Source organism: Alteromonas sp. RW2A1, from assembly GCF_001886475.1.
Lineage (GTDB): Bacteria > Pseudomonadota > Gammaproteobacteria > Enterobacterales > Alteromonadaceae > Alteromonas > Alteromonas hispanica.
Genome location: NZ_CP018031.1, coordinates 2,921,069 through 2,978,739, shown reverse-complemented (window position 1 = coordinate 2,978,739; position 57,671 = coordinate 2,921,069). Strand labels below are relative to the sequence as shown.

General features: G+C 41.8%; 45 protein-coding genes and 1 pseudogene (1 of these 46 cut by a window edge). 22 read left to right on the top strand and 24 right to left on the bottom strand.

The window, feature by feature from the left end:
* The 3 genes in view from BM528_RS13315 to BM528_RS13305 are tightly spaced (at most 49 nt apart) and all read right to left on the bottom strand, a layout consistent with a single transcriptional unit that may run on beyond the window.
* Positions 1–471, bottom strand: the 5' end (the start) of a protein-coding gene (locus BM528_RS13315) for an XrtA-associated tyrosine autokinase (RefSeq protein ID WP_071980229.1). The gene continues 528 nt to the left of window position 1, outside the view; only the first 471 of its 999 coding nucleotides appear in the window; the start codon lies at positions 469–471; its stop codon lies off the left edge, out of view.
* Positions 471–2,039 (bottom strand): XrtA system polysaccharide chain length determinant, encoded by a 1,569-nt coding sequence (locus tag BM528_RS13310; RefSeq protein WP_071980228.1) that lies wholly within the window; start codon positions 2,037–2,039, stop codon positions 471–473. Before BM528_RS13310 ends, BM528_RS13315 begins: the two co-directional genes overlap by 1 nt.
* Positions 2,040–2,088: 49 nt before the next feature.
* Entirely contained in the window at positions 2,089–2,721 is a 633-nt protein-coding gene (locus tag BM528_RS13305) for an XrtA/PEP-CTERM system exopolysaccharide export protein (protein ID WP_071980227.1), read from the bottom strand.
* A gap of 149 nt (positions 2,722–2,870) precedes the next feature.
* Between BM528_RS13305 and BM528_RS13300 the strand changes: the two genes are divergently transcribed.
* From BM528_RS13300 to xrtA, 3 genes are read left to right on the top strand one after another with little or no spacing between them, the layout of a single operon-like run.
* Entirely contained in the window at positions 2,871–4,283 is a 1,413-nt protein-coding gene (locus tag BM528_RS13300) for a TIGR03013 family XrtA/PEP-CTERM system glycosyltransferase (protein WP_071980226.1), read from the top strand.
* Positions 4,284–4,300: 17 nt separating this feature from the next.
* Entirely contained in the window at positions 4,301–5,140 is an 840-nt protein-coding gene (locus BM528_RS13295; protein ID WP_071980225.1) for an XrtA system polysaccharide deacetylase, read from the top strand.
* Between the two features lie 44 nt (positions 5,141–5,184).
* On the top strand, positions 5,185–6,666 hold the full coding sequence (xrtA, locus tag BM528_RS13290) for an exosortase A (RefSeq protein WP_071980224.1): 1,482 nt from the start codon (positions 5,185–5,187) through the stop codon (positions 6,664–6,666).
* Positions 6,667–6,682: 16 nt separating this feature from the next.
* Here xrtA and BM528_RS13285 read toward each other — a convergent pair whose 3' ends face one another.
* A complete protein-coding gene (locus BM528_RS13285; protein ID WP_156844068.1) occupies positions 6,683–7,678 on the bottom strand; it encodes a right-handed parallel beta-helix repeat-containing protein in 996 nt (331 codons plus the stop codon).
* Between the two features lie 108 nt (positions 7,679–7,786).
* Between BM528_RS13285 and BM528_RS18545 the strand changes: the two genes are divergently transcribed.
* From BM528_RS18545 to BM528_RS13255, 6 genes are all read left to right on the top strand, one after another.
* Positions 7,787–7,927 (top strand): hypothetical protein, encoded by a 141-nt coding sequence (locus BM528_RS18545; protein ID WP_156844067.1) that lies wholly within the window; start codon positions 7,787–7,789, stop codon positions 7,925–7,927.
* Positions 7,928–9,243: 1,316 nt separating this feature from the next.
* Positions 9,244–10,530 (top strand): DUF5935 domain-containing protein, encoded by a 1,287-nt coding sequence (locus BM528_RS13275; RefSeq protein WP_071980221.1) that lies wholly within the window; start codon positions 9,244–9,246, stop codon positions 10,528–10,530.
* Positions 10,517–11,677 (top strand): glycosyltransferase family 4 protein, encoded by a 1,161-nt coding sequence (locus BM528_RS13270; protein ID WP_071980220.1) that lies wholly within the window; start codon positions 10,517–10,519, stop codon positions 11,675–11,677. Before BM528_RS13275 ends, BM528_RS13270 begins: the two co-directional genes overlap by 14 nt.
* Positions 11,674–12,765 (top strand): polysaccharide pyruvyl transferase family protein, encoded by a 1,092-nt coding sequence (locus tag BM528_RS13265; RefSeq protein WP_071980219.1) that lies wholly within the window; start codon positions 11,674–11,676, stop codon positions 12,763–12,765. Before BM528_RS13270 ends, BM528_RS13265 begins: the two co-directional genes overlap by 4 nt.
* A gap of 87 nt (positions 12,766–12,852) precedes the next feature.
* Positions 12,853–13,770, top strand: a complete 918-nt coding sequence (locus tag BM528_RS13260) for a polysaccharide pyruvyl transferase family protein (RefSeq protein WP_071980218.1) — start codon at positions 12,853–12,855, stop codon at positions 13,768–13,770.
* A 296-nt stretch (positions 13,771–14,066) separates the two neighbouring features.
* Positions 14,067–15,515 (top strand): oligosaccharide flippase family protein, encoded by a 1,449-nt coding sequence (locus BM528_RS13255; RefSeq protein ID WP_071980217.1) that lies wholly within the window; start codon positions 14,067–14,069, stop codon positions 15,513–15,515.
* Positions 15,516–15,864: 349 nt separating this feature from the next.
* Here BM528_RS13255 and BM528_RS13250 read toward each other — a convergent pair whose 3' ends face one another.
* The 12 genes from BM528_RS13250 to BM528_RS13195 all read right to left on the bottom strand — a co-directional run bounded on the left by BM528_RS13250 (position 15,865) and on the right by BM528_RS13195 (position 31,309).
* On the bottom strand, positions 15,865–16,824 hold the full coding sequence (locus tag BM528_RS13250; RefSeq protein ID WP_071980216.1) for a hypothetical protein: 960 nt from the start codon (positions 16,822–16,824) through the stop codon (positions 15,865–15,867).
* Between the two features lie 96 nt (positions 16,825–16,920).
* Positions 16,921–17,844: a polysaccharide pyruvyl transferase family protein gene (locus BM528_RS13245; protein ID WP_071980215.1), complete on the bottom strand. Its 924-nt coding sequence runs from the start codon at positions 17,842–17,844 to the stop codon at positions 16,921–16,923.
* Complete coding sequence (locus BM528_RS13240) at positions 17,841–19,163, bottom strand: glycosyltransferase (RefSeq protein WP_232230488.1); 1,323 nt, start codon at positions 19,161–19,163, stop codon at positions 17,841–17,843. The genes BM528_RS13245 and BM528_RS13240 overlap by 4 nt, the downstream gene beginning before the upstream one ends.
* Before the next feature lie 5 nt (positions 19,164–19,168).
* The gene (locus tag BM528_RS13235; protein WP_198033561.1) at positions 19,169–20,032 is read right to left on the bottom strand and encodes a glycosyltransferase; all 864 of its coding nucleotides are present in this window, start codon (positions 20,030–20,032) and stop codon (positions 19,169–19,171) included.
* A gap of 19 nt (positions 20,033–20,051) precedes the next feature.
* Complete coding sequence (locus tag BM528_RS13230; protein ID WP_071980213.1) at positions 20,052–21,440, bottom strand: hypothetical protein; 1,389 nt, start codon at positions 21,438–21,440, stop codon at positions 20,052–20,054.
* A gap of 2 nt (positions 21,441–21,442) precedes the next feature.
* A complete protein-coding gene (locus tag BM528_RS13225) occupies positions 21,443–22,549 on the bottom strand; it encodes a glycosyltransferase (protein WP_071980212.1) in 1,107 nt (368 codons plus the stop codon).
* Positions 22,546–24,447, bottom strand: coding sequence for an asparagine synthase (glutamine-hydrolyzing) (gene asnB, locus BM528_RS13220; protein WP_071980211.1), 1,902 nt, complete (start codon positions 24,445–24,447; stop codon positions 22,546–22,548). Before asnB ends, BM528_RS13225 begins: the two co-directional genes overlap by 4 nt.
* A 13-nt stretch (positions 24,448–24,460) precedes the next feature.
* The gene (locus BM528_RS13215; RefSeq protein ID WP_071980210.1) at positions 24,461–25,531 is read right to left on the bottom strand and encodes a FemAB family XrtA/PEP-CTERM system-associated protein; all 1,071 of its coding nucleotides are present in this window, start codon (positions 25,529–25,531) and stop codon (positions 24,461–24,463) included.
* A gap of 2 nt (positions 25,532–25,533) precedes the next feature.
* Positions 25,534–26,571, bottom strand: a complete 1,038-nt coding sequence (locus BM528_RS13210; RefSeq protein ID WP_071980209.1) for a polysaccharide deacetylase family protein — start codon at positions 26,569–26,571, stop codon at positions 25,534–25,536.
* The gene (locus BM528_RS13205; protein WP_071980208.1) at positions 26,564–27,676 is read right to left on the bottom strand and encodes a glycosyltransferase; all 1,113 of its coding nucleotides are present in this window, start codon (positions 27,674–27,676) and stop codon (positions 26,564–26,566) included. The genes BM528_RS13210 and BM528_RS13205 overlap by 8 nt, the downstream gene beginning before the upstream one ends.
* Positions 27,677–27,678: 2 nt before the next feature.
* On the bottom strand, positions 27,679–28,671 hold the full coding sequence (locus BM528_RS13200) for a glycosyltransferase (protein WP_071980207.1): 993 nt from the start codon (positions 28,669–28,671) through the stop codon (positions 27,679–27,681).
* 49 nt (positions 28,672–28,720) lie between these two features.
* Positions 28,721–31,309: a hypothetical protein gene (locus BM528_RS13195; protein ID WP_083595291.1), complete on the bottom strand. Its 2,589-nt coding sequence runs from the start codon at positions 31,307–31,309 to the stop codon at positions 28,721–28,723.
* Positions 31,310–31,517: 208 nt separating this feature from the next.
* Between BM528_RS13195 and BM528_RS13190 the strand changes: the two genes are divergently transcribed.
* Together BM528_RS13190 and BM528_RS13185 are read left to right on the top strand one after the other, a co-directional pair.
* Positions 31,518–32,723, top strand: a complete 1,206-nt coding sequence (locus BM528_RS13190; RefSeq protein WP_071981318.1) for a glycosyltransferase — start codon at positions 31,518–31,520, stop codon at positions 32,721–32,723.
* Positions 32,720–33,301, top strand: coding sequence for an acyltransferase (locus BM528_RS13185; protein WP_071980206.1), 582 nt, complete (start codon positions 32,720–32,722; stop codon positions 33,299–33,301). The genes BM528_RS13190 and BM528_RS13185 overlap by 4 nt, the downstream gene beginning before the upstream one ends.
* Here BM528_RS13185 and BM528_RS13180 read toward each other — a convergent pair.
* Positions 33,255–34,355 carry a GNAT family N-acetyltransferase gene (locus BM528_RS13180; protein WP_198033560.1) on the bottom strand — a complete coding sequence of 367 codons (1,101 nt, stop codon included), beginning with the start codon at positions 34,353–34,355 and terminating at the stop codon, positions 33,255–33,257. The genes BM528_RS13185 and BM528_RS13180 overlap by 47 nt on opposite strands.
* Before the next feature lie 141 nt (positions 34,356–34,496).
* Between BM528_RS13180 and BM528_RS13175 the strand changes: the two genes are divergently transcribed.
* The 3 genes from BM528_RS13175 (at position 34,497) to BM528_RS13165 (ending at position 39,569) form a co-directional block, all read left to right on the top strand.
* On the top strand, positions 34,497–37,253 hold the full coding sequence (locus BM528_RS13175) for a hypothetical protein (protein ID WP_071980204.1): 2,757 nt from the start codon (positions 34,497–34,499) through the stop codon (positions 37,251–37,253).
* Positions 37,254–37,382: 129 nt separating this feature from the next.
* A complete protein-coding gene (locus BM528_RS13170; protein ID WP_071980203.1) occupies positions 37,383–38,354 on the top strand; it encodes a PEP-CTERM sorting domain-containing protein in 972 nt (323 codons plus the stop codon).
* Between the two features lie 372 nt (positions 38,355–38,726).
* Positions 38,727–39,569 (top strand): Npun_F0296 family exosortase-dependent surface protein, encoded by an 843-nt coding sequence (locus BM528_RS13165; protein ID WP_071980202.1) that lies wholly within the window; start codon positions 38,727–38,729, stop codon positions 39,567–39,569.
* Between the two features lie 70 nt (positions 39,570–39,639).
* Here the strand turns inward: BM528_RS13165 and BM528_RS13160 are convergent, their stop codons facing one another.
* Together BM528_RS13160 and BM528_RS13155 are read right to left on the bottom strand one after the other, a co-directional pair.
* Positions 39,640–40,467, bottom strand: coding sequence for a PEP-CTERM/exosortase system-associated acyltransferase (locus BM528_RS13160; RefSeq protein WP_071980201.1), 828 nt, complete (start codon positions 40,465–40,467; stop codon positions 39,640–39,642).
* A gap of 123 nt (positions 40,468–40,590) precedes the next feature.
* The gene (locus BM528_RS13155; RefSeq protein ID WP_071980200.1) at positions 40,591–41,340 is read right to left on the bottom strand and encodes a YdcF family protein; all 750 of its coding nucleotides are present in this window, start codon (positions 41,338–41,340) and stop codon (positions 40,591–40,593) included.
* Positions 41,341–41,406: 66 nt separating this feature from the next.
* Between BM528_RS13155 and BM528_RS13150 the strand changes: the two genes are divergently transcribed.
* The gene (locus tag BM528_RS13150; protein ID WP_232230487.1) at positions 41,407–42,153 is read left to right on the top strand and encodes a S1 family peptidase; all 747 of its coding nucleotides are present in this window, start codon (positions 41,407–41,409) and stop codon (positions 42,151–42,153) included.
* 22 nt (positions 42,154–42,175) lie between these two features.
* Here the strand turns inward: BM528_RS13150 and BM528_RS13145 are convergent, their stop codons facing one another.
* Positions 42,176–43,837, bottom strand: a complete 1,662-nt coding sequence (locus BM528_RS13145; RefSeq protein WP_071980198.1) for an FAD-binding oxidoreductase — start codon at positions 43,835–43,837, stop codon at positions 42,176–42,178.
* A gap of 344 nt (positions 43,838–44,181) precedes the next feature.
* Between BM528_RS13145 and BM528_RS13140 the strand changes: the two genes are divergently transcribed.
* The 4 genes from BM528_RS13140 (at position 44,182) to BM528_RS13120 (ending at position 47,980) form a co-directional block, all read left to right on the top strand.
* On the top strand, positions 44,182–44,805 hold the full coding sequence (locus BM528_RS13140) for a hypothetical protein (protein WP_156844065.1): 624 nt from the start codon (positions 44,182–44,184) through the stop codon (positions 44,803–44,805).
* A gap of 189 nt (positions 44,806–44,994) precedes the next feature.
* Positions 44,995–45,879: an HprK-related kinase A gene (locus BM528_RS13130; protein ID WP_071980195.1), complete on the top strand. Its 885-nt coding sequence runs from the start codon at positions 44,995–44,997 to the stop codon at positions 45,877–45,879.
* Entirely contained in the window at positions 45,869–46,975 is a 1,107-nt protein-coding gene (locus tag BM528_RS13125) for a nucleotidyltransferase family protein (protein WP_071980194.1), read from the top strand. The genes BM528_RS13130 and BM528_RS13125 overlap by 11 nt, the downstream gene beginning before the upstream one ends.
* Before the next feature lie 9 nt (positions 46,976–46,984).
* Positions 46,985–47,980: an NAD-dependent epimerase gene (locus BM528_RS13120; protein ID WP_071980193.1), complete on the top strand. Its 996-nt coding sequence runs from the start codon at positions 46,985–46,987 to the stop codon at positions 47,978–47,980.
* 1 nt (position 47,981) lies between these two features.
* On the opposite strand, the gene BM528_RS13115 is transcribed toward BM528_RS13120, so the two are convergent.
* The 4 genes from BM528_RS13115 to BM528_RS13100 all read right to left on the bottom strand — a co-directional run bounded on the left by BM528_RS13115 (position 47,982) and on the right by BM528_RS13100 (position 54,419).
* Entirely contained in the window at positions 47,982–48,842 is an 861-nt protein-coding gene (locus tag BM528_RS13115; protein ID WP_071980192.1) for a patatin-like phospholipase family protein, read from the bottom strand.
* A 222-nt stretch (positions 48,843–49,064) separates the two neighbouring features.
* Positions 49,065–51,257, bottom strand: a complete 2,193-nt coding sequence (locus BM528_RS13110; RefSeq protein WP_071980191.1) for a malate synthase G — start codon at positions 51,255–51,257, stop codon at positions 49,065–49,067.
* A 318-nt stretch (positions 51,258–51,575) separates the two neighbouring features.
* Positions 51,576–52,520: a LysR family transcriptional regulator gene (locus tag BM528_RS13105; RefSeq protein ID WP_071980190.1), complete on the bottom strand. Its 945-nt coding sequence runs from the start codon at positions 52,518–52,520 to the stop codon at positions 51,576–51,578.
* Positions 52,521–52,823: 303 nt separating this feature from the next.
* Entirely contained in the window at positions 52,824–54,419 is a 1,596-nt protein-coding gene (locus BM528_RS13100) for an isocitrate lyase (protein ID WP_071980189.1), read from the bottom strand.
* A 411-nt stretch (positions 54,420–54,830) separates the two neighbouring features.
* Between BM528_RS13100 and BM528_RS19090 the strand changes: the two genes are divergently transcribed.
* From BM528_RS19090 to BM528_RS13080, 3 genes and pseudogenes are all read left to right on the top strand, one after another.
* Positions 54,831–55,046: a hypothetical protein gene (locus BM528_RS19090; protein ID WP_071980188.1), complete on the top strand. Its 216-nt coding sequence runs from the start codon at positions 54,831–54,833 to the stop codon at positions 55,044–55,046.
* 118 nt (positions 55,047–55,164) lie between these two features.
* Positions 55,165–55,995 (top strand): annotated as a pseudogene (locus BM528_RS13085) (chemotaxis protein CheV); the annotation flags it as partial.
* Between the two features lie 289 nt (positions 55,996–56,284).
* On the top strand, positions 56,285–57,652 hold the full coding sequence (locus BM528_RS13080; protein ID WP_071980187.1) for an alkaline phosphatase: 1,368 nt from the start codon (positions 56,285–56,287) through the stop codon (positions 57,650–57,652).
* Positions 57,653–57,671 lie beyond the last annotated feature (19 nt).

Genomic DNA, 57,671 nt, shown 5'->3' with positions numbered 1-57,671 from the left:
AGTAGCAGTAAAAGTTTTGCCTTCAGAAGGCCTGCTGCTTGTAACCATAATAATATTGGGGTTGTGCAGAGTTTTAGAGAGCGCCCCAAAGGCATTTGCCAGTAGTTTACGTTTTATTTCGCGATACTCTTCGTTTATCTGCTTCCGCTCACCGTTTAATGAAATATGACCGTTTCTATCCAAACGCTCGAAATCTATATTAAATCCATATTCCTCAGAGGCTATTTTGCTGGTTTTTCCAAAATTATCAGTCTTGCTCGTTTGGCCTTTGACATTATTATCGTCTTGAATATCTTCAGGGTTTGTAGTTCCCTTACTAGATGAGTGTGAAGTTTCACTCGATAGCACGCTTTTCGCTTCTACAGGCACGTCTCTTGAAACGTCAATTTCTTCAGCGCTTTTGGCTTTTTCAAGTTCGGCAGCTTTGCTTTGCTTCTGTTTTTGAAGTGCCTTCTCAATCGTATTTTTCATTAAATCAGGCCTCCAATTAAATCAATGTTCATCACTTCTGCGGCTATCAAAATACTATACATGGCTAAAATCGCGCCGCTCGACATCAGAAACACGATAAGGCGTGTACGGTTAACTTTCTTAATCTGCACTATGTTTAGGTGAGTAACAGTTCCCCAAATGGGGTAATCCGACACAGACAACAATTGCTTGGGCCTTATTAAAACCGGGCTTAGTTGACTGATTAAGAACGCCACGCCAATACCTGAGCCGAAGCCAACAAGCAGAACTGCAGTATAAAATATCAATCTATTAGGGCCTGACGGCCTTTTAGGTAACAGCGGAGGCTCTATTATTCTAAACTGCAAATCTTCTGAAGACACATCAGCACGTCTAGATAAGTCGGCAGACTCCTTTCTTGATAAAAGTTCTTGATATTTCTGCTGGGTAACACTGTAGTCGCGATTAAGTGCGGTCGACTCTGCTTCTATTTGAGGAATTAAATCAACTTTGCTCTCGAGCTCTATAATTTTGCTTTCTAAATCAGACTCTTTTACGCGTAACGATGCTATCTGACTTTCTAGCCTGCTCGCTTCAAGCTTAATCTCTCTATTGAGTTCCGTTAAAGGTTGGCTTCCATCTTCATCCGATTGGCTAAGAAACGCTTTAATTTCTTTTTCCCTTGCATCTTCCAAACTATCAAGTAGCGCCTTCGTTTCCACTACATCTGGATGAAGATCTGTAAATCTAAGTGTAAGCCTGTCTAACTCCTCTTCAAGGGCTCTAATACGTTCGTCGTATCTCGTTCTTAGTACAGGCTCGTCTTGGTTAGTGACATCAAAGTTATCTGTTTGTTTAGCGCTAGTAATCTGTTGCTTTAAAGATGCAGCTTGCTGCTGTGTTTGTTTAATCTGCAGTTGAGTAGTTTCAAGCTCAGTATTCAAGCCCTGTAGTCTTGAATAATAAGTACCAGCTAATGGCAGTATGTCATTATACTGTCTCTTGAAGCTTGCTAATCGCTGCTCTGCTTCACTTAATCTAGACTCATACTCAGCAATTTGCTCGTCTAAAAAGCGACCTGCAGTATCTGTGTCTCTTCGGCTATTACCTAACGAACCTTCAACGAACAAATCCAGCGTCTCTTGCACTACGCGTTGGGCTACAACGGGCTTTTCGTTTGAATACGAAATATTGTAAATATTACTGCGCCCGGTAGATGAAAGGCTAATATTCTTTGTTAGCGAAGTAACGAGGTCCTCAAATTCACTTTCCGTAGCGGTAGTAATATCTAGATCGCTCTCGCGGGCTATTTTTTCAACATTACTCCTGCTCAGCAGTGTTTTTGCCATCATTTGAATTTCTTGATCGGGATTAGTTTGTATAGCAAGACCTCTAAGCAAAGGCTGCAAAACTGAACGAGTATCTACAAATACTTGGGCCTTAGACTGATATGTGTCGGGAAGAGTGGCGACATAAAAAAAGCCGATAGGACATATCAGCCACGAAAATATAATAACGTAACGCTTTTTTATCCAAACCCCTTTTACGTAATCGAGTATTTGGGTTAGCGTTTGTTGTAAATCCTGCATTTTATAATTTGTTCCGTTTACTACTTAAACATCAATAACTAATCGCAGATTAGAACCAAGCTTCAGGAATAATAACAATATCGCCGGGTAGCATATCTACGTTTTCAGTAATGTCACCCTCACGGATCAGGTCATCAATGTTTACCTCGTAAGTTCGCTGCTTACCTTCAACTACACGTACTAATTTGGCACCATTACCGTTGGCAAATTCAGTAAGCCCACCTACCGCAATCATTAAGTCTAGTAGCGTCATGTGTTCCGTATAGCTTACTGCACTTGGATTGGTGGCTTCTCCAATTACACGCACTTGTTCGCTAAGTGGGCCGGAGAAATTATTAACGCTTACGGTTACCCTTGGGTTGTTAATGTAGGTAGAAAGCTGCTCTTCAATTTGTCTGGCAAGCATCGTGGGAGTTTTGCCGGCTACGTCGATATCCTCAACTAAGGAAGTAGTAACCTTACCGTCGGGCCTAACAATGAACTGCCCCGATACTTCTGGGTTTCGCCAAACAAAAATAGTAAGCGAATCGCCTGGACCAATTAAATATTGATAGTCGTTAACGTCAGTAGTTAACGATGCTCTTGTTGTGGCTTCAGGGAGTACACCGGTGTTACTACAGGCACTTAAGCCTAACAAAACAAAGGGTGTACAGCATGTAAGTAGCGTTTTAATGCGTGACATAAGAGATCATCCTACACTCATTATGGTTAATTATTGCTTTTGGCGTTTACCCTACGGTAAATGTCACTATAATGCCAATATCAATTCTAGTCTATTACTATAAATCCCTTTATGATGGGTGAAATGCTGTAGTTTTTTGGAGGCCAGGGGTGGCAAGCAACAAGCGTAACCAAAGTAAACGTTCAAATATTCTTGTTTTATCTGAAGCATTACTTATTTCTTATATGGGATATATCTCCCATTTTATCCTCACACAAATAGGCATGGCTGAGACTGTTACTGTAGAGAAGCTTATTGTGAACGTGGGCATGCTTACTGTTGCAATCTTACTTTGTTCGCTATCTGTTGGCTTATATGAGGCCAAATTACGCGAAACATTTCGTGGCATAATACGACGCATATTTGTGAGTGTAGGTCTCAGTTACTTTTTAGTAGAAGTAATAAGCCGCGCCTTTTTTGACAACCTTCTTATGAATCCTTATTTCCTACCTGCAGCGGTGGGAGCAATCATCATCACGCTCGTTATTTTCAGGTACTTTACTAACAGACTTGGTTTACTGGGTTTAGGGAAAGCCAGAATTTTAGTGCTTGGTGCCGGCGAACGCGCTTCTATTATCGAAAAGCGCATGCGCAGAGATGTTGATAGAATTGGTTTCGAGTTAGTTGGATTTGTTCCTATTCCTGGGGATAACCGCGAAGAAGGAATACGAAAAGAAAAGCTAATCCACCTCAAAATAGACGACAGCTTTCAGCAATTTATATCCGACAATGAAATAGAAGAAATTGTAATAGCCTGCGACCAACGTCGCGGCACACTACCCGTAGAAGTATTGTTCGACTGCAGGCTACGCGGAATTGAGGTAACAGAACTTCTAGACTTTATGGAGCGTGAGACAGGCCAAATAGTGGTTAACCTTATGTATCCGAGCTGGGTAATCTATTCCAATGGCTTTCAAACCCAAAACTATTTGCGAGATTCTCTCGACTATACGTTTAACGCGTTGCTGGCATTTATAGTGTTCTTTTTTGTTTGGCCGATAATGCTATTTACTGCTTTAGTTATTTATCTTGATGATGGCAGAAGAACTGGCGTTTCAGTATTTTACAAGCAAGAGCGAGTAGGTCTAAACGGTAAATTGTTTAACATTATAAAGTTTCGCAGTATGCGCCCCGATGCGGAAAAAGACGGCGCTAAATGGGCAAGTAAAAATGATAATCGCGTAACCCGCATTGGTAACTTTATTCGCAAATATCGGGTAGACGAATTGCCGCAACTGCTAAACGTGTTTAAAGGCGAGATGTCTTTCATCGGGCCACGCCCAGAACGACCACAGTTTGTAGAACAACTAGTGCGCGAAGTACCGTATTACAACCAACGTCATAACGTGAAGCCTGGCTTGGCAGGGTGGGCGCAACTAAACTACCCCTACGGCGCAAGTGTGGAAGATTCCATGGAAAAGCTCAAGTTCGATTTGTATTACGTAAAACATCAAAGCTTGTTGCTGGATATTCTTATATTGATACGTACCGTTGAAGTGGTGCTTTTCGGCAAAGGCCGATAAATAAAGGGCGATAAACAATGAAGCTAGATAATCGCCTTAATGCGATGACAGTAGACGTAGAAGATTATTTTCAAGTTTCTGCGTTCGAAGGTGTAGTAGATAAGAAAGACTGGAATTCAATAAGCCTTCGCGTTGGCGATAATACAAATCGTCTTTTAGATTTGTTCGCAGCTAATAATGTAAAAAGTACGTTTTTTACTCTTGGGTGGGTAGCACAGCGCTGCCCCGATGTAATCAAGCGTATAGTGAGAGAAGGGCACGAATTAGCCAGCCATGGCTTGGCGCACCAACGCGCTACTACCATGACAGAAAAGCAACTATTCGACGATATTAAGCAAAGCAAAGATATTCTGGAAAACATTGGTGGCGTGGCCCTAAAGGGGTATCGTGCCCCCAGCTTTTCCATTAACGATTCTAACACTTGGGCCTACGATATTTTAAAAGACTTAGGCTTTACCTATTCTTCAAGTACTTACCCAATTAGCCACGATTTGTACGGCGTGCCCGAGTGGCCACGCTTTAAATATCAACGAGACAATGGGTTAATAGAAATCCCCATACCTACCATTCGCAAAAAAGACACTAACGTTGGCATTGGTGGGGGTGGGTATTTTAGGCTTTACCCCTACTGGCTATCGAAACGTCGTATAACCGAATTTATGAAAACGGAAAGTGCACCATACAGCTTTTATTTTCATCCGTGGGAGATAGATGCCCAGCAGCCTAGGTTTGATAACGCGCCGTGGAAGTCGAAGGTTCGTCACTACATTAACCTTTCGAAAATGGAAGGTAAGATAGAAAAACTAATAAAAGACTTCAACTGGGTAACCATGCAAGAAGCCTACGACATTAAATAAGCCATAAAGAGTAGATAATAAGAAAGCAGGGCAGGGAAATACTCATGAGTAAAAGTGAAGCGCTGAAAAAAACAGAAAGGGATGGAACTGCACTTACGTTTGCTGAAAATAAAGCGTTTTTTATATCTGGTTTTGCAATATTCTGCCTATGGTTAGTGTTTAGCTGGCAGGGGCTACGCACTGTAGTTGAAATTTGGTATGGCAATGAAATATTTAATCATGGCTTTTTTATTGTACCCGGTGCTTTTTATCTTATTTATTTAAAACGCCACGAGCTACTCGCGCAACCTATTTACACAACGCCCCTTGCTTTTATTGTTATTGTGCCTGCAGTTTTGCTTTACGTGGTGGGGGTGGCAGGCGATATACAGCTTTTTATGCACGCCGCTACGTTCACGCTTTTGCCCGCACTCATTTGGTTAATGATTGGCACTAAGGCCGCAAAAAACATACTCTTTCCCTTGGTGTTTATGCTATTTAGCGTTCCTGTTGGTGAACAGCTAATTCCTTATCTTCAAGAAATTGCCGCAGACGGCTCTGTGGCGTTGCTTCAACTCACAGGCGTACCGCTTTACCGAAGCGGTTTATACATAGAAATACCCCAAGGCCGCTTTTTAGTAGCAGAAGCCTGTTCTGGGGTAAGTTTTTTTATTGCCAGCTTTGTGATAGGTAGCTTGTATGCCTACCTAAACTTGGTATCGACAAAACGCAGAGTAGCCTTTGTGGCAATATCGTTAATCTTCCCCGTACTGGCAAATATTGTACGCGTATATGGCATTATTCTTATTGCTTACTGGACAGATATGGAACACGCTGCAGGTGCCGATCACCTTATTTACGGCTGGTTTTTCTTTGCATTTGTCATTCTGTGTTTGTTGGGAATTGGGGAGTTAATGCGTGAGACTGTTCAATCAGAGCGACGAGACTATTCAGTGCCTAAAAAGCCTTCAATAAGTTTTACTATTTTTACAGTTTTATTCGCTTTGTTTATTGTAAGTACGGCTTGGGCAATGAATATAACAAGCGCCAATAATGCAACGAAGTTACCATCGAAGCCATTACTCAATGATCTAATGGGCGAAAACTGCAGCGCCACATCATGGCAACCGATTATTGTAAATGCAGATGTAGAAGAGACTATTTATTTAAGTGATACTAATTGTGGTGTTAAAGTTTATGCTGCATGGTTCAGTGAGCAAGATAATGAGTTAGTGAGCGACTTACATCGCATTTTCGACCCTGAACGCTACTCATTGGCAGAGACACAACAGCTAGTGATAAATGATACTGCGTTTACTGTTTATAACGTGGTGTCGGTAAGTGGCGAAAAGCTCAGTATTGTAAGGTGGTATAACGTGGATGATAAGCTATTCACGAGTTCGGTAAAAACCAAAGTACATCAATTGAAGAATGTACTTTTAGGGAATGCCAGTGGCGGAAGAATGTACGTGCTTGCCGCAGAGGGGCATGATCTTTCAGCTACAAATAGTGATTTAAGTACTGCTTTATCTCAGTTAGTAGACTAAAAGGCAATAAAACTACTTATTCATTAATGTAGCGAACTGCTCGTTTAAGATTATATAACAATAAATTCCAATAGTATTCGGGTATGCCCGCAGAGGTGTTCGCTAGTAATGTGCCATCAGCTCCATCTCTGGCGACAATTGATTTGTTCGTGATGTTACTCGTAATAACAACGTCTTGCGTACTAGGAAATCGGTATTCAATAGCATTTGGGTAACTTGAATTTAACTGAATTTCATTATTGGTAATAATGGTGCGAGGGCTACTTTCTAAACTAATACCCACATCGGCAAAGGCATGACTAGGATTGTCATGTGTAATTTTGTTAAATGCTATAAATCCACCTTTTGACTGATTTTTATTATTCCCCAGTCCAAAACCTATTCCTCTGTCGGAATTGATAATAATGTTATTGATAATAGTGTTATCGAATGATCCTCGCCAAAAATGAATAGCGTGTTCAGCTACCCTACCAGCAGGGCTGGCAATATTAGCAAAGGTATTGTTTTGAACAATCCAACCTCTCGATTTGTGGGCATCTATACCGCCAATGTAAAAGTTAGGCCCAACCCCCTCCGTGTATTCAAAGCGACTGTTTTTAATTATTCCAAAGTCAGAAAATTTATCATTGTCGCTGCCAGATACTTTGAGTAGTTGCTGATACGAGTCCTCGAGGATGCAGTTGTCTAATGAAAAAAAATCGACGTCTTTCTCTGCGCGTACTTGAATAAGATGATGAGAAACGTTTCTAAGAGTCATACCTGAAAGCGTAACATTGCTTGCACTTATATCAAATATGACCTCAACGGGGCTTTTCTTCTTCATACCCGAACCGCTAAGAACAACATGTGCAGGGTTGTTTGTGCTAGAGCGTATAGTAATATTATTCCTGCGTATCGTTATATTTGTTGCATTTTCATACTTGCCTTTATTAACTAAGATTTCAATATGTTTCCCGCTGGTATTGTTGTTTGCAATGTGGATGGCATTTCTGAGTTCTTGAGTATTGGTCACTACTAGTTCGAATGCTAGAGATGGTCGACAGAAAGTAATTATTACAATTAAGGCTGTATGGCTAAGCAGTTGAAAAGATGTATATAAATAAACAATAGAGTTCAAGCGATGAAAGTATTCATAGGCCTTCATGTTATTACCTTTATTTCCCCCCGAATTCAGATAAAGAGTGCAGGTTTCTTGGATAAGTGGTTAGAAAAGATTAATTCCCCATTGGTAGAGCACAGTGATCGCAAAGAACAAGAGTAGTTATCATGAATAAAAAAGCAGCCGGCTTCTATAGCATAATAACAGCTAAAAGTCAGCCAATGTGGAGGTTTTTACTATCCGCAAATTTAAGCGCGTTTGAAAGTGAGTAGGAATAAAATCAATAATGAAATTCAGCATGATATAGTTCATCAAACTCACTTTCTTTTCCTGTCGCATTGACACGGGGAAACTATAGCGAACAAGTACTGAAAAATATATCGAATCAGCAATTTTAGTAAGAGTGAGAATATGGGGGCGATTTTTGCTATATGTTGTATAGCCGCCTGATGATTCTAGTTCCAGATAAACAGCGCTGCCATAGCTACCTACCTGTTTAAGCAAATACTAATTTTAAGCTTGTCTGCCCGAAACCTATTGATTGCAAACTTTTTTGGGCTTTGAGGTGCTTTCCAATTTCTAGGAAGCTGCTACTCTCGCGAAAGTAGGCTTATATCTGGCATCGTTGTCCGTCGAAAAAACTACCTTCAACTCATGGTAACTACTCTTGTTTTTTGGCGATAACAAAGTGCCAACAACAGCAATGATCTCTTGTAACCATTTAACCAAGGAGCGGATGGACAGGTACACTTATTATATGAATTCTTGCGTAGTGTTCAGAAGAAAATAGCAGAATTGGTTAGCATTATCAGTTATCCTATACATAGAGGAATATTTTGGAGCATCGCACAGACTCTGCTGTCGATAAGAAACGATTTGGAGTTGTGAAAGAGTATTTTGTTTTAGGTATATACTGAACGGATGTTACAGTGATTTATTTTGAGAAAAAGAGGTAGTTTGATCTCTTACTTAAGTGCCGGTTGTTAAAACTGAAATTGAAAGTCGTCCAGTTATCGTTACATGTCTTTTATAATGATATAAGTATTATGAGTGTGGGTTTTAATCCGAAACTTTTCTCTTGCGAGCCAGTTGCGGTCAAGCTAAAAACGGATATTACTCTTTCAATCCCGATTCACCATGTGGTGAATAGATATTTGATCTAGGTTTCAGCGGGCTTCGTCGCTTGATAAGCGGGGTAACTGGTTAAACTTCGGTAAAAGAAAATCAAGCCACATAAGCTCCCGAGTTTTGAGTTTTTAAAAAAATATCTTTGTCACAAGTATAATGAGGGCCTTATTAGAAGGTGGAAACCTGGGCCAACCTAGCGAATGGTTTAATTCAGACCTAAATTCGCATCAACGATACCAAGCAAGAGAAGAGACTATGGACATAGGTGTAGATTCAGGCGCGTTACTCATACACGTATTTATAATTCTTTTTATCATTAAAGAGTGTTTTGCAAATTCGGAAGATAATGAATGATAACAGATATTTTTTATTCGTTTATTATTATTACTTTCATGGTATTTGGATTCTTTAGGCCATATGTCGCGTTAGCTGCAGTACTCTGGATCGATACAGTAAAGCCGCAAAATACCTCCTTTTCTTTTTTATCAGGTAAGCCCTTATCGTTAATTTTAACCGCTTTTTTTTTATTAACTTTGTTGGTTAATGCTAATAAGCTTCGAAAAGTTAATAATGGTGCGTTTTATTTTTTATTTTTGGGGTTTATGTTTTGGATAACACTTTCTCATTTAAACGCTGAATTTCCTCTGTACTCTGCGATAAAGTACGACACGGCAATTAAAACTCTTGTTATATTGTTTTTTATTCCATTTACTATTTCAACCAAAAAGGATTTTGACTTTGTCCTTTCAATTTTATTTGCGGCTTCCTCACTGTTTATTATAATGGCTGGGGTAAAATCAGCCATGGGAGGAGGAGGGTACGGTATATCACTGATAGGTCTTCAGGGCTCTGGTTTTATGTACTCAGAGGGTAGCATGCTAGCGACGCTTGCGGTTTGTTTGATACCACTCTCACTATACTTAGCCCAATATAGTTTTCTCTCAAATAAGAAGATATTCAAGTATTACTGTTATTTTGTTGTTTTCTGCGCTCTCACAACACAAGTCGGGACGCAAGCCAGAACCGGAATAGTTGTTTTGGGCGTGTACGCTTTGCTGCATCTTTATTACAGCAAGAAAAAGGTGAAAGGCGTTGTATTTTTAATGTTACTTGCCGTCATTGGTAGCCAATTTATAACGGATGGTTGGTTGAAACGAATGGAGTCAATAGACCAAGGCACAACAACGGAAAAATCAGCAGTAGGTAGAATTGTTGTTTGGAGATGGGCATTTGACTATGTTGCTGAACGCCCGATCTTCGGCGGCGGGTTTTATGCTTACTTGGCAAATGCAGGAAAACTTGACCAATATAGTGAGGATGGCGAGGTAGTAATATCCCAGAGAGGTGCCAAAGCATACCATAATATATACATCGAGGTGCTTGCTGAAACAGGCTACGTAGGCCTGATGATTTTCTTGGGCATAATAGTTCACACTCTGTTATTAAATTCTAAAAAGCCGAATCCTAATGACCCTTGGAGTGCCGAATCATCAAAAGCGATAAAAACTTTTACGCTATTATACTGTGCTGGTGGAATGTTTATTAATGTTGCCTTTTACCCTTGGATTTATATACTTTACACCCTCTCTGTCGCAAAAAACTCCATAAGTAGCGAGCAAGTCAATGAAAAAAAATAAAATCGCTATTGATGCTAGATTTGTATTGCGAAAACAAAGAGGGATGCCTCTATATACCTTCATGTTATGCAAGCTAATACCGAAAATGCTGCCTCAGCATCAGTTTGTTTTGTTTATCAACAAAGGGTTTGAACACAATGATTCAGCAGAAAAATATCAAGCAAGACTCGATGAGATCTGTAAGTTAGATAATGTCAAAATTATAAATGCAGATGCTGAAGACGAAATTAGTTGGGAACAGTTAATTCTTCCGAAATTGTTGAAAATTCATAAAGTCGACCTTCTACATATGCCGGGAAATAGAGTTTGTTTATTTACTCGAGTTAAGCAAATAACCACAACTCATGATTTAATGGAGTGGCACTCACTCAGAATATTTCGGTACTATAAAAAACGCAGTTTTAAGGAGAATTTTTATTTCTTTAGACAGAAAGCATATTTGTGGGCTGTATATCGTTTGGGTCTTTCATTTGCAGACCATGTTTTAACAATATCGCAATATTCAAAGCATGACATATCGCAGAACTTTCCAAAATTAAAGAATAAGAGCTCGTACGTTTATCATGGTATTCCCGGTGGGTTTAAGCCTCCACCAAACAACAAACCTAAACAAGGCGTTCTTATGCTCGGTGGCGACAGTCATCAGAAGAATTCAGAGAACATGTTAAAAGCATGGGCGCAGTTACCTAAAGATTTAAAGAAAGCACATCCCCTCACTATTTTAGGGTTTGTTGGGGGGGAAGACTCCATTATTTCCAAAACCATTCGGGCATTGGGAATTGAAAATGACATTGTTATAAAAGGGTGGGTTACCGAAGACGAGCTTATTCAAGCAATGCAAACCTCAAAAGTGTTTATATTTGCATCGCGTGAAGAGGGCTTTGGGTTTCCTCTTGTACAATCGATGGCTTCTGGAACACCTGTAGTAACCTCTGAAGCTGATGTGCTTATAGAAATTGGGCAAGATGCGGTTTGTAGCGCAAAAGCTGAAGACTTTTTAGCGTTGAGTAGTGCAGTACGCAACCTCCTCACCGACGAACAACTCTACAATGAAAAAGTACAAAAAGGCCTAACGATTTCTTCCAAGTTTACTTGGGAGCATACCGCCGAACATATTGCGTCTACTTATTTAACATTATTGAAATGAAAGTAAAAAAAGGAATGTATTTCTTGATTTCCAAGTTGGTGGAACCTTTGCGATGGCGGTTTGCGCTGTATTTTGCTGAAAAATTTGATCTTTATGGATCACTTTCATTCTACCTAAAGCAAAAGTTTACAAGGAAAAAGTACTCAAAAACTGCGCCTGTCGTTTACATTTATGCAAACAAAAGAAACGTTGGGGACTATATTTCCCATCTTGGTTTAAAAGAAATAGTGGGTAAGGACGGCCCCGACCTCTTTTGTTCTCCTGTTTGGTTAAAGGAGTTCAAAGCGCACATTGACTACTTAAAACAGCATAACCCAAATGTGCTGCTGGTAATTGGCGGAGGAGGCCTTCTACAGCCAGTCTTTGAACCTTTTTGGCACGTTGTGCTTCAAAGTGGATTGCGTTTCAGCGCGCATGGTATTGGCATTAATAAGATGTCTGGAAGAGGGGAAATGAAGGCTGATTTATTTCCTAAAATTGCGAAAGGCGCCGACCATTTAGGCGTGAGAGATGAATATACCTTCAACTTTTTAGAGCAATTTGCACCAAACAAACTAGTTCTTACCGCTTGCCCCTCAATAAACTATCTGGTTCCACGTTACTGGCAATTACAAGCACTCTCTTCAAAGGTTCTTTTGCATCTAATCCATCCATCAGATGTAAGGTTGGCAGGCGCTGACCTAGATGTAATATCAAAAAATCTGATGGCTGCAGCTGAAGCTTTGGGGTTGGAATATCAAGAACATACTAATATGGACTCTTCTCATGTTCGAATGTTGAAAAAGGTTAGTAATGCTCGCGTTATTGTGAGTAGTCGCCTGCACGGCTGTATAATGGGTTTCGGTATGGGGATTCCTTTCTTGCCGTTACTGTGCGATGACAAAATTAAGGCATTCTTGACATCACATACGGAAGTTGACGGCGTTAAAGTTAAGCAAGCGGAAGACGCATCTTTCTTGAAGCATAGAGTTGAGTTGCTTCTAGCTGAATGTAGCAGTGACCGAAGTAAGCTTGATGTGAAGCTTGCTGAAAATGCAGAATCGGGCAGTTACATAAAGAGCCTAGCTTCAAAAATCGCCAAAGATTAACTATAAATGCAATAAAGCAGCAAGCCATAGTGTTAATACAAAAATAATTTGTGGAATTGCGCGCATTGAACAAAACAAGGGATAGGTATGAATGTTACCTTTAGTGGCTTCTACGGTATGAAAAATACGGGCGACGATTGCTTTTGCAAAGTCGCAGAGTGGGGAGCGCAGCATTACTGGGGCGCTGATACCAGTTATTTCTTTTCTAAAAAAATACCTAAGCTATCCAACAATGCAAAGCCGATTATGAAAACTTTGCCATATCGTCTGCAGTTCATTAACGAATTATTGTTAGATAGGCATTTTAAGAAAAATAAGCATCTTGTGTATTCTGGTGGTTCCATCTTCCACGGCAAAGACTGGTGGGAAATGGAATATGCAAATAAAAACTTTGAAAAGTACGACTTAAAGATTGGGGCTATTGGGGTTTCTGTAGGTCCTTTTGATTCGGTGGCACACGAAAAAAAAGTTATCGAGTTTATGAAACGCATGTCTTTTCTGTGTGTTAGAGACCTTAAGTCTTATGAATTGGTACAAAGTTACAATTTAGACTTACCTTGCACACATGCTTTCGACCTTGCGGGGCTGTTGCCAATGGTTGACAAGTTAGATTTAAAAGCAAGGCAAGAGAGCACTAAATCTACCATAGGGTTAGCACTGTGTTCGTTCAGTGGAAAAACAGGAAAAGTGCGTCACGAAAATAAAGAACGACTACAAATTCTGGCCTCCGCAATCAATACGTTGAATGCTAAAAGAGGCGGTGATGTTACGCTTAGACTCTTTGTGTTCAACGGCCATGAATTGCATGGTGACATGGCCGCAACGAAGGAGTTTGTTAGGCTTCTTGACCCGTCTGTGAGCGTTGAGCTGTTCGACTATGTCACCGATCCTATGAGTATGTGGCATCAGATTGGCGAGTGTGACGCATTTTTAAGCTTTAGACTACATGGCGCAATTTACGCGTTTATGGCTCACGTTCCTTTTTTATTAGCCGAGGTGCATTAAAAAGCAAGCAACTTTCTTAAAGATATTGATTGGCCAGAGAAATTTCGGGTAGGGGATTTTGAAGTGTCGCCTGATAGTTTGGTTAGTATTGTTGAAAAAACACTGAAAGGGCACGACTTTTCGCAAAGCATAAAGCGTTGCGAGAATGACGCTGAAAAAAACTTCACGCATGCCGTGTTTGACTGAATATTTCACTGACTCAAGGAGTGTTGATAAATGAAAACTGTTGTGCGTTCTACATCAAGTCTTCTTGATGTGTGCTTTGTGTGGAACACAGTGGATAAGGATTTAAAAGTTTGAACTTAGCAAGAAAGGTGGTAAGCAGTACGTCGTTGATCCTCATTGTTCGATTGTTCCAACGTGGTATAGGTATTATTAGCCTACTGATTCTTGCGCGTTTATTAACGCCCGAAGATTTTGGTGTAGTAGCTATTGCAACAATGCTTGTTTTTCTTTTCGATACATTGTCTGAAGGAGGCACTCAGCAATATATTATTCAGAAGAAGACACTGGATGACAGCGATATTGTAACGGCATGGACGATTTCAATATTGTCTAAACTCGCGCTGTTTGTTGCGCTGCTTGCACTTACGCCCGTACTGGCCAACTTCTTGAACGCACCAGAAGCTGAATCTGCGATACGCGTAATGGCACTTGTGTTACCAATTTCTGCCTTTGCAAGCCCTCAGCTCTTTATGCATAGAAGAGAATTGGAATACGGCATCATTTCTAAAATACTCTTAATTGAGCGAGTTGTGAGTTTCTTAGTTACAGTGGTGCTGGCTTTCATTTTAGAGAACTATTGGGCCATGATAATAGGCGTGCTGGCAGCATACACCAGCAAAACACTGCTCTCTCATTGGTATGCGCCTTACCCTTTGAAGTTTTCATTAAGCCGCATAAAAGAGCAAATGAGTTTTTCACTGTGGATGCTCATGCGTTCTATTTTGGGGTACGTGCGCGCCGAGTTCGACGTGATTTTTATTAGTAAAATGTATGGTGCAGATCAGCTTGGTGGTTTTAGTTTAATGAGAAATCTTTCATTCTTACCAAGTAGAGAAATAATCGCTCCTGTATCTAATGTATTCCTAGCAAGCTTTTCTGAAATAAAAAGAAGGGGCGATCCAATTGGAGAGCACATCGTGATTGTGCTTACCATATTGCTATGTGCGATTTTTCCCATTATTGGCTATTTACACGTTTTTAATCAGGAGCTTGTTTCGCTGTTTTTAGGACAGCAGTGGCTGCCCTTTGCGCACTTATTACCGCTATTAGCCGTGTTCACCATTACATTTGCCGTGTCCACTTTTGTCCAGCAAGGGCTTATTGCAAATGGCGATATAAAGCTATTATCGGTTTATGAAATGGTAACACTGAGTTTATTAATAGGCTTAATTGCGTTTTTCTTTTCAGGCAGTATGGAAGAATTTATTATTACAAGACTAGTATTCTCTTTCATGGTGCTAAGCATCTTACTGGTGTTTTGTTCTATACGGTTTGGACTACCCGTAGTTAGCTTGCTGTTTATGTGTACGCTTTTGGCAACGGCGTGTTTTTCTGCTGTCTTATCAGCACAAATGTTGACGGGGCAGGGTATAGTCTACCTTGTATTGGGGAGTGCTCTGTACTTTGGAGTTTATTTTGTCGCGTGTTTATTTTTCCTATTTTTGTTTAAAAAGCACAAGGTGCTCAAAGAAGTCACCTCTTTGGCCTCGCGGTTTATTAGCTCTAGAAGGAGTCGCTGAAAACCTGCTAGCGTAAGAGTTTCGCATTGATAGTATAGTTAATGATATCGGTTGGTCTTCGAAAACGTATCTTGTGTACGTTGAATTTGAGCGATTTATACCTCTAGACAGTCAAATGATAAGCATTTGATTGAGAATATGGAGAAGGATTTTCCCTATTTTCTCCGTTTCAGAAGTGACTGTCTAATGCATGTGTGGGTTTTCGAACTTGGTTGAGACAAAGTTTTCCTGGATGCAACTTCTGATCAAGTATCCCTTCTTTTACATTGGCTCCAAATGGTTTTATAGCGAGGGCCTAGACATGCCACAACGGTGGCAAGCCAAGCCTGTGTCTTGGACTATTACTGCTTTAATAGTCCCTACTCGCGTGGTTTTTTTTGTCTGTCTTCGAGGCTTTTTTAGCTTCAATGTAATTCTTAATTCTCCAGGGTATCAGGCGAGAAATACCACTCTCATCACGTTGTGTGCTTTGATCTATCACAAGTGACTCCCACGCTCTTCCCAGCACATCACATGGATTTTCTTTGTACCATAGGTTTCCATACAATTGCGTACGCTGGTATTGCAGGTGGTCATATTTTGCTTTAACTGCGTGTAGAGTTTCGTTATTAGGAGAAAAGATCACTATGCTATTGTTTTTAGTTTGCTGTTTAACTGTATTGCACCACTCCCATGGCACCCAGCACGTGTCTACATTCTTATTCCCTTTCCAATACTCCTTGATGTAGGTATATTCAGGTTTGAATTTCATGTAGTAGGTATGATGGTCACTCAACTCAGAGTTTATCGATGGGTTTAGGTTTACCATGTATGTTAGTGCTTTTCTTCTAATATCTGGATGAGGGCTTATTTCATAACCATCCAAGTATTTTTGAATGCCACTGTCGTAATTGCATTCGTCAGCTTGCACACCAAATTTTCTTGAAATACATTGAATGAATTCATCACTTTCGAGAAAGCTAGTCAATTCTCGAACTATCGTTGACTCTGGCTGTTTGAGCCTAAGTACAATTCCGAAACCTTCACATGCTGTATTAATTTTTTGAGAAGCATGTTTATGTTCATGCCATTTTATGTATTCTTCGTGGTCATTTATACAGCCTGGGAAGTCGATTATTTTATAGCCATTATTAAACAGCTTTTCAAACAAATCTTTATCGTTTTTACAGTCGCTTATGTTTAGCTCTTTTGCCCTGACAAGCTGTTCAAAATGTTCTGGAGTGAAAAGATTGTTCAGCTCAAGGTGTAAAAAAGGTGATGTCGATAATTCGGTATTGTTAATTTTTTCAATTATATAATCAAACTGCATGTCTTTTCCTTATGACCAAGCTTCAGAGTCCATTTCAAAGTCGCACATTACTTTAACCACAAAGTGTGCTGATCTGCAATTTATTTTGCTCGAAAATTACTCTTTCCACACTACGTTTGCGAATTTCCCTTTAAGTGAATACTCGTAAATAGCGCGTATTTTAAAGTAGTTATTACCGTATAGATTTACTTTTTTACCTAACTTAGCCGCCGCAATGGCTACGTGCAGCCTGTTGGTGTTCACCGTTTCAAAGGCGTTAATGTGAGATAAAAAACGAAATGTAGACAGCTTGGCGAGCTTAGGTTCGCATGAACTCAACTCATACAGTGCTGATACGTCAACGTTGTCTGAGGGAATGGGAATGTCAGTTTTTTCAACGTCTATTCTAAATGCATTGAGTTCACCGCTTTGAGGTTTGCTCGGGTAGGGATGACCAAACAGTGATTTTAAAGTGTAGGCAAGGTAGTGCTTCAGCGATATACCAAAATCTTCATTTTTAAAGAGTGCGCGGCGCTTCAATTCTGAACCAACACTACCCAACGCCGATTGGCTGGCAGGTTTTGATAGCATCTTTTCCACATCTGCGCTTAATACCATGTCATCGTGAAGGTATACGTTGGCTCTTGTTGCCATTTCGCTAGCAAATTCGTAAGAAACTCGTTCTCGACAAAAGAGATGAACGGTTTCAGGAAGCGATTGCAATAACTCTTCTGCACCAAAAAGCGTGTGAGGTAACAATATAAAGGCTTTCACGCGAGAAGCGTATTTTTTGATGTAATAACCAACACGGCTATTTTCACCACCAAAATTGCCGCCTCCACCATAAACAAGAATATCATTGTCTGAAATATCTTTTTCTGACTGGCAGCATTTGTACTCTATATTGTTTCTTTCAAAAAATTGATACGTTGCACATGCGATAAGTGAGTCACCTGCATTGCCAGGATTGGGAAGGTAGTTTACCTTTCCACCAAGCTGTTGGATTAACACTACCAACTCATCATCTTTCTCTTTATTCATTTTAGTTTCTTTTCAATCCAGCTATAACAATCGTCAAATGCATCCTGCTCTTCATAAAGATAATGCATGCCATGTAAGTCATTCACTTTTACTGCGAGGTTTGAGTGCCATTTTACGTCGCTATTTTGTTCTATCTCGTAGTCTCTTATCACGTCTTGCATCATTTGAGTGGCTACGTCGCAATTCCTGTTGTTTAAAATATACTCTCTTGGAGAGAAGGTTCCCTCACTGTTTAATAAACTCAATACCTTAATTTCAAGATCTTGCTCGTTTGCAAAGTAACCTGTTTGTGCATTTATAAAATCGTATTTTTCACCATAATTATGGTTTTCTCTCATTATTACCGGTGTATCACACAGCATTCCTTCAATAATAGCCCTGTTGTTACCCTCAAACTTTGACCACAAGACGTTTATTTTTGCCCGCTTATATAATTCAGCGACTTCTTGAGGTGTTATCCATTCGTAAATCTTTACATTGTCAGCAAGCCCCATTTCATCTGCATACGAAAGGATATCAGATTGTGATATGTCACCAGGGTATCCGACTAATACAATCTTGAAGTCGGGCTTTCTTGACACTACGCCCTTCAAAGCTTGGAAAAGTGCTCTGTGACGCTTGTACTTCGCCCATGCAGCCACAACAATTAAATCTATGTCTCTTTCTTCATCTTTAAGGGGGGGAGCGAAATTCTTATAATTTATAAACCAGCTTGGGCCGACCTTAATTGGAATAAGATTTGAATTGAGTGCTTTAACGAAGTTGTAGTCTCTTTCTTCATAGGTTTGAATGAAAATTGGAAACTTTAGCTGCGTGTAAATAAGAATATTCGACTCGCAAAACCCTGCCCAACTAGGCTCTAGAATGAGATGATAATTTTCTAAAATTTCTTCTGCTTTGAAAAAGCGTAGGAACAAAGGGAAGTAGTAACTATAGTTAATAATAATTACGCCTTTCTCAGACCCATTTGGCTTTTTCAGTACGGTGATAATTCCATTTAGCATCTTTTCAGGTTCGGTAAAGAATTCCGCCGTATTTGATAGAGGCTCAACGGCATTAATAAATGCGTCCTGTATTTCGTTTTCATATTGCTGACCGTTAACGAAATACCGTTTAGCGTACTCTACACCTAGTGAGTAACTGCCAGACCACCCCGTTCTGAAAACTGCTGAAACCAGAGCGAACGCCTTACTTCTAGAACCAAGTTTCCATAGTGCAAATGCACATAACCTTACACACGCAACAAGTAGCCCTTTTTTGCTGTTGTGATCGAACTTAACAAATTCTATTAATCGATCCTTACTATGTCCCAACTTCATATTTATCACTTCTTTTTGGTGATTAAGTTAACAAAAGTACGCAATATGCGCTTAACGCTCATAGCATTCCCTTTGCGTAGAAAAAGATTCAACGAACATTGCAAAGAGAAAAGGTGATCGTTTTTCTCTTCAGCGATATAAGAAAAAATAAGATAAGCACGGCATTTAGCTTCTTTTTTTAACGTGCTGTTTCTCAATTCTTCGTCGTTGAAGGTTTCATCAAGAATTTCGAGATGTACAGGTAATAATGAGCGTGCATTGCGAGACGTAGATTGCGGTTGAACTCTATAATCTAAAAGCACTTCGTCACACAGTACAATTGGATGATCCTTTGCGATTTGAAGCCATAGTTTCCAGTCTTCTAGCGCTTGAAGTGCCTCATCAAAGCCGTTGTATTTTTCATACACGCTTTTTCTGATTACTAAAGAAGACGTTGTGAGAAAGTTTTCAATCGCAAGCTGCTTGAATATTAAACCACTAAATAAACGGCTGTATGTAGAACGGTAAACGGTTTTATCGTCAAAGCCGATTCCTACGTAGCGAGAGTCGCAGTGAGACCAATCGGCCTCTCCAAGCGAAATGAGTTGCTTTTCTAGCTTATTGGGATACCAGACGTCGTCCGAGTCACAAAAGGCTAATATCTCTCCTTTGGCTTTTGATATCGCTGTATTTCGAGCTGCCGAAACACCTTTGTTTTTCTGAGATAATACAACAAGACGATTATCTGTCTCAGCCCATCTTTTCGCAATAATGAGTGTTTCATCAGTCGAGCCATCATCTATTATGATAAGCTCAAGATTTTCAAACGTTTGATCCAAAATACTGCTAATAGATTCCTCTATAAAAGACGAAGAATTATAAGCGGGCATAATGACACTAACTTTTTTGTTATTTTGATTCAGCATTTTCTGTAGTTGCTTTGAGTTTATAAGTCAGAAAAAGAGGAGGCCTTGCATATTTCCCTAAAGTGTCCCCTCTTGTTAGTGAAATGTACAACTTTCTTTGTTCTTCATCGTAATCAGCTCCGCCAATTGCTAGCCCTTTGAAGCTGCTAGGCAACGGGAATTTCCCATGCTCATATGGTTGCAGTGAATGAGGTGGCGCTGAATTAAGCTTCACCTTCAGTAGGTCTGCAATATCCCATGCCCAGAAATAACTGTAATAGTCGTCCGCGTCGAATGGGCAAGGTCCGCCGCATTGATGGCCATTGCTTTGCTTTATTTTATAGCCTATTCCGCTCTCGTGGCCTGCCGATTTCCCAAGTGTCAGGTAGGTGCGCGTTCCAGGCACGATGAAACCAAATGAAGCACCAGATGACAGGGTCCACATTTTATTACGCCCATCGCTGTTGAGGCTCAAGGATCGATAGTCAGGTTGAGTTTTATAAACACTATGATTATAGAGAGGCTGTCTCATAGAAAAATCTAGTAAGGCCTCAGTCTCCACCGAACCAGATGGACCATAAACGACGTTTTTTCTTGGGTTAAATGCAAAAGCAGTGGGTCCTATGGATAGCCGAGAAGCTATCGAAGCATTTGATTGTGAGCCAGTGATGTGCGTAGCTTCAAAAAGTGCTTGTAACTCTTGCGGTATCTCACTTAACCATCCTGCAGCGTGAGCGGCGCCTTCCAATTGGTATGGGCCGTACATTTTGCTACTCGCTAGGTTGTTTGCCTGCCAAATCATTATGCTGGTATCTGTTTCGGTGCCATTGGCGTCATACCAATTTATGTAGTTGACCATAAGAGCATCATCAATCTGCTTGATACCGGTAATGCGAAAGTAACCGGCAATTCCCGTCGAAACACGGGGCGTATTATTGATAGATTGAAAACCTTGTAAAACGGATGTTCCAACCTCAAAGTCTTCTATGTCTTTGGAAGCAACTATTGGAGGGATTGATATTTCACCAATACCGCCAAACTGAGGGTGACTGGCGACAAATATTGACTTTTTCGAAGCGCTTAAACTAAATATACCAAGTGAAAAGTCGATCGATGCTTTCGCGTTATCGCTCGTGGCCTTTGTTGTTAATCTGAAACCTCCTTCGTATTCCCAGGCAGAAATAGGAATTCTAGGGGATTTGAGCATTGTGAAAGCGTCGCGTATCCAACTACAATCAAGCAGTTGTGGTTTACTTTTGCTGTCCTTTAATCCAAGCTCTTGAAATACAATTCGCTTTTTTTCTGTACAGTCTTCTTCGGCAAAAATTGGTGAGCCAAAAGACAACATGGCAATCAACGTTAATGAATTTAAAAAGCGATGTGATGAAGCCATTGTCAGTTTTCCATCGTCTCAAAATAAATTGAAGAGTAGTGCGAGATCATAGTGTCAGCGGAGAACTTCTCGCAAAAAATATTATAGCCGTTTTCACCCATCGCTTTTAGTTTTACAGGTGAAGAGCTCAGTGATTCAATTGCATGTGAGAAAGAAGAGCAGCATCCGTTAGGCGTCACCAACCCATTCTGTTGGTCTATTATAATTTCAGGGTTGCCGCCTGCATCTGTAACAATACACGGTTTAGAGAGTGACATTGCCTCCAGCAGCGTCATCGATGTTCCCTCACTAAGCGAGGAAAGCAGAAAAACATCCATTAAATCTATAAATTGTGAAGGGTCTTTAATATAACCGGTAAATCGAACGTTGTTAGAAATGCCTTCTTCTTTAACTATTGTCTCAAGAGTAGGCCGTAACTCACCATCACCTACAAGTAAAAGTATCAGGTTGTTTCTTTCACGTAGCGCCTTTGAAAACGCTTTTATCATCATTTCCTGGTTTTTAATTGGATCAAAGCGCGCAACAGTGCCAAGAACGATACAGTCGTCTGGTAGTTTCAAGCGCTCTTTCAAGGCGTTCTTCGCCTCATTATCCCTGTCCAAAGGCTTAATCCCGTTGTAAATCACCTTTACATCGTTTTTTGGAATAGCTTCAAATTCTTCAAGTGCACCTTTCGTTGCTTCTGAAATTGCCGTAACAGCTGACGTAAACTTATTTAGAACAGGATTTACTAGCTTCCGTTTCCAGCTAGAGGAATCTGGGTAAAACCTGCCATGCTCGGTGAATATGACCTTAGTTTTTGTAAAAGCCGCGGCTAGAGTGCCGTAAACCCAAGGCGTATACTGATGACAATGCAAAATATCGATATCATTTTCTTTGATATGTTTTCTTATTTTGCTTATTAGCGATTTGTCAAAACCAGGCAGGCGAGCTTCAACCACTATCGGCGTGCAAGATGCTTTTAAGTCTTCGCCCCAAGGGCCCAATGGCGCTTCAATGCAATAAATCGACATTTCGATATTTGCATCAGTATTTCCCTCAATGATGTTTTTAATCACCATTTCAGTACCACCAATGCGCATGTCAAAAGTTACGTGCATGACTTTCATTGCTGCGTAACCTCTTGTGCTACTACATATCTTTCAAACCACATTTGATACATCAACATACTCCACAGCACTGTGCCGTGATCGGCTTTGCGTGTTTGATGCTCGTGCCAAAGTTTGTTTATAACACGGCTCTCGAATACGTCGCTAAGCCCGCGCTGTGAACCAATTATTTGAGATTCAGACAGTGATTTCAATTCACCTCTAAACCACTCATCCAACGGCGTGCTGAAGCCCATTTTCTTTCTATACAACAGTGAATCGGGAATAAAGGGCTTAAAGACCTCTTTGAGTAAGTATTTTTTCTCACCGTCGCGGTATTTCTGCGAAGAGGGCAGGGTAGCGGCAAATTCTGCCACTTGATAGTCAAGAATAGGGGCGCGCACTTCGAGTGAGTTTGCCATGCTCATTCTGTCAACTTTTACTAAAATATCCCCCGTCATATAGGTTTTAATGTCGGTATACAATATTTTACTTAAATGATCTGGGCCATCGGCTTTGTGATAAGTGTCGATGGTATAGTGGCTAGGATGATAGCTTTTTAGCTTTTCAGCTACGACGGGTTTTACCAAGCTATTCCACATTTCATCGGTAATCATGCTATTGGTAATGTAAAAGCCCATCGCGGCGTCGTGGCTTAATGTCGTTAACAGCGATTTTGCTTTTTTGCCTACTGTGCCAGGTACTTTTCCGGCAAGGCTTGCCAGAGCTGGGAATAGGAGTTTGCGCACGCTTTCTGGAAATTTACTGCGCAGCTTATTTTCAATGTTATCAGTGGTATATTTTTCGTATCCTGCAAACATTTCATCGCCACCGTCACCGGCTAGTGCCACGGTTACAGCCTTTCTTGCCAGCTCTGATACAAAATAGGTAGGGACCAGCGATGGATCGGCAAAGGGTTCATCAAAAAAGCTAACAATATGTTCTAGCCGGTCGGCAACATTTTGATGTACCGTATATTCGTGGTGTTCGGTGTTGCATTTTTCTGCTATTTCTCGGGCAAAGTCCGCTTCGTTAAAGTCTTTGTTATCAAATCCGATGGTGCAGGTTTTTACCGGTGTTTCGCTTGCCTCGCTCATCATGGCGACTACGCCTGAGCTGTCTACGCCACCGCTTAAAAAAGCCCCAAGCGGTACGTCGCTTATCATACGCAGTTTGGTTACGTGTTCTAGCAGTGCTTTTAGCTGTTGTTTGTTGGCATCTTCACTGGCTGTGCTGATGTTTTTAAAGCTTAGATCCCAATATTCTTTAATAGTAAAGCCTTCTTTTTTCAGCACCATGTAGTGGGCAGGTGGCAGTTTATGAATATGCTGAAAGATGCTTTTAGGATCTGGCACGTATTGGTAGGCAAAAAAGTCGTAAACGGCGTCTAAGCGAATGTCTCGGGGAATATCTTGTAAGGCTAAAATGGCTTTAATTTCTGAGCCAAAGGCAAAGCGACCGTTGTCAGAAAAATAGTAAAGAGGCTTTTTGCCTAATCGGTCTCGGGCAATGAATAGCTCTTGTTTTGCTTTGTCCCATAGGGCAAATGCAAACATGCCGTTCAGCTTTTGAAGGCATTGAATACCCTCGCGGGCATATAGCTCAAGAATAACTTCAGTATCGGTGTGGCTTTTGAAGGCAACGCCTTGTTGCTCAAGCTCTGCCCGTATTTCTAAGAAATTATATATTTCGCCGTTAAATACAATAACTAAGTTACCGTCGGCAGAGTACATAGGTTGGTTGCCCGCCTCTGAAAGATCCAGAATACTTAAGCGGCGGTGACATAAGCCAATGTGCTCATCTAGGTAGGTACCGCTGGCATCGGGCCCGCGGTGCAAAATAGCGTGATGCATGTCATGCAGCGCCTTTTCACCACCTTCGTTGTAATTAAATAAACTAAAACCTGCAATGCCACACATGTTCTCTTATTCCCTATAAACTGATATGCGGTCTAATTGCCGAACCAACGGCTACGGTAAACGTAAGAGGAAGCTTTTGCCACATATTTTCAGCGATGGGGCGCATTTTACCTGGCGATGTAGCCGCTAGCTGCTCTTTTACTAGAGCACCGTGTTGATCAAACTTCTGCCAATTTAACAACTGTGGCTGTGCTCCCCACTGCTTTTTAAATTTGTAGGTGCCTTCTTCATAGGTAGAGCGGCCGAAGTCGAAGGTTTTAATGCCTGAATCTGCGCAGTGCCCTAATAGCGACCAATATAGCAACATGTTTGGAGCCAGTTTATTGTAATCGCGCAGGGTAGAAGCCCATGGAATAGAGGCACTGGAAGTATTCTTTATTACCAGGCCGCCACCAATGGGTGTGTTGTCTTTATACACCACGCTAAGAATACAGCTCTCTTCGTAAGCATTGACGATTTGCTCAAACCATTTTTTGGCATGCACGGGCGAGCCCAAGTCACGCATGTTCTTGGTGTATACCGTATAAAAGTCGTTAATTAATGGTTGCTTAGTACCCAGCGAAACGGTGAGCCCGTTTTTCTCTGCCTTTCTTATTTGGCTACGAAGCTTAGATTTGAAGCCTGCCATTAATGCTTCACTAGTATTGGGCAGCGGCAAAAGCATACGCACTTTTTGATGGTTAAGCTGGCTTGTATCGACGGGGGCTGCCTGTACCGCGCGCATTTCTAGCGCCTTACTGCCGGTTACAGAAAGCTGCTGAGTTAGAAATTGCTGTAGTTGCATTGCTATATCGTTGCTATCGGCCAACGCATAGCCCACATCGCAGTAAGGTAAACTGCACAGCTTTTTACCTATTAGTGGCGTTTTTATTAATACGCAGGGCAAAACGCCTACGATGTTACCTGTATTTTCTTGCTTGGCTATTACGCCGTATATAGCGTGCTTGTAGGCATGGTTTACGGCCTGCTGCCACGCAAACTTATGATACGCAGTGGCTTGGGGGTGGGCGGCTACGTAGCTATCCCACTCCGCTTTATCTGCAAGCGATACAAGGCTAGTTGAAATAGCGTTAGTACTACTCATGGCTATTTCCTTTGCAGCTCATGGCTGTATTGGCCTTCTGCGCAAGTTTGCACGGCTGCGGGTGCCGCTTTTAAGCGTGTCGCCGCTTCGGTAATGGTGCAAAACGACACATCCGCCTTTTCTTGAAGATGAGAAACAACAGCGCTTATGCGCGTACAAATTGTGCCAAAAGCGTCGTCTATATTTAATAGCCCAGTGGCCCCATCAATTAAGCTAGAGCTATGCAGATACATGTGTATTACCGGGTACTTTTTATCTAAGCAGATATCTACTAGGGTGTTCATGTCTTCGCTATGCGTAAGCTCTGGGCTTAAATAAATTTTTCGTAGCAGTTTTGTATGCCACAGAATACCAACAGGCTTTATGGCTGAAATAATACCGCTAGAAAGCGCAGTATGCACTTTGTCTGCCATTGAGAAATGAGTGGTGTTAAACCCTGCTGTTACCGGCAATTCCATAATGTTTTGCTGTTCACCTGGGGCAAGGGCATTATCAAAACTGGGGTAGTAGGGTGTGCTAGGCGCCCCTTTACAATGAAAAAACGGGTTTTCGTAAAACGGGTATACGCTGCTATCTACGGTAATGCCTCTCGAGGCAAGCAGTTCAAGGGTTTTACCTTTCATACCCCAACGGCCGCTTCTAAAGGAACGTGGCATTACCCCTATTTTTTCATTGATGACGCGGTTTAACTCATCCAGCTTTTGTACAACTTGTTCCTCTGGTAAATTAATCACGTGGCTTTCGGCTTCGGTGGTTTTGCCAAAATAGGGTGGGTTACACCAAGGGTGTAGGTGTGCGCCAACCTCTGCTTTTTTCGTATGCACAAACTCGCGAAGAATACCACTGCCTTGAGCGTCGTTAGCCACAGCATAATCGACAAAATAGGTGGGCCGTATGCCTAACGACTCACAAAAGGCTTGAAATGCAGGAAGCTGTTTTACGTTTTGTACCGAACAATCGTGCTGTGGAAATTCATTGTCCCACTGCCATTCTTCTTCCGTGTCTATGGTTAGTACAAATAAAACGTTGGGCTTACCCATGGCGTTTCTCGTTTAACATAGTTGAAAACAAGGCATAGTATTCGTCGGCCATGCGCTGTGCCGAAAAGTGTTCTTGCACAAATACACGCGCGTTTTGTGCTAGTTGTTGGGCGTAGTCGGTATCGTCTAGCAGGGTTTCCCAGTCTTTTTGTAATTGCTCCGTGTTATGCAAAGGAGTAAGTAAACCGCTTTCTTTGTGGGTAATGAGTTGATCGATGCCCGCAATATCGTAAGCCGACACCGGAATTTCCATGGCGCAGGCTTCCATTAAACAGCGGGGAATGCCTTCAAGGGTGGAGGTCATTACAAACATATCAAAATCGCGAAGCTGTTCTAGCCTGTCATTTCTAAAACCCAAAAATGAGATAGCGTGTTCACTATCAAGGGTATCCGCATACGATTCTAATTTAGGGCGTTCTTCGCCATCACCAAGAAACACCAGCTGAATGTCTTGTCGTTTTTTATACAACGCATCGAAACAGTCGAGTATGGCGGTAATGTTTTTACGGCTTATCATTTGCCCCACAAAACCTATTACCTTTTTACTGTTTTCCGGCTTTGGTTTCTTGGTTATTCTTACAGCCTCAACTTCTGATAAGTCTACGCCATTTTGAATATAAGCAAGCTTGTGCTCAGCAACGTTAAATTTTTTCACGTCTGCAAGTAACTGCTTAGAAAGGGGAACCACTTTATCGGCAAAGCGCATGGCTTGGCAGCCAGCCCAAATAAACAGGCGAAGCTTAAAGTCTGCCGCATTTTCAAAACCGTGGGGCGTTACTACACAGGGGATACCGGCTTTTTTAGCGGCCATAACCCCTAAAATATCTGATTTGTAACCGTGGGTGTGAATAATGTCGATATTGTTGTCTTTAATCAGGGTTGCCAGTTTTTTTACCGCGCCTACATCGAAGCGTCCATGCATAGGAACATGGTGGGTTTTACCAATGGTTTTGAATTGCTTAACAAGCTCTAGGTCTTCCGTGCCCGGCTCTAATGTTACTGCCAGCTCGCTAGTCACATTGCTAGGCATGTGTTTAGACAGCGCCAATACCCAGCGCTCTGCGCCGTAAAACCCTGTAGAACATATAAACTGCAATATTTTCATTATTATTTATGCGAGCTGGTGGTTACCGCGCCGCGTACTCCCAATACTGTTCCTATGGCTCTTGCTGGAAAATACACAAGGTAAAAGCGTAGGCAATTAAAAAACGATACCGTATTGCCTACCAGCTTTTTAAGCCTACCTGTATACGCCAGAAGAGGTGCTCCTGCGATTATGCTAAACATAATAGCGAAGTTAGTGTGTGAATACAGCAGGCAAATTAATAAAAATAAAACGCCCAAGGTGACAGCAAAGGGCACAATAAAACTAGGTAGCTCACGAAGGGGAATGGGCCTGCCGCTTGTTGATGCAATATTGGATTGCCCGCGCCATATTTCTTTTTTAAACATGGGGCTAAAGTCTTTATCTTCCCCTAAGTGCACGTAATGGGTTTCGGACGTGTAGTAAAGGCCGCCATATTCACTCACTTGCCCGGTAAAGTAATAGTCTTCACAGGTGAGCAGGTGTTCTGGAAAACCGCCCACCTTTGCAAAGGTATCTTTATGTAAAAAGAGATTTCGCCCGGGTAAAAAGCTAACGGTAGTATCAAGTTCGGCGTTACTTAGCGCTGTTCTAATTCGCTCTAAAGGTGGTGCGTGTTCTGAGTTTACTTGCATAGCCGCAACGAGGGCGAGTGAAGGTGTGTGTTGTAGCGTTTGCAGCATGATGGTGGTGTAGTTTGCCGCTAGGCTTACATCGGCATCGAGGAAGGCTAAGTAGGTGCCAGTAGCCTTCGCTGCCCCTATGTTTCTAGAGTGCGAGATGCTGTTAGCATCGTCGTTATGCATTACTGTGAGCGAGAAATGCTGTCGGTATTCGGCTAAGGTTTGCGATACGTTTTCGTTTTGGCTAACAATAATTACTTCAAATTTTTCAGCGTCTAGCGTTTGCTGTTTTATGCTATCCAGCGTTTGTAGCAGCATAGTCTCGCGGCCTTTATGAGGAATAACAAAGCTGACTACTTTATGTCTTTGAGTGTTACTTGTACTGCTGCTCATAGGGCTGCTTATATCGCTATTCATGATATTAAACGGGTTGTTGTGGCAATCATGGCTTACCCAACCATTGCTGAAGTTTCGGGAATCGTTTAACCGCTTGGCTGCGCTCTCTGCGCAGCGAAAACTTACGAAGCGTGCGTATAACGAAAGTGATTAGGCTTTCTGTATTAGCTGAAAACGGTTTGTCGTCATGTGAACTATGACTTCTTGCGTTATGACCTTTTATATAGCGCCCGCATGAAAGTGCATTCAAAAAATCAGTGGTGGGTGATGCTGCTTGTTCGTAGTCAACAAAATTCATATTTTGCATCATAAGGCATAAAAGGCGGGTGGTTTCGCTTTCTTCTGAGTTTTGCAGTCTTTCAATAATTTGCTGTTGCAGGCTTTGCTTTTTTTGTTCTAATGCCGGTGCAAGTGCTGGCATGTAGGCCTTTGCAAACGCGAATAAGCAAAGTTTACGCAAATCTTGGCCAGTCCAGGTTTCGTTGGGAAACTCTAAAATGTCAGGCTTATCTAAATACGCATACTCATGCTCAAGCATGTAATTAACGTAATGGGTTAATGAATATACCGCATAGGTATAGTCGTAGTCGCTTTGGTTAAGCTGTTCTTTTATTTGAATAAAGCGGCACACAGCTTGGAAAAAGACAGTATAAAACCAGGTGGATTCAACATTGTGTAGCTGGCGCTGAGCAATGTCATCGCTTGGCGATACCGTGTGTTTAATAATATGGGCACACTTTTTAAGGTCGCTTATATCGTCTAATACCGCGTACCTGTCCATTAGGGCCTGTAGATAATTGCCGGTACCCCTATCGAGAGGGTATTGGCCGGTTTTTACGTTTTTTAATCCTTCTGTACCGGCATTTTTGACTAATAGCAGTGCATTTAGTAGCGTGCCATCGCCCTCGTAATAAACCTCTATCCATCCGCAAATTTTCAGTAAGGCCTGTTTAGAGGTAGTACTGCCGGTTAACAGGTAATGATGCAGTAATCCATTGGTGTAACAATGCTGACCACCCGGGCCGCCGCCGCCCGCGTGGTCTTCATATACCCCAGTGGGCTGATTTTTGGAGTAGGTTCTGTGTGTGGCCGTATGGGCAGGCACATAATGATCGGTATGCCAAAACAGCCCGCCAGAATATTCAGGTTTATCTAGTGTGGTGTGATATACATCTATGTTTGCTACATGCTTGGCTAAGTTGTCGGCAAGCTCCTTCCAGCGCTGCTCGCCGGTTACTGCCCACTGATACAGCATGCCGCAGAGGGGGTCGTACTGATTATTATAATGCGACACAAAAAATGGCGTATCAGGTGCCAGTGCTTTTTCATGATCGGCATACAATTCGCCAAAATGCCGCCAGCCGTACTCGTCAATAGCGTCCCGTTTGTGGAAAAATGAATTGTCACCACTTATTCCCTTATCCACCAGTTGCTGAAGCTGTTGAGGCGCATTAAAGGGGGCAAAAGGAAGACAAGAGGAGTGCTGAACCCAGCTTTTGCTAAGTGTCACGTCAAAGGCTGTAAGTGGGCCTGTGGATAACGTTATTCGGCGCGTTAATTGCTCACCTGGTTGTAACTCTTGCGGTTCACTGTTTTTTGCGCCCAGTAAGCTCACGAATGTACTGTCTTTGGTGGCGGTCATTACTGAGGGAAAGTGCTGCCAAAACTCTTTAGCTTCAAGCGTAAGGCAGGCGCTGTCTTCTAATTCAAATGTAGCGAGCGGTTGGCATTGCTCAGTTTCGTACTCCAATTCGCCATTGCAATAAACGTTAACCCCTTTGTGGGCTAAGTTAACTTCGTCTGCCGCGTTAACGTGCACAGGGCTTTGCCAATGGGCTTTTCCACTAGATGCTTGATGAATGACTGTATTATTAAAGGGAGCATTAAGTTGCAGTTCATCGTTTACAACTAACGTGCTCGCTTGTTTGTTTACCGCGAGTGACAGTTCATCAATGTAAATCGATGACGGGTCGCCTAAATCCCATTGCCCATTTGGGTGCAAAGATGCCGCTGGATTCGTTATGGTGATGTCCCTTAGCACGTCACCATCTGCTAAAAAAATTGTGCTTTCAATTTCAACATCCAGCGCTTTGTTTTGTATTTCAAGCTGCCCTTTGTGCTTAATTTTTACTGCTACATTGTGGCAATGGTTTCGTAACACCTCATAACTGAACTCATTAATATGCACAAAGGATAGGGTTTTGTATTTACTATCGCTATGGTGGGTAAACGAGGTTGTAAGTTCGTTATTAAAATTGATAAACCCCGCCCGATTTCGACTTACTGTAACCACCTTGCCGTTTGACAACTGTATTTCTAACTGACTATTCGAATTGATGGGTTTAACTGGGTTAATGTAAGTGGGCTGAGAAGTTGTCGCCAATTTAAGCGAGTATTTTTTCGCTTCATGTGACGATAAAGACGTTATACCCGTGATGTACAGCCACTTAACTGAACCATCGTGCCACAAGTGACGCGTTTCTAAGGAGGCTTGTACGTAGTCGCCATTTTCATCAATCAGTGCAACTGGATCAGATACCGATAGTTTACCTTGAGGGCAGGGGACACCAACACAGAATGAGCCGCGTTGAGTATGCGCACTCGCGTTATATAAACTAAAAACATTATACTGCATTGGGCTACTTATATTTCATCCGTGATGGGTAATGTAATAACTTCGCAATACTTTATATTAGTTGTTATGCAATGCCAATGTGTTTGCCTGCTTATGCAATCGCACAATAGGTTGGAATCGAAACTCTCACTGTTCGTAATTTTGACGAGTTACAGCCTTCAACGTACTATAGCAGCGGGAAATAAAAATTTTGTTAATGGACGCAAAAATGGCGAAGCCGCGCAACATTACTGTCGTATCTCAACGGGTGCCCTATCCGCCGAATAAGGGCGAAAAGCTTCGTACTTATCATCAAGTTGAATTTTTAACGCAACTTGGCTATCAAGTTGAAGTGCTGTGTTTAGGCGAAAGCGAACAGGACCATGCCGATGCTAACGCGCTTGGTGAAAAGCTGAATATTTCAGTCACCGTATTCCCGTTGCCTCACAAAGTTATGCGCTACAGTTGGGCACTGCTTCACCGGCAAGCCATTAGTGTTGGCGCGTTTTATAGCAGCGCGCTTCAAAAGGAAGTAAATGCGCGTTTAAAAAGTGGCTGCGACGCACTGCTACTTAGTGCTTCAAGCCTTGGTTATTATGTGTTTAACGCTGCTAATTATAACGAGAGAACGTGCGCTCTTTTTATGGATATGATGGATGTAGACTCTGATAAGTGGCGTCAATATGCCGTATCTAGCTCGTTTCCCATGCGCGCTGTTTACACCAGAGAAAGCAAAAAGATTAACGCGTTAGAGGCACGGGCGAATGCTGAGTTTGACGACACCTTTTTGATTGCCGATGAGGAAGTGCGTTTATTTGCACAAACGGTTAGTGCCCATAAACCTGTTAGCGTATTAGGAAACGGATTGGATTTTTCAGCTTTTTTTCCTGCTACAACGCCGACAACTAAGGTTAACTTCTTATTTACCGGTGTAATGGATTATAAACCTAATGTGGATGCAGTCATGTGGTTCGTTGAACACTGTTGGCCCACCATAAAGCAGCGTTTGCCAGGTGCTACGTTTACTATAGGTGGCATGAACCCCACCAAAGACATAAAGCAGTTAGCTGAGCGTGATGAGGCTGTCTATGTGACTGGCTTTGTCGACGACATGTTGCCGTACTTTCATAAGGCCACTGCGTTTGTAGCCCCGTTTAGATTGGCCAGAGGCGTGCAGAATAAAGTGTTGCAGGCTGCTGCATGCAAATTACCTGTAATAACCACCAGTATGGGGGCTGAAGGAATTAGCTATGCGAGCGAGAACACTATGTTCATTGCCGACGACGATGGGGCCTTTACTGATGCATGCGTTAGATGTGTAAAAGAAGCCGACACTGCTCAACAAAAAGCAGCGAGTGCCTTCAATGCACTTCATAACACCTATAGCTGGCAACAACAGTTGCAGCCCCTTAAACAGGCGTTGGAAAAAATATGAAGCCATTTATTAAGCGTTGTGTTTTTTTGTTGCTAGCACTGTTAATCAGTCCAGTAACCATTTCCTACCTACTATTGTCGATGGTTTTAAATAAAGATGCCCTGATAGCAAGCTACAGTCAGTGTTTATCACTGTTACCCGGCAAATTGGGCAGTTACTTACGCAGCGGTTTCTACCGCTTCGTATTTACGCAATGCTCGCCAGACGCTGTGATTTCTTTTGGTACGTTGTTTTCGCAGCAAGACACAAGTATTGAGGAGGGCGTTTACATTGGCCCTCAATGCAATATTGGTAAATGCAGTATAGGTAAAAACACACTGCTAGGCAGCGGCGTTCATATTATGAGTGGAAAAGGGCAGCATAACTTTTCAGATCCATCAAAGCCGATCAAAGATCAAGGTGGTATATTTACCAAAGTGGAAATAGGTGAAAACTGCTGGTTGGGAAATGGTGCACTGGTAATGGCTAATGTTGGCAAAGGCAGTGTTGTAGCTGCGGGCGCTGTGGTGGTGGATGATGTGCCCGAAGGCGCTATTGTTGGGGGGAATCCGGCGAGGGTTTTGAGAGACAGTGCCTAATTTTCTTATAAGTGGATAGCACTTTCCCAGTAAGATTATTAAAAATAAACGTTTCTGTGAAGAATGAGACCTCTCTATTTGATAGAGAACTCTTATACCTGCTATTTCCGCCTAAAAAATCGTAAGTTTTAAATCCACGATTAGCGTAATAGTTCATTATTTCGTGATGCATTACATACCCTGCTTTCACCTTATTGTCGTTTCGAAAGTAATTAATGCCAGAGCAGTAAAAAAAAACGGTTTCACTTAGAATTAAGTTAATAGAAAAACCTATGGTTTTGTTACCTGCTACACACTTAATAAGCTCAGCAAAGTGTGGCTTAGTCAAAAGGATACTTTTTTGGTGCTCCATAAATATTGAATTATCAAATCCGCTTCCATTTTCGGTACTTCCCCAGCGCAAACGATGGAGTTCTGCCAACTCTTTAAGTCCCTCCAATATTTCAGTAGGAGTCGAACACTTAAGGATATCAATGTCTCCAAACTCGAGTTTCAATAATTTTTGGCTTCGTTTTATTTGGGTGCGTGAATTCTTACTCATAATTTTACTCGGATATTGAGTAAAAACATCAAGACTTGTTGTAAATCCTTTTGTAATCAGAACGTCAGTGTGGGCTATATACTGCGACTTAGAAAATTGAAGGTAACTATTAGTTTTCATTGACGTTTTAAATCTATGAAACCTCCTTTTTCGTAATTCACTGACGAGTAACTCAAAAAATTCAGTTCTAAATTTTTCTGGGCAAAGCAAGTCGTTGTATTCTATCCAAGCTTGATCTTCAGTTTCAGTACCAGCTTGATTTAGGTAAGCATTATTTATCTTTAAGCCTAGTACTCGTTGTGTATTTGTTCCTATCAATGCAATACCTTTTATGTGATTACCACAATAAAATAATGCTGTTAGTAGGGGACTACTGATATTCCGCAGCCAGCCTTCAATCCAATGAGGAGATAGGAAGGGACTTGAGCAACGTGTATTTAGATACACATCTTCCCATATAGCTAGTTGCTCTTCTAAACGAAGAGATTCTCTCACCACAACAGAATTACTCACCCAGTCTATTCCCTTTCTTTTATAAGAATGCGGCAAATAATGACGCATACTCAATTGTAAAACTACTCTTGTGTGATACCTTAAATTAAATAGATAAAAAGTACTACGATGTATAGTTATCATGCCTATTAGGAAGAGCAAATGAAGTTTCTAAAGTTGTTTATCTTAGTCCCCGCAATTCTAGCATTGGGTTGTGAGCAGGAGAGTGTCGAGTCATATAGACAAGAGGCGGTGGGTTTTATCAAAAATGGAAAAAACAACGAAGGGCTTATCACACTTAAAAACGCACTGCGACTTGATGAGGACAACGACTACTTAAGAGCAATGTCGTCGTTAGTCTATTATCGCTTAGGAGATTATTTAGAAGCAGTGAGCATGATTGAGCGACTTAGTGATCCCAACAAGATAGTTCTACCCTTCAATCCGCAAATAGATGATATTTATCTATTATCTAACTTCCAACTAGAAAATTATGAAGTTGTGTTAACTGAGCTAGAACGAGGCCCAGATAAAGACCTAGAACAGAACGAAGCTGCACTCAAATACCTATCTTTGCTACAGATTAGGAGACCAATCGCTGCGGAGAGTTTTGCAAAAAATTTTATAAGGGACAATCCGAGTGCATCTGATTTTCAATTGTTTTTTAAATCTTTGTCAGAAGTAGATGGCATAAAGCCTGAAGTTCAAACGTCAGTTGCCTTGCTAGAGTCGATAAATGACGAGTTCTTTGAAAAGTGGCCCGTGCTTGGCAAATTATATTTTATGAATAGAAGTTATGAACGTTCTATTGAAGCCTTCGAGCAGTATCTCAAAAAGTTTCCAGGTAACAAACGTGTAAAGATTTATCTCGCGAATTCAAAGGTTCAAACTAAGAGTTATGAAGAAAGCACTACTCTTCTTGAAAAGCTTTCATTAGAAATCGGTAATGCACCTATTATTGATCATATGCTTGCTGAAAATGCTTTCAGGGCAAATAAGTATGATGAAGCTAAAACAGCTACCGAAAAAGCAATCGCTGCAGGTTTCGATAGCCCTATGCTAAAGTATATTCAAGCTGTGTCTTCGTACTATCTTGGTTTATATGAACAGTCTTTCGATTCACTGAAGGCAATTCCAAATATCGTATCAAAAAGTCAGGGCCTTCAAGACCTCGAGACGTTGCTTAGAGTTAGGTTGGGGTACGACATCGAAATTAAAAAAGGCAGTAAGTTACTTAATAGTGAGTTTGGCGAAAACATTGCAATTGCGCTTTTACTTGACGGTCATAAAGATAGAGCTGAAAGGGTTTTGGCTAATACAGAAGAGTTGGCGCAAGGAGAAGTTAGCATTTCAAGGCTAATGGAGCGTGCCGCATTAGAAATGGGGCTCGGAAGAGGAGAAAATACGCTACAACTCTCGAATACCGTCCTTGATCTAGACCCTTCCAACATCGAGGCAAGGCTTCTTCTAGCACACAACTACATTACTGAAAAACGTTACGATACAGCTTCAGATGTAATTAAACAGGGCTTGAGTATCGACAGTGACTATATTCCCTTAATAGAGTTGGCCATAAAAGCATCATTGCTCAATAAAGATTACAATGAGGCAAATTATTACAGCGAAAAATTAAGTAGAATTGAGCCTTTAAGTGAAACAGCATTGTTATTCAGAGTTTCACGACTAATAGAAGAGAACAACTTTGATGGTGCTTCTGAAGCGATTTTAAAATATGTGGAACAGGCAGGTTTGACAATTAATATTGCCGAAACATATTTTGTACTTGCAAAACGAAATCAAAAATGGAGTTCTTTCATTAGGCTATTAGCTAATCGGAGCTTAAAGTTAAGTGACAGGATGAGGTTGCTTTTAGTGCGTGCATATATAGATGACGAACAATTCGACGCTGCTGAAAGTGAACTGAAAAGTATAGGCGCTAAAACTGTTGGCTATTTTGAAGTAAGTGTTGAGTTAGCTAATGCACAAAAAGACAAAGAAAAAGTTCGAAGGCTCCTAAATGAATGGATTTCCAAGGAGCACGCCTCTCCTTTGGCTTATATAACGAAGGTACAATTATTGGATTCTAACAATGATTTTACTGAAGCGCTTCGAACTGCCGCTCTTGGTGTAAAAAGATATCCATCAAACAAACTTCTTCATTTTACTTATGCGGAACTCCTGATCCAAAAAGGTCGCATAAATATTGCGAAGCAGGTTTTAGGCTCGTCAAAATGGAAAGATGACCCAGTATTCACTCTTTTAGATTCAAAAGCCGAGGGAGCGGAACTGCTCAGGATGGGTCAAGAAGATGATGCGTTCGCTTTACTCCTCAATTACTATAAAAACTCTATCAGCCCTCAAAAAGTATCTACTTTGATAAGCCTTGTCGAGGAGTTTAGTAGTAGAGCGGGTGCACTTAGATTTATTGAGAGATTATTAGAATATAGTCCTAACGACTCGCGTGCACTCCATTATCTTGCTGATGCACTTATTTTTATCAACCCAGATAGAGCGGCCAATATTTACAAACAGATAGTCAAAACTGAAACCAATAATATCGAAGCGCTTAATAATCTGGCGTGGTTATTGTCTAGTAACGGAAGTTTAGAAGAAGCTCAAATATACTCTACAAAAGCATTTCAATTAGCATCAAAAAACGTAAGCGTAAGATCGACACACGGAAGAGTGCTTCTTGGGCTTGAAAAGTATGCTGAAGCTGAAAAAATCCTACTCGATATGATTGAGAGAGACAATGTTATGTCGATAGAGGTTCTTCTCTTATACGCTCAGGCTTTGGTTGGTCAAACTAGGGAAGAGGAGGCAATAGCATTTTTAGAGAGTATGGCAAAAAAAGAATTCCCGCCCAATATCACTAATTCGCTAATTCAATACAAGGAAAGTATTGAGAACGTCAATTAAATTCGTCAGACTTTTTTACATAATTCTTTTCGCCTTATAAAAATAGTCTTGATATCAGTAACTTAATTTTTGGCACGCTAATGGCATATCTAAGTTACGAAAATATCGTTTAATGTACGGAGTTACAAAATGAAAAAGTTACTAATCGCAGCGGCGATGCTTGCTACAACTTCTGTAGCGGCAGAGCCAATTCTTCTTCCTGGTGGAGTGAGTGTGCAAAACCCAGCAACTCCGAGCGGCGATACAGGAAACGTTAATAACGGTTTAAACCTGGTGCAATATTATTCTGATTCTTCTGGCTCAATTGTAAATATCAGTGACTTGATTAGCGTCAGCCAAGACATGACTTTTGCTAACACAGATGGCCTAGTTGGATTAAACTTAGAAGGCTTCGGTATAATCAACAACAATGTCGATACTGGCGACCTACTTTGCCCTTCTTGCCAGCTTGTGTTTGAGTTTGGTGGTTTGGAGATAGTAGAAGCAAATGATCGAGGTCCTTTTGATAACGCACTAGATCTGTCGCTAACTGATTCATTCTTTAATGTTTGGTTAGTTGATTCGTTGGGTTTATCGACACCAAGCGCTGAGGCTCTTCTTCGCAACAGTGACGGAACTCTTAACCAAAGCGCGTTAACAAGCTTCATTGATAGCACATCGGACACGTTGTTTTTATCTGGCGCTTTTGTTGATGCCAACTACAATGCCGAAACTGGTGGAACAGTGGGCGGAGTGAACGTTGCTTATTACGGTGGTATTGCGGAAGGCGAATTGACGACAGCAATTGATATCGCAGATGAAGCGCCTGGCGAAGGTATAGCTAACGGCAACATAGTCTCTAACTCGTTAACTAGAGCAGACTTTAACGAGTTCGGTTTCGTGCCGGGTCAAGGTATGGTACCAACGGTTGTAAATTATTTCGACGCGTTCGCGTTTAGCGTTAGTGCTTCTTTCTTTGACTCGAACTTGAGAACTACTGACGTTGCAAGTGGAAATAGTGGCGATTTGACTGCAAACGTCGTCTCAACTCCAGCAACATTAGGCTTATTCGGACTTGCGTTAATGGGTATGGGTCTTGTTCGCAGAAACAAGAAAGCCTAAACGCCACTAAGAGCAAAAGCGCTCCGCGTGGAGCGTTTTAAATAGAATCCCTGCCAGCTATGCTGTTGGGGATTTTTTGTTTGGCGGTTCACACAAGCATTGAATATTAGTACTTCTATAAGAATTTAGTTGATAGCCAATGGATGGCCATTTATTTGTAAAACAACTCAAATAGTTTTGTCGCATTGCTTCATAATCGTGCTCTATCTGTCTGTATAAAAAGTGTTCATATTTTTTACAAATATACTGCCGTGTGCCGTCTGCCTTTGTTTTTATGCTTAAAAAACATTAGCTAAACAACTTGGAACGGCTTATGCAGCTGTCTTATGAGAAGTAAAGAAGATCTTGGGCAAACAGACAAAGGACATAATTATGTCAAATTTAAAATTTTTAAAAACAGGTATCGCCGCATTGTTATGCGGTGCTGCGCTCTCATCACAAGCAGCATTGATTACGTTTGATTTTGATGTTGCAGGCGACAATTCTGGTAAAACCAGCCAGTTTATAGACCCCACTCAGGCTGTTAATGGTAACGGAGTATTTGGCGTCAACGGCTATTTTATAGAAACGTTTGACGCAGCAACTGCGATGAATGGATTTCTCGATGGGACGGAGGGTTTTAACAATCCAGCTGATAGTGCTGGTTGCGCCATCAACTCTACTGGTGCGGGAATAACTGTAGGTGGAACTGGCTCGTTTGAAGTTCGCGCCACTGGAAAAAGTGGCGTTGCGGCGGCTCCTGCAGATGATGAAACTTGCTTCGCCTACACACCAGCAGAAAATGGTATTCTTGGTAGTGTAGAACTTGATTATACAAATTTATTGACTAACGCTGGGAATATACTTAATACAACAGTAGGAATAAATTATTTCGGTTTTTATTGGGGGTCAGTTGATGATTACAACGACTTTTCCTTTTTCAACGGGGACGACCTAATTGTTGAAATAACTGGAGAGTCTTTGCTTGACAAATTGAACGGAAACTCTGGTAATCAGTTAGCCGATAGCTCGAATGTTTATGTAAATGTTGCTTTCGAAGCTGGAGAGTCTTTCACCAAAGTAGTGATTAACAGTACTGGCGTTGCAGGTGAAGTTGATAATATTGTGGTTGGTTTTGATACACCCGTACCGGTATCTGGCCCCTCTACTATCGCGCTCTCTAGTTTAGCACTGCTAGGCATGGCCGGATTACGCCGCCGCAAGATAAAAAGCTAAATCTCGATTTATCATAAAAAAACATCCACTAGTGTGGATGTTTTTTTTGGAATTTTTTAGCTCAAAATTTTTAGTGATTTCTGCTGATGCCAGTTCTTATATCACTTAGCATTTTTGCAAAGCTGGGCGATAGGCTAGTGTTTAGCAGTTTTTGATTGATGTAATAAGGCGCTCGTTTGCCGTGATAATCTACCACGGGCCCAATTTGCTGAAACTTTATGCCTACAAAACCCATACTGCGTGCTAGCCGGGGTTCCATCATCACATACGCATGCTTGATCCCCTGTTCTAAAGCCATACCTGCAGCTGCAAAATAAAGCCCAACAGCGATAAAAGGGAAGCACCTAAGCTCTGTTTCAGAGTAGGACTGCTGATTTATAATACCCACAGCTGCTCCGTCATGGTCGTCCATTTGTCGTCTTCTAAATGCTTTTGGTACTGCAAGACGAGATACTTCACAAATGTCCTCTCTTGCGAAATTCGCTGGGTTTAGCTCTTCATGGGTAATAGAGTTTAAACAGTATTTTTCAATGGGTAATTTTTGGTGTTCTTCAGTAGGCCTAACTATTCTCACAGTGCCCGCATAATTTTGGGAGCTGACGTGCTGAATCAAACAATGCATAGAGAATGCATCAAACTCGTCAAGCTCTAGCCCATCTTCGCGAATAGGTTCAAAAGCTAGCTCTTCGCAGTAAACATTGTGTCTTATTCTGTAAACCTCGTTTTTTAGCTCTTCGCTACTTGCAACGGTGGGTGTGAGGTAAGTAGAAAAGTGCGAGGAAATATAATTAGCTTCCTTAAGCTTACTGTAACCAGAGATGAGTTTACCTAGCCTGTTGTTCTTGCCGACAAGCTCAGACACTCTATCTAAAACGCTCTTTTGTTTCGGGCTACTCATATTTTTATGCAAATTTCCATGTTCACTGCATTGCCTTAAGCTTAGCAGATCGTAATAAAATTAATATACAATTAAAGAACTATTAATTAGTCTAATTTACCAATTGTTATTGAAAATAAACTATTAATAATCAAGGGTAAATTTCACCCTAGCCATTAATTCATACATAGCTACTCTCGCGTTTTCTAATGCACTTTGCGATGGCAATGTCAGGTATGGTTCTAAACTGCCTTTACTATGGTAATCAACAGCGAAGAATGTGGTACTAGCTGTGATGCCAGCAAGTTCTCTTTTTAAGCGATAAATATGAGTGGCAGATGAAACTACCCAAATGTTTTTATTCTCGAGATATTGTGTTGCTGATAAGATTTCTTCATGGGTATTTGTACCCTCATTCGTTGTAATCAGATTCTTTTTATCGATATTCATCGAAGTAAAAAAGCTGAGAGCTACTTCGCTGTAATTTATCGAACTGTCGTGTAGAAAGTTGCCGCCAGTAATTATAATGGGCGCTTGCGATTTATTGTGAAGCCTTACTCCCTCTACGTTTCTTTGCAGTGAGCACTCGGCCCAACGGCTGATCTCAGGTACGTTACCTTGTGTGCTGTAATAACAAGCAAGTATGAGTATATAATCGGGCTTCTGTAAAGCTTGCTCGTTTCTAGGCTCGGGTTTGTATTCAACAAAATGCAGTAATACATCGCTTGCGTATGGTTGAGACCAAAGTAATACCCAAAATAACGCTACTCTTTTTGTGAATGTTGCGATACGTTGTTTTGAAATGGCTTGAAGTATTAAAGATAGCACTAACAGTATTAATGATAGCTTCAGTGGTGTTATTAGCTGCAGAGCTACAAGTTTGAGAAGTTCCATATCCTTACCAAAACACAATTAATCGGGGTGTTCATAATGTGTGAGACTACGTTATTTATGAAACGTATGCGAATAACAATTCTTTTGTTGATTTTTGGCACATGTCAGGTGGCTTCTAAAGAATTTACGAAAGTTGTTGAAACAGTCACACCGTCAGTTGTTGCAATAGGGTTGTACACACCTTTAGAAAACAGTGGTAATCAGGTTTTAGGTACTGGTTTTGTGGTTGCAGATGGAAAGCGTGCTGTAACTAACTATCATGTGGTGTCCAAAATACTCGATCCTCAAATAGTTCAGCATTACGTTGTGATAACAGGAAAAGGAACAAAAATACAAGCATTTAAAGCAGAGGTTTTAGAAATAGATCCGCTGCACGACTTAGCGCTTCTCGAGTTTGATGGTTCATTACCAAGCGCTATGCTAGCGTCTGACACAATGCTTAAACCTGGCACTGATGTAGCCTTTACCGGGTTTCCTATTGGCGCGGCTTTAGGTATTTACCCTGCAACACACAAAGGTATGGTATCAGCAATAACACCCGACGCTATACCTGCTCAGAACGCCAATCAACTGACTTCTGCTATGCTCAATCGCTTAAATAAACCAGAGATGGTGTATCAGCTAGATGCTACTGCGTATCCTGGAAACTCGGGTAGCCCAGTTTATAGTGTTGAAAAGGGCGAAGTTGTTGGGGTAATTAATAAGGTTTTTGTCAGCCAAGGTAAAGAGTCTGCTCTATCTGCACCTAGCGGTATTAGCTATGCTATTCCGATTAAGCACGTGAATGCCCTTTTGAAAAAACGAAATTTGTAGCGTTGTTTCCAAAAAATTATAGCTAACTGTCTTTAATTTTATATGGGTTATATCTGTCTGGGCTGATGATTCCGTTTGGATCTAACGCGTGAGCGATTTTGCCGGCAGTTTTCCAAAACGTACTATCCGCATTGAGTGCTTGTTGCTGTTTTATGTTAAGGCGATACGGAATGAACCCATGTTTTAACCCTTCTGTGACCAGCGCATCTAAGCAGTCATGTGCATCTTTTGTTGCTTGAGGGTTTTCCTTATCAAACACAATTGGGATGGTACTGTCTGTTGAAATGCCACTCAAGTTTGTAAACGTAATCATTGGTTCAATATTGTACCGAGGTGCAATAGTTCTAATCATATCAACAAACTGTTTCATAGCATCTGCTTTTGCTGGAACTAAAGGGGCGTACCACAGTAAGCCGCATCCGTCTTCTGCAGGGTTCATTATTCGGGTTTTGTCTGGCTTTATCCGAGGGTTTCTCCAATATGCTAAGGGTAATGCTACTTGACTTGGCTTACCTTGCATCACTTCTATCCCTGCCGACAGCTTTTCTAACTGTTCTCTCGCACTAGATAATAATGGCGATTTGACCTTTTTCGTTACAACCTTGCCTAAATTAATCAGCAAGCTATTAGAGAACAGTAATTGATCCGCTTTTTTTCCAGCGATGCGTCTTATATCTTTTTTAGCGGCTTTCGTTACTGCTTTTGTGCCATATATCGTGCCTACTACGGTCCATTCCGGAACATCGTATTTTTTAGCAATGCTGTTAACTTGTTCGCTTGTCATGACAGCGTGGCTGCCTGGGCCTTGTGGGTTTTCTGCCACCATGGCGGCCACGCGGCGTTTATCCATTAGATTTATGGAGCCTACAACGCCTTCTAAATTTTGGAAGATATCTTGCACTACGCCGTATGCTGTTTCGAAACTATCTTTGTCAAAAAAACGCATGTAGAAAGAGTCGAAAGCGGGCTTTTTTCTTGCTAAAGCAATAGTTACTTCGGTTACTATCATATTGCCAGATTGAGTGAAAATGCCATCGAGGTAGGGGCCATGCTTCCATTTGAAGGTTTTATCTACATAGCAATCTTCGTGATTGGGGTTTGTGGCATTACTCATTGCTTGCAATGATGATTCGTAAAAACTCCCGTCAGCCAAATAACCTTTTATGGCAGTAACAGCGGTGAAATGGTCGGCAATTGGCGTAATCCCATACCCACGTTCTAGAGCGTTACCGAGAATACTGGTAGTAGGACCTGCTCCCGTAACTGGCACCATAAAGGACGCGTTTTGTTCTTGTAAAAAGTCATAAAGCTGTTGTTGAGAAACGCCTGGCTCAATTGTCACTAAGCCATTTTGTTTGTCGAAGTAATTAATGCCGTTAAGTGCAGAAAGGTCGAGCAATACCACATTGCCATTAATTGTACTTGGTACGGCAGAGCCATAACCCCAATTTTTGCCTGTACTTATCGGGTAAATAGAAAAAGATCCAATATTGTGCTGCTCATGGGCGTTCGCTACTTCTAACAAGCGCGAAACAGCAGCTTTGTCCTTTGCTTCAACAACGCAAAAAACCGTTGAGTTGAGTGCCTCTGTATTAACGTTATAAGGCGCTATTTTGTCGTGACTCGATAACACATTTGCGTACTCCGAAAGCACACTTGTTAAAACGCACCTAAGTTTTTCCATGCGGACACGCACCTCTTAAAAATAGATTAAATAATTACATCGAGAAGAATTTAGTATTGGTATATACTTTAACAATTGCAAAACAAGTTTTTATTAACTAAATCGTTCTATGTGAAAAGTAACAGTCAGATAAACAGTCTAGTTTGTTAGTCTCTTCTGTTAGAGCATACTATGTGCGTGGAACTTTATTTATATATTGTTGAAAAATTTTACATTTTTATTTTTTTGCAAAAAAATCCTGTTTAAGAACAAGGTTTTATTTTCTGGCTTGCTTTTTGCATATATTTTGGCAACGGCGAAATGAAAACATTCATGTTTTCGAAAAAAAAGTGGTAGAGCATAAAATGGACAAATCAAAAATCAACGAAACTACGCAAAGTAGAAGACGCTTCGTTAAAAGAACTGCTGTTGGCGCTGCGTTTGTGTCTTTACCAGTAAAATCTGTTTGGGCGAACGGCATCACTAACTCAATAGTAGCATCTGGACATGGTTCTGATTGGGCTAACGGCGGTACCTTAAGACTGCAGGGGCCTGACTATTGGGCTTCTAACATAACGCTAGTTCCGTCGGAAAGGTTTGTTGATGTATTTGGCGAAACCGGCTATAACTCACGCGCGAATCAAGGCATTCGCTATAAAGAAGATCGCTCAGTGAAGAAAATTGGTGCGAGCAGAACACTTGCCGATGTACTGCTGTTAAAAAACAATAAAAAAACTGCAGGAAACGCACCTTGGGTAGCCGGCCCTAGTGACTACAACCGTTTAATGGTTGCCATGTACTTGAACGCGAAATATGGTAACACTCCAGTAGGGTCTGATGTTCATTACCCCGTAGCTAACGGTCGCCCGTTTAATGATGAGTATGAATACGCGTTGAAATTGGCGGAACTTACCTTCGCTGACCCGGTTAATTCAGCAACAGAACTTGCTGGAATTATTGCAAACCCATCTAACTACCAGTCGTTGTGAAGCTAAATGCCTCCGTTCTTTGCCATCAGTTTGGCGACAAGAGCGGAGTTATTCTCTACGACACATATTCAGACGTTTCTGTACTGCTAAATTGCGAAGAATGCGTTATTTTAGAGTGCAATGATGGTGGTGTACGTGTGCAACTAGGTGATAAAGTTTTAGAAGACCTAACACGTAAGGGCTTTTTGCTTGGTATATAAACGTATTTTGTTATGCTCCCCGTTTGCATTTCATATCACTTCACACCATAAGTCTGTCATCGATAACCTAGAAAACCTGTATGGTAAGCGTGTAGTGCAGCCTGAAAATCATGATGGCTTCATAGATTATCGCGTATCGGTGACCCACTCTGGTGGTATAAGGCGTTTAATCAACGACCAAGCGCGATTCCAGTGTGACAAAATGGAACCGTTCAAACCGCTTAACCAGTCACAAGCTTTTGCTATGCTTGAGTGGGGGTTAAATTGGGTGGTTGCCGCACATGAAGTATCTCACCTTATTATTCACTCCGCAGTGCTAGCTAAAGATGGCAGGGCGGTTTTATTCCCCGCACCACCAGGGTCGGGTAAAAGTACTCTTACCGCTTATTTATCAAGGAACGGCTGGCGCCTGTTGTCAGACGAAATGGCGTTAATCACACCGCAGACGTCAACGGTGACTCCATTTGTGAGGCCAATATGTTTGAAGAATGATTCTATTAACCTTGTAAAGTCATGGTATCCAAACGACGTATTTTCTACCATCGCTAAAGACACGCATAAAGGTGATGTAGTTCATATGGCACCAGGTGATATCGCGGTAGCAAAAGAGGCTGAACAAGCCAAAGTAGTTGGCATCGTTTTTCCCAAGTATAATAAAGATATATTTTTTGATGTTTACGACATGGACCAGGCAACGGCTTACACAGCACTTGCAGAAAACGCTTTTAATTATACGGTACTTCAAGAACAAGGCGTGAAGTCGTTAATCAAGTTAGTAGAACATGCATCTTCATTTGAAGTTGAATATAGCAGCTTAGAGGAACTAGATAGCTTTTTAACCGAAGAAGTGATTGGTACTGAACATGTTAAGTAGTCAACAAGTATTAAAGGCTTTTACACAGCCAGAGTCTACGTCGTCTTTTACACTTCATCAATGGAACGCTCTTGTTTTGGTATTACGCCACGAAAACTTGCTTGCGCGGTTTTATTTGCTTCTCAAAAAACAAGGAATGACGGGTTTTCTTCCTGATAATGTCCAGCGCCATTGTAAGAATGCGGAAATCCTTGCTGAAAAACAACGTTCTGTAGTGTTGTGTGAAACGCATTGCCTTAAGCAAGCAATAGGCAATGAGACCCCTTTTTTACTGTTGTTAAAAGGTGCAGCGTATACCCTTTGTGACAATAGCGCAGCTATTGGGCGCGTGTATAGCGATATTGATGTACTTGTGCCAAAAGACGCTATTAGTAACGTTGAAAGCAGGTTGGCAATTCAAGGCTGGTTTAGCAAAGAGCTAGACGACTACGATGAAAAATATTATCGGCAGTGGGCCCATGAAATCCCTCCGATGCAGCACGGTACTAGAGGCACCGTTCTTGATTTACATCACAACCTGGTGCCGCCAATATCCGGTAAAAGTATAGACATCGAGAAATTTGTAAGAGTTGTTAAACGGGAAGTTGACGGGGTGTTAACTCTCAACGATTCAGGCATGTTTTTTCATAGTGCTATACATTTATTCTTCAATGACGACTATAGCTCTGCTTTTCGCGATATGACTGACTTGTGGCTGCTGGCAAAAGGCCAGAATGATGACTTCTATCATTGCTTATTTGCGCTTCATCGTGACTTTGGTTTTGAAAAAGAAAGTATTATTGCACTTCACCTTCTGCAAACACGTTATAGTTTGAATTTGCCTGAATGGGTGCACACGCAAGTCATAGAATATATTGGCGAGATACCTACATGGGAGGTTAACCTACTTAGTAAAGTATCAGAGCCAAAACATGCGCTACTATTATCGGGCGAACGAGGAGCATTAAATGCACTTGCAGAAGCTAGAGGTCATTTTTTAAAAATGCCTATAGGCACTTTGGCTTATCATACCAGTATGAAATTACTAAGAGGTATGACGAAAATGTTATTAGGAAAGCATGTTTTTACCAAATCCTCACGGGAACATAAGGTTTAAGGAAAGGTTATGAGAATTTTAGTCACCGGCGCAGCCGGCTTCATCGGCGCCTCCGTATCTCAATACCTGATTAACCGCGGTGACGAAGTAGTCGGTATTGACAATATTAACGATTACTACGATGTGAATTTAAAACATGCACGGCTAGCTGAAATTAAGTCATCGAGCGCCTCATCTCGTTTTTCGTTTATTGAAATGGGTGTGGAAGACCGTGAAGGTATGGCTGCACTCTTCGAGCAGCAAAAGTTCGATGGCGTTATTCACCTAGCAGCGCAGGCTGGTGTTCGATACTCTCTTGAAAACCCTAACGCGTATATTGATAGTAATGTCGTTGGCTTTATGAACATTTTAGAGGGATGTCGGCATACCAATATTCCGCACTTGGTTTATGCATCTTCAAGTTCTGTTTACGGCTCAAATAAAGAAATGCCTTTTTCTGAAAAGCATAATGTTGATCACCCGGTTAGTATTTACGCCGCCACCAAAAAAGCCAACGAGTTGATGGCACATACCTATAGCCATTTATATGGCTTAGTGACAACCGGCCTGCGTTTTTTTACTGTATACGGGCCTTGGGGCCGACCAGACATGGCCCCTATGAAGTTTGCCAAAGCGATATCATCAAAAAGAAGTATTGATGTTTATAATTATGGTGAGCATAGACGAGACTTTACATACATAGATGACATTGTTGAGGGTATTGTAAGGTCGTTAGATAGAGTCGACGGTAAAGGTTCTAACGCAAATATCTCTGGCGATAAGTATGAAGTAATTAACATAGGCGCTCAAACGCCAGTGCATCTTCTTAGCTTTATTGAATTGATGGAAAAGGCGTTTGATAGCAAGGTAAATAAAAACTTGTTGCCTATACAACCAGGCGATGTACCAGATACCTATGCAGATGTATCTCGATTGACTGAATTGACCGGGTATCAACCCAAGACGTCCATAGAAGAGGGGGTAGAGAAGTTTGCACTGTGGTATAAAAGTTACTATTCAAACTAGATTATGATCGCCTGTTACTTTGAACATACCCCGCATATTTCCTCGGCAAAAACTCCCTAGTCGTAGAATATCCAAGGTCGAAAAGGGCGTTTTTAATCTCTGGCGTGAGTGAAAAATCAACAGCAGATATTTCGCCTGTATTCACGACTACTGTGTTGTGCCAGTAGCGCGCATTTACATATTCCCTCGACATCGCTGTCATGAAAGTGCGTATTAGCATGCCCACATATTGGGGAAGTTGTAATACGCTCTTTTTTATTTCTCTACGTTTTTGCTTAGTGCTTTGCAGTCGAAAGCACACTGAAGGCGTGCCGTCGCCTTGCCAGTCTTCAAAAAGAGCGTCTTCAGACAGTATAGCGCCGTCTACCAGAAGGTATTCTTTAAAAGGCTTAAACGAAAAAATGAGCGGAATAGACATAGAATAGCGAACCGCCTCGGATACTTTCATGTCCGGTGTAGTAGTGCGGTTAAACAGAACCGGCCCGCCGCCATTTACATCGGTCGCTAATATATTCAATGCCATGGGCATATCGTTGAAAGTGGCACCCTCTAGTTGCTCATCAATCCATTCCTGAAACACATCGCCAGATGAGAGACCGCCTTCTCGGAGTAAACGGAAAATAGAGAACGCCGTAAATTGTTTGAAATCGGTATTAAGGGCTAACTCTCGCATTTGCTCAACGGAATAGCCTTTGGCAAACAACGCAGCAACTATAGAGCCTCCCGAGACACCTACCAATGTTGAAAAGCTTATATTCATATCTTGCAGCGCTTTTAATATACCAATGTGCGCACTTAACCGGGTTCCTCCACCAGAAAATATAGGAACGATGTGGGTGCGAGGCGCAGGCTCTGTTGGCATAGGTTTTCTTAGCATACTGGTCTCAGGCTTACTGCAAAATGCATTGTAAAAGTACGTAATTACAGTGAATTATTTAATCATAGTGTAGGCAAGGCAAATAGCCACTAATTGGAAGCAATTATTATCGCCAAGGGCTAGGCTACTCTTGTGTTTTACAACTAAAAAACGGGCGTCCTATGGCGCCCGTCTTTGTAGTTCCCTGCTTTCTTACTCTCGAAAAAACTAGCTAGCCAGTTTAGCTTTCATCTCACGGCGTTTAGCATGCAGTAAAGGCTCGGTATAACCAGATGGTTGTTCTTTCCCTTTAAAAATTAAATCGCTAGCAGCTTGAAAGCCAATAGAGTTTTCTAAGTCTGGCGCCATCGGTATATACTCTGGGTCGCCCGCGTTCTGCTCGTCTACTAACACAGCCATACGAGAGAGCGACTCTTTCACCTGATCAACGCTTACAATGCCGTGCTCTAGCCAATTGGCAATGTGCTGCGAAGAAATACGCAGCGTGGCCCTGTCTTCCATTAAGCCCACATCATTAATGTCAGGCACTTTCGAGCAGCCTACACCTTGATGCACCCAGCGAACAACGTAGCCTAAAATTCCCTGAACATTGTTATCGATTTCACGCTTTATTCCGTCACGAGTTAGGCTTGACGTGTCTTCTAAAAGCGGAATAGTAAGAATGTCACTTAAACCATCGAAGTTTTCATCTAACTGCTTTTGTACATTAAATACGTTTACATCGTGATAATGCAGTGCGTGCAGCGTTGCAGCAGTAGGAGAGGGTACCCATGCCGTATTCGCCCCCGCTTTAAGGTGACCAATTTTGGCCTCCATCATATTTTGCATTTCATCAGGGGTTGGCCACATACCTTTACCTATCTGAGCTTTACCAGATAGTCCGCAGCGCAAGCCAACGGCTACATTTGCCGTTTCGTAGGCTTTAATCCACGGCATGGTTTTCAATGTTGCTTTTTCTGCAAACGGCCCAGCTAGCATAGAGGTGTGTATTTCATCGCCGGTGCGATCTAAAAAGCCAGTATTGATAAACACAACGCGAGATTTTGCCTCGGCAATACAAGCTTGAAGGTTAACGCTGGTTCTGCGCTCTTCATCCATAATGCCCATTTTAAGCGTGTTGCGTGGAACATCAATAATGTCTTCAATACGTTCGAACAATACGTTGGAGAACGCCACTTCTTCTGGCCCGTGCATTTTAGGCTTAACAATATAAACACTACCTTCACGGCTATTTTTAAACTCGCTGTTGCCGAGTAAGTCGTGCTTAGCAATAAGAGAAGTGATAAGCCCGTCCATAATCCCTTCTGGCACTTCTTCACCATCGAACAGCATGGCGTTGTTTGTCATTAAATGACCTACGTTACGAACGAACATCAAGCTTCTACCTGATAACACTAATTCGCTTTGAGATGTTGTCTCCTGAGCCGCATGCTTTGATGGGTGGTATACACGGTCGCTGTGCATTGCTCGAACTATGCTTTTACCACCTTTTGTCATTTCAATGCTTAGTGTGCCTTTCATTAGGCCTAGCCAATTGCTGTAAACCAATGTTTTATCCTCAGCATCTACGGCTGCCACCGAATCTTCGCAGTCCATAATAGTAGTCAAGGCAGCTTCAACCAGTACATCTTTCACATTGGCTGAGTCACTTTCACCAATGGGATGAGTAGGATCTATTTGAATTTCAAAGTGAAGACCATTGTGAGCAAAAAGCAGTGCTGAAGGCGCGTTAATATCACCTTGATAGCCCAGCCATTGTTCTGTGTTAGCCAGTGTAGTGATATCACCGTCTGTTAGGCGAACTGATAGCTTACCCGTTTCTATTTTGTATTCTGCGGCGTCGGCATGACTACCTTTGGCAAGGGGGATCATGCTGTCTAGGTAGGCTTTCGCTTTCGCAACTACTTTAGCGCCGCGCACAGGATTATACGATTTGCCAGGTTCGGCTCCGTCTTCTGTACCTATAACGTCTGTGCCGTATAGAGCATCATATAAGCTTCCCCAACGGGCGTTAACGGCGTTTAGTGCGTAGCGAGCATTGTTGATGGGCACTACCAGTTGTGGCCCCGCCATAGTGGCAATTTCCGCATCTACATTCGCTGTAGTTGCGGTTACGCTTTTGGGTTGCTCTACCAAATACCCAATTTTCTTTAAGAATGCTGTGTATTCGCTTCCCGACGCAGGGTTGCCCGCTTTATGGTAGTCGTCGATGGCAAGCTGGAGCTGTTCACGCTTTTCAAGCAGCGCACGATTTTGAGGTATGAGCTCTGCAAAGAGTGCTTCAGCGCCTTTCCAGAACGTATCTTGCTGCACGCCCGTGCCTACAATGGCCTGCTGATTAATAAAATTATCGAGTTGTTCTGCAACCTGTAGACGGCCGCGAGTGATATATCCTTGCATAACTACCTCTATACGTTGTTTTTTATAGGTAAGTATTCTTACTGCTGTGTTTTTGCCTAGGCTGTTACAGAATAAAGTAGCCAATCGATATTTAACCTAGTTCGATATTTAACTTATCGGTACTTAACTTAATTCAGTACTTGGCTTAGAGCCGAGTTCATCATTGGCGTGTTTCCAAATTGCCCAATAAACTCAGCGAACATTTAAACAGTACATAGCCTAGAGTGTAGTGCGTCTAGAGATAGTTTTTTAATTTATGGTTTGTATCTTTGTCATAATCTGGGTGAATGTTCTCGCTTTCCCTATTTCGATGTGCAATTACACGGCATTCATTTCACTGGCAACGTCGCTAATTAACCTGCGCAGCCAAATGTGACCGGCGTCGTGATGAAGCAGAGCGCTCCATGCCATCTTCAATGCAATAGGCGGAATATCAAAAGGAGGCTCTTTAATTACCACGTCCGGATCGTGTTTGAATAACTTCGCTGCTTTACTAGGTAATGTAGCAATAAGCTTTTGTTTTTTCGCAATTTGAAGCGCAGCGTGATAGTGGCGGGTAAACACGCGAATAGCACGCTGTTTTCCTATCTTAGTTAGCTCTGCATCAACCCAGCCTAACTTTTGTACTTCATTAGGATCGATACCTACTCCTACACCGAAGCCTGTTTTACTTACCCAAATATGCTGGGCGTTCAAGTAACTCTCTAAATCGCAGCGTTGCACTAAGGGGTGATCGGCGCTCATTACACAGCTAAACGTGTCGTACCAAACTACTTTCTGATGGAATGAAAGAGGCAGTTCGTCAAAGCGGTTTATTGCCATGTCTACTTTGCCCTGCTCAACATCGTGAAAGGTTACGTCGCTCGGCGTAATTAAATCCAGCGTAATATTAGGCGCTAACTCGGCAAGTCTGCCTACCAGCTCGAGTAAAAGAGTGCTCTCTGCATAGTCACTAGTCATTATGCGGAATGTTCTTTCACTGGTTAGTGGATCGAATTCGGTTTCTGGCTGAATAGAGCTTTCTAAACGTCCTAATACATCTCGTATGATTGGCTGAAGTTCTAGTGCACGTTTAGTGGGCGTCATTCCATCGCTTGTTCTTACCAAGAGCGGATCTTTAAACAGGTCGCGAAGGCGTTTTAAGCCGTTACTCATAGCGGGCTGAGTAATGCTGAGCTGGTTAGCCGCTTTGGTAACGCTGCCTTCACGTAATAAAACGTCTAAGTAAACCAGTAAATTAAGGTCGACCTTCGCTATATTCATAGTTGGAATGCTCTTTATGAAGATGATATTTAAAACGTATTATAAAGGGTTTTATAGCGCTTGTCAGATAAGCGTTTAGTCTTATGCTGCTTTTTACGCTTAAATCTAACTATATGAAATTCTGTTGTTATTTTTTATTGTAATATGAGGTGGCGACAGTTTTTGATTATTTAGCTGGGCAAAGGAGCTTATTTAACGTGTATGTGAATATATATTTCATAAGAGTTATGAATATGGATTTTCTAAACCCATAAAAAAGGGCACCCGAAGGTGCCCAGTAAAGGAAAGGTTGGGAACTTTCCGTTAAACGTCGAACTGGTTCATGGTGTTATCTTCACCCGATGCTTTAAGTGCCGCATCACCAGAGAAGTACTCTTTGTGTGTATCACCTAAATCAGAACCTGCCATCGCTTGGTGTTTAACACACGCAAGGCCTTGGCGAATTTCTTGGCGCTGCACGCCGCGAACGTAAGCTAACATACCATCTTCGCCGAAGTAGCCTTTCGCTAGGTTGTCTGTAGACAAGGCGGTAGTGTGGTAAGTTGGAAGCGTAATAAGGTGGTGGAAAATACCTGCCTCACGTGCTGCATCAGCTTGGAAGCTCTTAATCTTCTCATCAGCAACTGCTGCAAGCTCGGTATCGTCATATTCAACAGCCATAAGGCCCGCACGGTTGTAAGCAGAAACATCTTTACCTTCTTCGCTCCAAGCATCGAATACTTGCTGGCGGAAGTTAAGTGTCCAGTTGAATGATGGTGAGTTGTTGTAAACTAGTTTCGCATTAGGTACTTGCTCGCGGATAGCGTTAACCATTTCGGCAATTTGACCTACATGTGGCTTTTCAGTTTCAATCCATAGTAAATCTGCACCGTGCTGTAGCGATGTAACACAGTCTAGTACCACGCGGTCGAAACCAGAGCCGTCTTTAAATCTGAACAAGCCATTTGGAAGGCGCTCAGGTTTTACTAACTTACCACCTTGTTTAAGCAGAAGGTCGCCTTCGTTAACATCGTCGGCACCGTTTACTTCAGTTGTTTTCAGGAACGCGTTGTACTGTGCAGCTAAATCGCCTTCAGACTGAGACACTGGGATTTTTTGAGTAAGTCCTGCACCAAGTGAATCTGTGCGAGCCACAATAACGCCGTCGTCTACACCTAGCTCAAGAAACGCGTAACGTACTGCGTTAATTTTTGCTAAGAAGTCTTCATGAGGAACTGTCACTTTACCGTCTTGGTGACCACACTGTTTGGCATCAGATACTTGGTTTTCAATTTGAATACAGCATGCACCCGCTTCAATCATTTGCTTTGCAAGTAAGTACGTCGCTTCTTCGTTACCAAAGCCTGCATCGATATCGGCAATAATTGGAACAATGTGTGTTTCGTAGTTTTCAATTTCTGCTTGAATAGCAGCAACGTCGCCGCCGTTTGCTTTGGCATCGTCTAGTTTGTGGAAAAGGTCGCCTAGTTCTCGTGCGTCAGCCTGGCGTAGGAAAGTGTAAAGCTCTTCGATAAGCGATGAAACGGTAGTTTTTTCATGCATCGACTGGTCTGGAAGAGGGCCAAACTCTGAGCGAAGTGCCGCTACCATCCAGCCAGAAAGGTAAAGGTAGCTTTTACTTGTTGTACCCTGATGCTTTTTAACCGACAACATTTTTTGTTGGCCTACAAAACCATGCCAGCAACCTAAAGACTGTGTGTATTGCGATGAGTCTGCATCGTACTCTTCCATATCTTTACGCATAATTGCGGCAGTGTAGCGAGCGATGTCTAAACCGGTCTTAAAACGATTTTGAAGCTTCATACGAGCGGCATACTCTGGGTTAATGCCTTCCCATGTGCCTTTTTGTGCTGCTTTCAATGTTGCGAAGTTATCAATATCTTGTTGGTATTGCGACATGAGCGTCTCTCCCGTCTATGTTTATATTTTTTACGTATAACGCGCTTTTGTCATTCACTATGTGCAAGCTGTAGGGCGTTTCCGCGAGTTCCATTTCATCCTAGTGGGGTTGTGTGAATAATAGAAATATATATTTTGCATTGCGGTCATTTATTTTGTGAATGTGTGGGCGACATTAGAGGCTATATTAGAGACTATGTAAGACGCGATAATTGAACTTAGAAAAGCAGGAGCCGCACTTACAAGATTTCGGTATTTTAATTTATCAGGAAGATTCCTATGTTTAACGCTATAGTTAGGGTATATATGAAAAGTTGCGACACCCTAAAAACAAAGTAACAGCAAAGTAATAGCAAATGTCTATTGCGGCTTCAATTTTAGGCATCTTTAAACAGAGTAAAAGTGAGTAGTATGAGCAAAAGTGTATTGTCGTCTGTTGACCAAAGAACCAAGTTAGTTGGTGAAAATAGACTGGAACTATTGATGTTTCAGCTAGGTACACGTCATATATTCGCGATGAACGTTTTTAAGATAAAAGAAGTTATTAAGGGTAAGCGGATTAAATGGTTGATCTTACCTTTGCATGAGAGTGAGACAGACCGGCATCTCATCGGATTATCTGGTTGATGCTTCACCTACTGCTGGTCAGAGGAACTCAACTACGGAGTCGATCTATCAACCATCTGATAATGGTATCAGGTTGGTGGGGTAAAGGTGCCCCATCAACCATTAAATCCGTATACCCGTTATTAATATGCCTAAGCTAAACTCTATGCCGGGCTCTCACGATAACTTACGGGGAGTAATGAATTATAGAGGCAGCGCCATTCCTGTTATCGACCTGCGCCAATCAATAAAAATGCGCGGTGCAGCGACCGATGAAATCGCCAGAAACGTGATTATTACCGAATACAACCGCAGCGTGCAGGGCTTTATCATTGGTCAGGTGAAAAGCATTGTGAATACATCATGGGATACCATTCAGCCCCCGCCAAGTGGCATGGGTAAGTCTAATTATCTTACCGCCATCACGCAGGTGAATGTTGAAGGTAAAAATGAGATGGTGGAGATCATCGATGTAGAGAAGGTACTTGCTGAAATCATCGATTACGACATCTCTATATCAGAAGAAATACTCGACACCGAAATTGTTAATCACTTTGTTGGCAAGAAAGTATTGATTGTGGATGACTCCAGTACTGCTAGAAAACAAATAAACGATACGCTTTCTCAGTTAGGTATAAGCATTATTGAACGTAAAAACGGTGCTCAAGCGCTTGCGCTGTTGAAGCAGTGGGCCGATGAGGGCAAGAACCCCGTGGATGAGATTCTACTTATGTTCACCGATGCTGAAATGCCAGAAATGGACGGTTACAGGCTTACCGCTGAAGTGAGAAGTGATCCGCGAATGAGTGATTTGTTTATTGCATTAAATACATCGTTAAGCGGCAGCTTCAACGATGCGATGGTGGAAAAAGTGGGATGCAATCGCTTTATATCTAAATTCCAACCCGACATGTTGGTCGATGTTGCGCAGCAACGCATGCGAGAGTACCTTGCAGAACACGGTGAGTAAGGTTTAGCGTACCAACCGCTGTTTACTCGCAAGTAATCGCTGACTTATCTTAAAGTTTTGTGGTTAATGCCTGTGTGCTTTACAATCTCCAGCTATAAAACATTCTTTCTATCTAGGGCGTGTTCACCTTTGTTGTACGAGTTTTGGGCTAAATGCACAGCAAAGATCAACACGCCCTAGTATCTATTTAAATTATTGCGTAACGGTTTGCGCTTTCAGGTTTTGCTGTAGTCAGTTTTTGCTATGAGTCTCCTGATATGTGCATGTTACTTACTCAGGGAAGCTATTCATGGTTAAAAAAGTTGTTCGTGCGTCGTTAGTAAGCAGCGCCTCTATCGCATTACTCGCTGGATGCACAGTTACTGAGCCAAATAATAATATCGATAAAACGGTGGCAACTAACACTCCCAAAAATATCATTATGGTTGTTGCAGATGGAATGGGCCCTGCGTATACCACTGCTTATCGCAACTTTGTAGATGATAAAAATACCCCTGAAATAGAAAAAGTGGTTTTCGATGATATCTTAGTGGGTAATGCATCTACTCACCCTGCACATGTATCAGGCTATGTTACCGACTCAGCTGCTGCGGCTACAGCGCTGGCCTCCGGCACCAAGTCGTATAATGGCGCTATTGGTGTTGATGTAGAAATGGAGCCAGTAAATTCAGTAATGCACTATGCGAAGGGCTTAGGCATGAGAACCGGTTTGGCGGTTACATCGCAAATAGTTCATGCTACGCCTGCTTCTTACATTGCCCACAATGAAAGCCGCAAAAACTACAACGACATTGCCAACGATTTTTACGACATTAAAGTGAATGGCGAGCCAGTGGCTGACGTCATGTTAGGTGGTGGAACTACCTACTTTAAGCGCGAAGACAGAGATATTCTTGCCCAATTCATCAACGATGGGTATCAGTACGCAGATTCTTATGAAAACCTTGCTGATGTGCCCAAAGGTAGCAACGTAATTGGTTTATTCGCACCGGTTGCATTGCCCGCAGTTCTCGATGATGTGCGAAAAGATCGCCTAGCTTATTTAACTAAGCAGGCTGTTAGGCATCTTGAAAACGATAACGGGTTCTTTTTGCTCGTAGAAGCAAGCCAGGTAGATTGGGCTGGGCATGCCAATGATATTGGCTCTGCAATGGCCGAAATGCATGACTTGGCGCAAACCATAGAGTATTTACGTGGTTATGTTGAAGATAACCCAGATACGCTTGTTGTGCTCACCGCCGACCACAGTACTGGCGGCCTGACTATTGGAGCTGGAGGCGACTATCGTTGGAGCCCGGAACATTTGCATAAGATGTCGGCATCGGCACGCACAATTGCAAAAGGCATGGTGGATAACGAAATGTCTGCTGAGTACGCAGCTGAAAAGTTAGGGCTTTCTCTTACAAGCGACGAGCTTGCTATGTTGGACAGCGTATCGGATCAAGATGAAGAAACCCGTTACTCTGCTATTAAGTCATTTCTTGACGTGAAAACCAATACAGGGTGGACAACGTCTGGTCACACTGGCGTTGATGTTGAAGTGTTTGCGTTCGGTGCGGGATACACATCGTTTATCGGGCAAATAGACAATACTGATATTGCTAAGAAAATATTCGGCCTTTTAGAAGAAAAGTCCGTATCAAAACCTGCTCTTTAATCAACGACTGACTTAATTG

Coding starts and splice junctions, on each gene's coding strand:
- BM528_RS13170 (WP_071980203.1), top strand. CDS start 37,383: ATGAAAAAGTTACTAATCGCAGCGGCGATGCTTGCTACAACTTCTGTA.
- BM528_RS13240 (WP_232230488.1), bottom strand. CDS start 19,163: ATGAAGTTGGGACATAGTAAGGATCGATTAATAGAATTTGTTAAGTTC.
- BM528_RS13215 (WP_071980210.1), bottom strand. CDS start 25,531: ATGAGTAGTACTAACGCTATTTCAACTAGCCTTGTATCGCTTGCAGAT.
- BM528_RS13265 (WP_071980219.1), top strand. CDS start 11,674: ATGAAAGTAAAAAAAGGAATGTATTTCTTGATTTCCAAGTTGGTGGAA.
- BM528_RS13225 (WP_071980212.1), bottom strand. CDS start 22,549: ATGAAAGTCATGCACGTAACTTTTGACATGCGCATTGGTGGTACTGAA.
- BM528_RS13235 (WP_198033561.1), bottom strand. CDS start 20,032: ATGCCCGCTTATAATTCTTCGTCTTTTATAGAGGAATCTATTAGCAGT.
- BM528_RS13160 (WP_071980201.1), bottom strand. CDS start 40,467: ATGAGTAGCCCGAAACAAAAGAGCGTTTTAGATAGAGTGTCTGAGCTT.
- BM528_RS13230 (WP_071980213.1), bottom strand. CDS start 21,440: ATGGCTTCATCACATCGCTTTTTAAATTCATTAACGTTGATTGCCATG.
- BM528_RS13165 (WP_071980202.1), top strand. CDS start 38,727: ATGTCAAATTTAAAATTTTTAAAAACAGGTATCGCCGCATTGTTATGC.
- BM528_RS13310 (WP_071980228.1), bottom strand. CDS start 2,039: ATGCAGGATTTACAACAAACGCTAACCCAAATACTCGATTACGTAAAA.
- BM528_RS13295 (WP_071980225.1), top strand. CDS start 4,301: ATGAAGCTAGATAATCGCCTTAATGCGATGACAGTAGACGTAGAAGAT.
- asnB (WP_071980211.1), bottom strand. CDS start 24,447: ATGTGTGGCATTGCAGGTTTTAGTTTATTTAATTACAACGAAGGTGGT.
- BM528_RS13140 (WP_156844065.1), top strand. CDS start 44,182: ATGGACAAATCAAAAATCAACGAAACTACGCAAAGTAGAAGACGCTTC.
- BM528_RS13145 (WP_071980198.1), bottom strand. CDS start 43,837: ATGGAAAAACTTAGGTGCGTTTTAACAAGTGTGCTTTCGGAGTACGCA.
- BM528_RS13125 (WP_071980194.1), top strand. CDS start 45,869: ATGTTAAGTAGTCAACAAGTATTAAAGGCTTTTACACAGCCAGAGTCT.
- BM528_RS13195 (WP_083595291.1), bottom strand. CDS start 31,309: ATGCAGTATAATGTTTTTAGTTTATATAACGCGAGTGCGCATACTCAA.
- BM528_RS13250 (WP_071980216.1), bottom strand. CDS start 16,824: ATGCAGTTTGATTATATAATTGAAAAAATTAACAATACCGAATTATCG.
- BM528_RS13110 (WP_071980191.1), bottom strand. CDS start 51,257: ATGCAAGGATATATCACTCGCGGCCGTCTACAGGTTGCAGAACAACTC.
- BM528_RS13190 (WP_071981318.1), top strand. CDS start 31,518: ATGGCGAAGCCGCGCAACATTACTGTCGTATCTCAACGGGTGCCCTAT.
- BM528_RS13105 (WP_071980190.1), bottom strand. CDS start 52,520: ATGAATATAGCGAAGGTCGACCTTAATTTACTGGTTTACTTAGACGTT.
- BM528_RS13120 (WP_071980193.1), top strand. CDS start 46,985: ATGAGAATTTTAGTCACCGGCGCAGCCGGCTTCATCGGCGCCTCCGTA.
- BM528_RS13270 (WP_071980220.1), top strand. CDS start 10,517: ATGAAAAAAAATAAAATCGCTATTGATGCTAGATTTGTATTGCGAAAA.
- BM528_RS13175 (WP_071980204.1), top strand. CDS start 34,497: ATGAAGTTTCTAAAGTTGTTTATCTTAGTCCCCGCAATTCTAGCATTG.
- xrtA (WP_071980224.1), top strand. CDS start 5,185: ATGAGTAAAAGTGAAGCGCTGAAAAAAACAGAAAGGGATGGAACTGCA.
- BM528_RS13305 (WP_071980227.1), bottom strand. CDS start 2,721: ATGTCACGCATTAAAACGCTACTTACATGCTGTACACCCTTTGTTTTG.
- BM528_RS13200 (WP_071980207.1), bottom strand. CDS start 28,671: ATGAGCAGCAGTACAAGTAACACTCAAAGACATAAAGTAGTCAGCTTT.
- BM528_RS18545 (WP_156844067.1), top strand. CDS start 7,787: ATGAAAGTATTCATAGGCCTTCATGTTATTACCTTTATTTCCCCCCGA.
- BM528_RS13260 (WP_071980218.1), top strand. CDS start 12,853: ATGAATGTTACCTTTAGTGGCTTCTACGGTATGAAAAATACGGGCGAC.
- BM528_RS13275 (WP_071980221.1), top strand. CDS start 9,244: ATGATAACAGATATTTTTTATTCGTTTATTATTATTACTTTCATGGTA.
- BM528_RS13155 (WP_071980200.1), bottom strand. CDS start 41,340: ATGGAACTTCTCAAACTTGTAGCTCTGCAGCTAATAACACCACTGAAG.
- BM528_RS13205 (WP_071980208.1), bottom strand. CDS start 27,676: ATGAAAATATTGCAGTTTATATGTTCTACAGGGTTTTACGGCGCAGAG.
- BM528_RS13150 (WP_232230487.1), top strand. CDS start 41,407: ATGCGAATAACAATTCTTTTGTTGATTTTTGGCACATGTCAGGTGGCT.
- BM528_RS13100 (WP_071980189.1), bottom strand. CDS start 54,419: ATGTCGCAATACCAACAAGATATTGATAACTTCGCAACATTGAAAGCA.
- BM528_RS13080 (WP_071980187.1), top strand. CDS start 56,285: ATGGTTAAAAAAGTTGTTCGTGCGTCGTTAGTAAGCAGCGCCTCTATC.
- BM528_RS19090 (WP_071980188.1), top strand. CDS start 54,831: ATGAGCAAAAGTGTATTGTCGTCTGTTGACCAAAGAACCAAGTTAGTT.
- BM528_RS13115 (WP_071980192.1), bottom strand. CDS start 48,842: ATGCCAACAGAGCCTGCGCCTCGCACCCACATCGTTCCTATATTTTCT.
- BM528_RS13245 (WP_071980215.1), bottom strand. CDS start 17,844: ATGAATAAAGAGAAAGATGATGAGTTGGTAGTGTTAATCCAACAGCTT.
- BM528_RS13185 (WP_071980206.1), top strand. CDS start 32,720: ATGAAGCCATTTATTAAGCGTTGTGTTTTTTTGTTGCTAGCACTGTTA.
- BM528_RS13210 (WP_071980209.1), bottom strand. CDS start 26,571: ATGGGTAAGCCCAACGTTTTATTTGTACTAACCATAGACACGGAAGAA.